The sequence below is a fragment of the Streptomyces sp. NPDC014801 genome (genome assembly GCF_043082085.1).
Classification (GTDB): Bacteria; Actinomycetota; Actinomycetes; order Streptomycetales; family Streptomycetaceae; genus Streptomyces.
Map to the genome: position 1 here is coordinate 167,145 of NZ_JBIBXG010000014.1, position 57,671 is coordinate 224,815.

At 71.5% G+C, this 57,671-nt stretch carries 44 protein-coding genes and 2 pseudogenes (1 of these 46 only partly in view); 17 read left to right on the forward strand and 29 right to left on the reverse strand.

The genetic code is table 11. The annotated features are described in order from the left end of the window. Window positions 1-396: 396 nt before the first annotated feature. Window positions 397-1,440, forward strand: coding sequence for a cytochrome c oxidase assembly protein (locus ACF1AL_RS31970; RefSeq protein ID WP_391778569.1), 1,044 nt, complete (start codon window positions 397-399; stop codon window positions 1,438-1,440). 40 nt (window positions 1,441-1,480) lie between these two features. Then, window positions 1,481-2,227: an endonuclease/exonuclease/phosphatase family protein gene (locus tag ACF1AL_RS31975; protein ID WP_391706567.1), complete on the forward strand. Its 747-nt coding sequence runs from the start codon at window positions 1,481-1,483 to the stop codon at window positions 2,225-2,227. A gap of 155 nt (window positions 2,228-2,382) precedes the next feature. Here ACF1AL_RS31975 and efeB read toward each other — a convergent pair. Together efeB and ACF1AL_RS31985 are read right to left on the reverse strand one after the other, a co-directional pair. Next, a pseudogene (efeB, locus tag ACF1AL_RS31980) lies at window positions 2,383-3,638 on the reverse strand (iron uptake transporter deferrochelatase/peroxidase subunit). Then, the gene (locus ACF1AL_RS31985) at window positions 3,635-4,879 is read right to left on the reverse strand and encodes an imelysin family protein (RefSeq protein ID WP_391778570.1); all 1,245 of its coding nucleotides are present in this window, start codon (window positions 4,877-4,879) and stop codon (window positions 3,635-3,637) included. Before ACF1AL_RS31985 ends, efeB begins: the two are co-directional and overlap by 4 nt. 196 nt (window positions 4,880-5,075) lie before the next feature. Here ACF1AL_RS31985 and ACF1AL_RS31990 point away from each other — a divergent pair, with 196 nt between their 5' ends. Beyond that, window positions 5,076-6,923, forward strand: coding sequence for a phospholipase C (locus ACF1AL_RS31990; protein ID WP_391778571.1), 1,848 nt, complete (start codon window positions 5,076-5,078; stop codon window positions 6,921-6,923). Between the two features lie 378 nt (window positions 6,924-7,301). After that, a complete protein-coding gene (locus tag ACF1AL_RS31995; protein ID WP_391778572.1) occupies window positions 7,302-8,117 on the forward strand; it encodes a hypothetical protein in 816 nt (271 codons plus the stop codon). Between the two features lie 299 nt (window positions 8,118-8,416). Here ACF1AL_RS31995 and ACF1AL_RS32000 read toward each other — a convergent pair whose 3' ends face one another. Together ACF1AL_RS32000 and ACF1AL_RS32005 are read right to left on the reverse strand one after the other, a co-directional pair. Beyond that, complete coding sequence (locus ACF1AL_RS32000) at window positions 8,417-9,127, reverse strand: response regulator (protein WP_391778573.1); 711 nt, start codon at window positions 9,125-9,127, stop codon at window positions 8,417-8,419. Continuing rightward, window positions 9,124-10,380: a sensor histidine kinase gene (locus ACF1AL_RS32005; RefSeq protein ID WP_391778574.1), complete on the reverse strand. Its 1,257-nt coding sequence runs from the start codon at window positions 10,378-10,380 to the stop codon at window positions 9,124-9,126. The genes ACF1AL_RS32000 and ACF1AL_RS32005 overlap by 4 nt, the downstream gene beginning before the upstream one ends. Before the next feature lie 257 nt (window positions 10,381-10,637). On the opposite strand from ACF1AL_RS32005, the gene ACF1AL_RS32010 reads away from it, so the two are divergent. After that, on the forward strand, window positions 10,638-12,818 hold the full coding sequence (locus ACF1AL_RS32010) for an MMPL family transporter (protein ID WP_391778575.1): 2,181 nt from the start codon (window positions 10,638-10,640) through the stop codon (window positions 12,816-12,818). A gap of 291 nt (window positions 12,819-13,109) precedes the next feature. On the opposite strand, the gene ACF1AL_RS32015 is transcribed toward ACF1AL_RS32010, so the two are convergent. Both ACF1AL_RS32015 and ACF1AL_RS32020 read right to left on the reverse strand, forming a co-directional pair. Then, the gene (locus tag ACF1AL_RS32015; RefSeq protein ID WP_391778576.1) at window positions 13,110-13,898 is read right to left on the reverse strand and encodes a hypothetical protein; all 789 of its coding nucleotides are present in this window, start codon (window positions 13,896-13,898) and stop codon (window positions 13,110-13,112) included. A gap of 233 nt (window positions 13,899-14,131) precedes the next feature. Continuing rightward, window positions 14,132-15,142, reverse strand: a complete 1,011-nt coding sequence (locus ACF1AL_RS32020; protein ID WP_391778577.1) for a hypothetical protein — start codon at window positions 15,140-15,142, stop codon at window positions 14,132-14,134. Between the two features lie 432 nt (window positions 15,143-15,574). On the opposite strand from ACF1AL_RS32020, the gene ACF1AL_RS32025 reads away from it, so the two are divergent. The 4 genes from ACF1AL_RS32025 to ACF1AL_RS32040 all read left to right on the forward strand — a co-directional run bounded on the left by ACF1AL_RS32025 (window position 15,575) and on the right by ACF1AL_RS32040 (window position 20,515). Then, complete coding sequence (locus ACF1AL_RS32025) at window positions 15,575-16,885, forward strand: hypothetical protein (protein WP_391778578.1); 1,311 nt, start codon at window positions 15,575-15,577, stop codon at window positions 16,883-16,885. 148 nt (window positions 16,886-17,033) lie between these two features. After that, window positions 17,034-18,113 (forward strand): fatty acid desaturase family protein, encoded by a 1,080-nt coding sequence (locus tag ACF1AL_RS32030; protein ID WP_391706542.1) that lies wholly within the window; start codon window positions 17,034-17,036, stop codon window positions 18,111-18,113. Between the two features lie 567 nt (window positions 18,114-18,680). Continuing rightward, window positions 18,681-20,141: a PP2C family protein-serine/threonine phosphatase gene (locus tag ACF1AL_RS32035; protein ID WP_391706538.1), complete on the forward strand. Its 1,461-nt coding sequence runs from the start codon at window positions 18,681-18,683 to the stop codon at window positions 20,139-20,141. A gap of 5 nt (window positions 20,142-20,146) precedes the next feature. Next, complete coding sequence (locus ACF1AL_RS32040; RefSeq protein WP_391778579.1) at window positions 20,147-20,515, forward strand: STAS domain-containing protein; 369 nt, start codon at window positions 20,147-20,149, stop codon at window positions 20,513-20,515. Window positions 20,516-20,964: 449 nt separating this feature from the next. On the opposite strand, the gene ACF1AL_RS32045 is transcribed toward ACF1AL_RS32040, so the two are convergent. The 10 genes from ACF1AL_RS32045 to ACF1AL_RS32090 all read right to left on the reverse strand — a co-directional run bounded on the left by ACF1AL_RS32045 (window position 20,965) and on the right by ACF1AL_RS32090 (window position 32,826). After that, on the reverse strand, window positions 20,965-22,440 hold the full coding sequence (locus ACF1AL_RS32045) for an FGGY-family carbohydrate kinase (RefSeq protein ID WP_391778580.1): 1,476 nt from the start codon (window positions 22,438-22,440) through the stop codon (window positions 20,965-20,967). Between the two features lie 6 nt (window positions 22,441-22,446). Further along, complete coding sequence (locus tag ACF1AL_RS32050) at window positions 22,447-23,160, reverse strand: GntR family transcriptional regulator (protein ID WP_391706531.1); 714 nt, start codon at window positions 23,158-23,160, stop codon at window positions 22,447-22,449. Between the two features lie 35 nt (window positions 23,161-23,195). Continuing rightward, on the reverse strand, window positions 23,196-24,245 hold the full coding sequence (locus tag ACF1AL_RS32055; protein ID WP_391778581.1) for a hypothetical protein: 1,050 nt from the start codon (window positions 24,243-24,245) through the stop codon (window positions 23,196-23,198). Next, the gene (locus ACF1AL_RS32060; RefSeq protein ID WP_391706526.1) at window positions 24,242-25,000 is read right to left on the reverse strand and encodes a cyclase family protein; all 759 of its coding nucleotides are present in this window, start codon (window positions 24,998-25,000) and stop codon (window positions 24,242-24,244) included. Before ACF1AL_RS32060 ends, ACF1AL_RS32055 begins: the two co-directional genes overlap by 4 nt. Before the next feature lie 92 nt (window positions 25,001-25,092). After that, window positions 25,093-26,106 (reverse strand): ABC transporter permease, encoded by a 1,014-nt coding sequence (locus ACF1AL_RS32065; RefSeq protein ID WP_391657485.1) that lies wholly within the window; start codon window positions 26,104-26,106, stop codon window positions 25,093-25,095. Further along, window positions 26,106-27,674, reverse strand: a complete 1,569-nt coding sequence (locus ACF1AL_RS32070; protein WP_391778582.1) for an ATP-binding cassette domain-containing protein — start codon at window positions 27,672-27,674, stop codon at window positions 26,106-26,108. Before ACF1AL_RS32070 ends, ACF1AL_RS32065 begins: the two co-directional genes overlap by 1 nt. Before the next feature lie 6 nt (window positions 27,675-27,680). Beyond that, window positions 27,681-28,877, reverse strand: a complete 1,197-nt coding sequence (locus tag ACF1AL_RS32075; protein WP_391828380.1) for a sugar ABC transporter substrate-binding protein — start codon at window positions 28,875-28,877, stop codon at window positions 27,681-27,683. A gap of 35 nt (window positions 28,878-28,912) precedes the next feature. Further along, window positions 28,913-29,899 carry a cyclase family protein gene (locus tag ACF1AL_RS32080; protein WP_391778584.1) on the reverse strand — a complete coding sequence of 329 codons (987 nt, stop codon included), beginning with the start codon at window positions 29,897-29,899 and terminating at the stop codon, window positions 28,913-28,915. Continuing rightward, the gene (locus tag ACF1AL_RS32085) at window positions 29,900-31,114 is read right to left on the reverse strand and encodes a CaiB/BaiF CoA transferase family protein (RefSeq protein WP_391778585.1); all 1,215 of its coding nucleotides are present in this window, start codon (window positions 31,112-31,114) and stop codon (window positions 29,900-29,902) included. A 2-nt stretch (window positions 31,115-31,116) separates the two neighbouring features. Further along, window positions 31,117-32,826 (reverse strand): thiamine pyrophosphate-binding protein, encoded by a 1,710-nt coding sequence (locus tag ACF1AL_RS32090; RefSeq protein WP_391778586.1) that lies wholly within the window; start codon window positions 32,824-32,826, stop codon window positions 31,117-31,119. Window positions 32,827-33,525: 699 nt separating this feature from the next. Between ACF1AL_RS32090 and ACF1AL_RS32095 the strand changes: the two genes are divergently transcribed. After that, entirely contained in the window at window positions 33,526-34,821 is a 1,296-nt protein-coding gene (locus ACF1AL_RS32095) for a hypothetical protein (protein ID WP_391778587.1), read from the forward strand. Window positions 34,822-35,077: 256 nt separating this feature from the next. On the opposite strand, the gene ACF1AL_RS32100 is transcribed toward ACF1AL_RS32095, so the two are convergent. The 3 genes from ACF1AL_RS32100 to ACF1AL_RS32110 all read right to left on the reverse strand — a co-directional run bounded on the left by ACF1AL_RS32100 (window position 35,078) and on the right by ACF1AL_RS32110 (window position 37,542). Further along, entirely contained in the window at window positions 35,078-35,422 is a 345-nt protein-coding gene (locus ACF1AL_RS32100; RefSeq protein ID WP_391657478.1) for a hypothetical protein, read from the reverse strand. Between the two features lie 270 nt (window positions 35,423-35,692). Then, on the reverse strand, window positions 35,693-36,340 hold the full coding sequence (locus ACF1AL_RS32105; protein WP_391778588.1) for a response regulator: 648 nt from the start codon (window positions 36,338-36,340) through the stop codon (window positions 35,693-35,695). Further along, on the reverse strand, window positions 36,325-37,542 hold the full coding sequence (locus tag ACF1AL_RS32110) for a sensor histidine kinase (RefSeq protein WP_391778589.1): 1,218 nt from the start codon (window positions 37,540-37,542) through the stop codon (window positions 36,325-36,327). Before ACF1AL_RS32110 ends, ACF1AL_RS32105 begins: the two co-directional genes overlap by 16 nt. 147 nt (window positions 37,543-37,689) lie before the next feature. Between ACF1AL_RS32110 and ACF1AL_RS32115 the strand changes: the two genes are divergently transcribed. The 5 genes and pseudogenes from ACF1AL_RS32115 (at window position 37,690) to ACF1AL_RS32135 (ending at window position 44,012) form a co-directional block, all read left to right on the forward strand. Next, window positions 37,690-38,460 carry an ABC transporter ATP-binding protein gene (locus tag ACF1AL_RS32115; RefSeq protein ID WP_391778590.1) on the forward strand — a complete coding sequence of 257 codons (771 nt, stop codon included), beginning with the start codon at window positions 37,690-37,692 and terminating at the stop codon, window positions 38,458-38,460. 5 nt (window positions 38,461-38,465) lie between these two features. Next, a complete protein-coding gene (locus tag ACF1AL_RS32120; RefSeq protein ID WP_391778591.1) occupies window positions 38,466-40,856 on the forward strand; it encodes an ABC transporter permease in 2,391 nt (796 codons plus the stop codon). 204 nt (window positions 40,857-41,060) lie between these two features. After that, window positions 41,061-41,129, forward strand: a complete 69-nt coding sequence (locus ACF1AL_RS32125) for a putative leader peptide (RefSeq protein ID WP_391662364.1) — start codon at window positions 41,061-41,063, stop codon at window positions 41,127-41,129. 79 nt (window positions 41,130-41,208) lie between these two features. Then, complete coding sequence (locus ACF1AL_RS32130) at window positions 41,209-42,615, forward strand: sulfatase-like hydrolase/transferase (RefSeq protein WP_391778592.1); 1,407 nt, start codon at window positions 41,209-41,211, stop codon at window positions 42,613-42,615. A gap of 264 nt (window positions 42,616-42,879) precedes the next feature. After that, window positions 42,880-44,012: pseudogene (locus tag ACF1AL_RS32135) on the forward strand (IS630 family transposase). Between the two features lie 7 nt (window positions 44,013-44,019). On the opposite strand, the gene ACF1AL_RS32140 reads toward ACF1AL_RS32135, so the two are convergent. Both ACF1AL_RS32140 and ACF1AL_RS32145 read right to left on the reverse strand, forming a co-directional pair. Further along, window positions 44,020-44,301, reverse strand: coding sequence for a DUF3027 domain-containing protein (locus ACF1AL_RS32140; protein WP_391778593.1), 282 nt, complete (start codon window positions 44,299-44,301; stop codon window positions 44,020-44,022). Between the two features lie 93 nt (window positions 44,302-44,394). Continuing rightward, a complete protein-coding gene (locus ACF1AL_RS32145) occupies window positions 44,395-46,044 on the reverse strand; it encodes an allantoin permease (protein ID WP_391778594.1) in 1,650 nt (549 codons plus the stop codon). 551 nt (window positions 46,045-46,595) lie between these two features. Here ACF1AL_RS32145 and ACF1AL_RS32150 point away from each other — a divergent pair. Next, a complete protein-coding gene (locus tag ACF1AL_RS32150) occupies window positions 46,596-47,717 on the forward strand; it encodes an FAD-dependent oxidoreductase (RefSeq protein WP_391778595.1) in 1,122 nt (373 codons plus the stop codon). Between the two features lie 284 nt (window positions 47,718-48,001). On the opposite strand, the gene ACF1AL_RS32155 is transcribed toward ACF1AL_RS32150, so the two are convergent. The 8 genes from ACF1AL_RS32155 to ACF1AL_RS32190 all read right to left on the reverse strand — a co-directional run bounded on the left by ACF1AL_RS32155 (window position 48,002) and on the right by ACF1AL_RS32190 (window position 56,258). Then, entirely contained in the window at window positions 48,002-48,760 is a 759-nt protein-coding gene (locus ACF1AL_RS32155) for a thioesterase II family protein (protein ID WP_391778596.1), read from the reverse strand. After that, window positions 48,753-49,739, reverse strand: a complete 987-nt coding sequence (locus ACF1AL_RS32160) for a DMT family transporter (RefSeq protein ID WP_391778597.1) — start codon at window positions 49,737-49,739, stop codon at window positions 48,753-48,755. Before ACF1AL_RS32160 ends, ACF1AL_RS32155 begins: the two co-directional genes overlap by 8 nt. Window positions 49,740-49,825: 86 nt before the next feature. After that, the gene (locus tag ACF1AL_RS32165) at window positions 49,826-50,830 is read right to left on the reverse strand and encodes a TauD/TfdA family dioxygenase (RefSeq protein WP_391778598.1); all 1,005 of its coding nucleotides are present in this window, start codon (window positions 50,828-50,830) and stop codon (window positions 49,826-49,828) included. Continuing rightward, complete coding sequence (locus ACF1AL_RS32170; RefSeq protein ID WP_361621997.1) at window positions 50,827-51,096, reverse strand: phosphopantetheine-binding protein; 270 nt, start codon at window positions 51,094-51,096, stop codon at window positions 50,827-50,829. Before ACF1AL_RS32170 ends, ACF1AL_RS32165 begins: the two co-directional genes overlap by 4 nt. Beyond that, the gene (locus ACF1AL_RS32175) at window positions 51,093-52,682 is read right to left on the reverse strand and encodes an AMP-binding protein (RefSeq protein ID WP_391778599.1); all 1,590 of its coding nucleotides are present in this window, start codon (window positions 52,680-52,682) and stop codon (window positions 51,093-51,095) included. The genes ACF1AL_RS32170 and ACF1AL_RS32175 overlap by 4 nt, the downstream gene beginning before the upstream one ends. Window position 52,683: 1 nt before the next feature. Further along, window positions 52,684-53,892 carry an aminotransferase class V-fold PLP-dependent enzyme gene (locus ACF1AL_RS32180; protein ID WP_391706475.1) on the reverse strand — a complete coding sequence of 403 codons (1,209 nt, stop codon included), beginning with the start codon at window positions 53,890-53,892 and terminating at the stop codon, window positions 52,684-52,686. Continuing rightward, window positions 53,889-54,995: a hypothetical protein gene (locus ACF1AL_RS32185; protein WP_391778600.1), complete on the reverse strand. Its 1,107-nt coding sequence runs from the start codon at window positions 54,993-54,995 to the stop codon at window positions 53,889-53,891. The genes ACF1AL_RS32180 and ACF1AL_RS32185 overlap by 4 nt, the downstream gene beginning before the upstream one ends. Before the next feature lie 240 nt (window positions 54,996-55,235). Then, complete coding sequence (locus ACF1AL_RS32190) at window positions 55,236-56,258, reverse strand: threonine/serine dehydratase (protein WP_391778601.1); 1,023 nt, start codon at window positions 56,256-56,258, stop codon at window positions 55,236-55,238. A gap of 813 nt (window positions 56,259-57,071) precedes the next feature. Here ACF1AL_RS32190 and ACF1AL_RS32195 point away from each other — a divergent pair. Next, a protein-coding gene (locus tag ACF1AL_RS32195; protein ID WP_391778602.1) for a hypothetical protein crosses the window boundary here: on the forward strand, window positions 57,072-57,671 show its 5' portion. Its footprint extends 333 nt past the window's final position; only the first 600 of its 933 coding nucleotides appear in the window; its start codon is at window positions 57,072-57,074; its stop codon lies off the right edge, out of view.

Here is a 57,671-nt window from a genome sequence, read left to right on the forward strand (position 1 = left end):
GGGGCCAACGCAGACGACACGGGAGTGGGCGGTACCAGTGTCACCGCGCTGGCCTCGACGGCCACCGACCGAGGGGCGTGTCAGCAAGCTGCGGCGCGTGCCCCTTGGCGAGAGCCCCGGGCGAAGAGCCGCATGGCGCGAGGACGGCGGTGTCGATGTGGCCGACGCAGATCATGCCGATGGAGAGCGCGAGGTCGACTTGCACATCTGACGCCCTCCTCCGTCACGGGCTCGACTGGACGACCGCCGGACACCGCGGGACTCATCGCCCCACCCCGGATCCCCTGGGCGTAGCTTCATACGGGGCCCGCTGCCCGGTGTCGGTCGGCGGGGGACTACCGTCCCGCAGGGAAGAGGGACGGCTGGCGTCGTCAGGCATGAAGGAGGACACACGGCATGGCCGGTAACGCGGTGATCCTGGCCCAGCTGCCGGAGCTGACCGATGGGCGGCTGCTGTCCTCCTGGCAGCTGGACGTGCCCGCGCTGCTGCTGGTGATCGTCCTGGGCGCGCTCTACGGCTGGGGCATGGCGCGGCTGCGCCGGCGCGGCGAGCCCTGGCCGCCCGGCCGCACCGCCGCCTTCGCCCTGCTCGGGCTCGGCGGCCTGGTCGTGGCCACGATGTCCGGGCTCGCCGTGTACGACCACGAGCTGTTCTGGCCCGCCGCCGTGCAGAACATCCTGCTCGACCTGGTCGCCCCGCTCGGCCTCGCCCTCGGCGATCCGCTGCGGCTGGCCGTCGAGGCGCTGCCCGAAGGGGCCACGACACGGGTACGGCGGCTCATGACGGGCCGGGTGGTGCGGACCCTGACGTTTCCCATGGTGAGCACGGCCCTGGTGCTGGCCACCGAACTGACGATCTACTTCACGCCGTACTTCGCAACCGCCCTGCGCGTGGGTTGGCTCCACGAGCTGATGTACCTGCACCTCCTGGCGGCCGGCAGCCTGGTCGTCGTACCGGTGCTGACGCACGAGGAGGCGCTGCCGGCGTGGTGCACGCATCCGGTACGGGCGGCGCTGGTCTTCCTGGACGGGATCGTCGACGCCGTTCCGGGCGTCGTCGTCATGACGCACGGCACCCTGATCGCCGGCGCCTGGTACCTGCACCACGCGCCGTCCTGGTCGCCGGACGTTCAGCACGACCAGCAGATCGGCGGCGGTGCGATGCTCAGCATCGCCGAGCTGGTCGCGCTGCCCTTCCTGCTGGCGATCCTGTACCAGTGGGCGCGCGCCGAACGCGCCCGGACCCCGGCCCTGGACCGCCGGCTGGACGCGGAACTCACCGTCGTCCCCGCCGCCCCTGCCGGCGCCCACGGCGACAGGCCCCGGGCAGACGTCTCGGCATCGACCGGGGGCCCGGCCCCTGAGCGGGTACGCCCCTGGTGGGAGACGGAGCAGAACGACGTGGCCGCGCGCATCCGCCGCCAGAGCGGGAACGGATGACGCGCCCGGGACGGAGAGACAGAGCGTGGAGAGGGGAACCGTGCAGGATCTGCCCCAGTCGGCGAAGGAGCCCGACGGCTCCGTGGTCGTGCGTGTGCTCAGTTACAACGTCCGGTCCATGCGGGACGACGTCGCGGCCCTCGCGCGGGTGATCCGCGCCTGCCGGCCCGACATCGTCTGCGTCCAGGAGGCGCCCCGGTTCTTCCGCTGGCGCAAGGCCGCCGCCCGCCTGGCGCGGACCTCCGGACTGGTCTACGTCACCGGCGGCGCGACGGCGTCCGGCCCCATGATCCTCTCCTCGCTCCGCGCCCACGTCGAGCGCACCGAGGACGTCCTGCTGCCCCGTACGCCCGGCCTGCACCAGCGCGGCTTCGCGACCGCCGTGCTGCGGTTCGGCCGAGCCAGGCTCGGGGTGCTCAGCTGTCACCTGAGCGTCCAGGATCAGGAGCGCTACGAGCAGGGCCGGTTGCTCCTCGACCAGCTGGCCGCCCTGGACGTGCCGTACGCCATCGCGGCGGGCGACTTCAACGACCGGCCCCACGGCCGCACCTTCGGCCTGCTCGCCGACGCCCTGCAGGACAGCTGGGCGGCAAAGCCGTGGGGGAGGGAGCACACCACCCGGCTGGGCGACCCGTTGCAGCGGATCGATGCGATCTTCGCGACCGAGGGTGTCGAGGTGCTGGGATGCGGGGTCCCGATGGGGCTACCGGGGGTCAGCGAACGAGACCTGAGGACAGCCACGGACCACTTGCCGGTACTGGGCGCCTACCGAGTGCCCGCGGCATAGCGAGAGGGCCGGCCTCACGCGCGATCGGCAACTGAACCGACCTGGGGGAGGGGTGGACGGTTGCGGCGGAACGTCGGAGCCAGCGGGCCGTGCGGCGCGGGCCAGGGCGCGGTGGTTGCTGATACCGCGGACCCGTCTGAAGACGCCGGCCGGCGTCACGCGCTGCGGAGCAGCCCGCTGCCCAGCCAGTCGGCGCGGCCCGCACGCCGGGTGGCAGGAAGAAGTAGCCGCCGCCGAAGGGTGAGATGTAGTCCGTCAGCGGTTCGCCCGCCAGCCGTCGCTGCACTGCCTGGAACTGGCGGTCCAGGTCCTGCTGGAAGGCACAGAAGACCAGGCCCATGTCGAGGTTGCCGTTGGCGGAGGTGCCCAGGTCGTAGTTGTAGCCGCGGCGCAGCGGCCGGGTGTCCTCGCTGCCCGGGGTGCGGGGGTTGGCGCGGCGGATGTGGCTGTCGAGCGGGATCACATCGCCCGAGGGATCCTTGGCGTAACGCGGGACGTCGTGCTCGTCCTGTCCGTCGAGGGGCGCGCCGGTGTCCTTGCGCCGGCCGAACATGCGCTCCTGTTCGTTGACCGACACGCGGTCCCAGAACTCCACCAGCATGCGGATCAGCCGGATCGCGAGATAGCTGCCGCCGGTCGTCCAGGGCGGCTCGCCGCTCCCGGGGCCGACCCACACCAGCCGGTTCATCGCGCGCGGGTCGGTGACGTCGGGATTGGCGGTGCCGTCCTTGAAGCCGAGCAGGTTGCGGGAGGTGCCCGAGGGGCGGGGTGGGCTGTCGAAGCCCTGGATGCGCCAGCGCACCTGCATCCCGCCGCGGGTGTGCCGGGCGACGTCACGCAGCGCGTGCAGCACGGTGTCCGGGTGGTCGGCGCCCAGTTGCAGCAGCAGGTCGCCGTGGCACCAGGCGGGGTCCAGGGCGTCGTCGGGGAAGGTCTCCATCGGGGTCAGGCGGCGTGGCCGGTGCGAGGCCAGGCCGTACCGGTCGTCGAAGAGGGAGGCGCCGAAGCCGACGGTCGCCGTGAGACCATCGGCGGGCACGTCGGGTCCGAGCACGCCCGAGTCGGGCGGCGGCGCGGAGATGCCGACCGGGTCGGGTGCTCCGCCCCCGGTCAGCGACCGTAGACGTGCGGTCAGGGTACGCAGCAGCTCGGCCAGTTCGGCGCGGTTTGCGGCGGTGACGTCGAAGGAGACGAAGGCGGCGTGCGGCTGCTTGGGGGTCAGTACGCCGGCCTGGTGGGGCCCGTGGAAGGCCGGCGTGGTCGCGGCCGCCCGTCGCGCCGCGGGGGCGTGGTCCGGGGCGCAGGACGCGGTGGCCGTGGCGCCGAGGACGCCCGCGGCGGCGCCGCGCAGGACGGTGCGCCGGGCCGGCGGCCTGTCGCCGTCGTGTTCGTCCCGGTCCGTGGGGTTCACGCGGTCCTCCTCGGCTCGCAGACCACCGCGACGGGGGCCAGTTCCTCCACCAGGTCGCCGAAGGCGGCGTCGATCCGTTCGCGGTCCGTCCGGCCGAGCCTGCGCAGCGGCGTCCAGGTGCCGTCGTGCCGCTGGGCGTCGAGCCGTCGCCGTGCCGTGTCGAGGGCGCGGTCGATCCGCTCCGGGTGCGGCAGTCGGGAGGTGAGCAACGGGCGCAGCAGGCCGAGCACTTCGGCGGTGCCGTCCAGGTCGGCCCGGGCGGTGGCCAGGGTGGTGCCGCTGCCGTAGTCGGTGCGCCCGGACAGCTGGAGCTCGATCGTGTCCTCCACGATCTCGTGGGCGCGCAGGCCGATGTCCGCCGGGTCGACCTCGGTGCGGGCCCACTGGGCGCGCAGGCGTGCCAAGGTGCTGGTGAGGCGGTCCGCCTCGGTGCGCAGCCGGGTGAGGGACTCGCCGTGCCACAGGCCGTACTCGATGCGGTGGAAACCCGTGAAGTCCCGGTCGGCGGTCCCGTGCGGAAGCCCGTCGGCCGTGCCGTCGAGGGCGTCGTTCAGCTCCCCGAACGCGCCGTAGGCGGCGCCGAGCCGCTCGTAGGACAGGTGGGCGGTCTGCCACGCGCGGCGGGCGGCGCCCCGCTCGCCGCGGGAGAGGGCGTCGCGGAGCGCGTCGGCGTCCGCCTGCAAGGGCGTGAGCCGACCGGTGACCCACCGCTGGTAGGCGAGCGCCACCGGGATCAGGTCGTGCTCGGTGACCGGCCGGACGGCGGGGCCCCGCTCGCCCGGCCCGGACACGGGCACCGCAGGGCCGCTCATGGCGTCCCCGCCGGAGGGCAGGCACAGCAGGCGGTACGTCCCCGGGCCCAGCCGCACCGGCATCGGACGGCTGGTGCCAGGCGCGAGTTCTTCCACTTCGGCGAGGACGGCACCGGACGCGGCGTCCTGCAGCCGTACCTCGACGGGCAGGTTCCCGCCGTTGCGTACGGTGAGCCGCTGCGGCCCCGGGTGCGGGTGGGCCCAGCCCGCGCCACAGCGGCCGGGCGCGGCCTCCACCGGGCTTCCGGTGCCGGCGCGGGGGTGAGCGTCCCCGCTCGCCGACACCCCCTGGGCGGCGAGCGCTCCCGCCGTGACCAGGGCGCCGACGGCGAGGAGCGCGCCGTACCGCCGCCTTCCGCGCACGGCACGCGGCAGACGCCGACGCCCTGCTCCGCCGCTGCGCGCGGGTCCGGAGTCGGTGCTGCGCATGGGCCCGGGCCCCCTTCGGCGTGGCGCCGACGAGCGCGGCGCCGCGGCGGTCGATGCTAGGGCGGCTGCGGCGCGAGGTCCATAGCTACGAGCCATTCTGACGTTATGTCTTGACAACAGGTCGTCAGGAGAAAACCATCCGTTGGTCGAGCCGGGTCCCCGCCAGGACCCGTGCACCGGATGAAGGGCATTCGCGATGAGGAACCGTCAGAGCACCACCGGGAGCAGTCGCCGCAGGCCCGGCAGATGGGCGGCGGTGACGGCGGCCATCGCCCTCGCGTGCGCGACCGCAACCGCCCCGCTGGCCCAGGCCGCCGCCGACGGCCCGGCCGCCCGACGGCACATCAGTACCAGCACGCCCGTCCAGCACCTGGTCGTGATCTTCGACGAGAACATCTCCTTCGACCACTACTTCGGCACCTACCCCTACGCGGCGAACACCGACGGCACCCGCTTCACGCCGGACCGCCGCACCCCCAAGGACATCGACAACCTGCGCACCGCCCATCTGCTGGAGCACAACCCCAATCTCTACCCGCCCCGCCGGCTCAGCCAGGCCGAGGCGGTGACCTGCGACCAGAACCACAACTACAGCCCCGAGCAACGCGCCCTGAACGGCGGCGCGGCGGACCGGTTCGTGCAGAACACCGAGCGGGACAGGTGCTCGGGCGGGCTGTACGGCGAACCGGGTCTGGTCATGGACTACTACGACGGCAACACCGTCACCGCGCTGTGGAACTACGCCCAGCACTACACCCTCGGCGACCGTTCCTTCAGCGACGTCTACGGCCCCTCCACCCCGGGCGCCATCAGCCTGATCTCCGGGCAGACCCATGGCGTGGTGTCGATGGACCCCGACTCGGGCACCGAGAACCCCCGGCGGACGACGACGCCCGACCCGTCGGCGGTGAAGTCACCGGACGCGAACGGCGTCGGCACCATGATCACCGACCCGGAGCCGGCCTACGACGACTGCGCCGACGACAACCACACCACCCACGGGGTGACCGCCGCGATGACCGGCCGCAACGTCGGCGACCTGCTGAACGCCCGACGGGTGACCTGGGGCTGGTTCCAGGGCGGCTTCCGCCCCAGCACGCCCTGGCCCGGCGAGCAGGGCACCTACGCCGCCTGCGACAGCGCCCACGCCAACATCAACGGCACTCGGTTCCCGGACTACGACCCGCACCACAACCCGTTCGCCTACTACCGCTCGACGGCCAACCCCCACCACCTGTCGCCGAGCAGCGTGGCCGCCATCGGCAGCACCGACCGGGCCAACCACAACTACGACCTCAGCGACTTCGACGCCGCCCTCAAGGCGGGCAACCTGCCTGCGGTCAGCTTCCTGAAGGCGGGCAAGTACCAGGACGGCCACGCCGGGAAGTCCGACCCCCTGGACGAACAACACTTCCTGGTCCGGGAGATCAACGCCCTGCAGAACTCGCCCGAGTGGTCCTCCACGGCCGTGGTCGTCGCCTACGACGACTCCGACGGCTGGTACGACCACGTCTACCACCGCCCGGTCAACGGCTCGACCGACACCTCACCCGACTCGACGGGCGCGCCGACGGACGCTCCCGCCTGCCAGTCTGGTCCCGCCCCGGCCCACGGCTACCAGGACCGCTGCGGCCCCGGCGCCCGCCAGCCGCTGCTCGTGGTCTCCCCGTACAGCCGCGTCAACCACATCGATCACACCTACACCACGCAGTCCTCGATCCTGCGGTTCATCGAGGACAACTGGCGCACCGGCCGCATCGGTGACGCCTCCTTCGACGCCGGAGCCGTCACCCTGCTGCACGCCTTCGACTTCCGCCGTCCGCAGGCCCCGCGGCTGTTGCTGCGCGAGGACGGCTCCGTCGCCTCCGTCAGCCATGTCGCCCCGGCTCCCCCCGGAAGCGCCACACTGCAGCAGCTGACCCCCGTCGCCGACGCCCGACCGGCCTCCTCCCCGAACCTGCTCGTGCCGGCCGGCCTGGCCGCCGCGGCGACCGCCGTGTGCTTCGCCGCGTTGCGCCGGGTGAGCCGCCGGCGCCGGTCCTGACCCGCACCACCGCCCGTCCGGCCGGCTGAGGCCGACACCTGGCGTGCGCCGCCGCGGCCCCACCCGGCGGCGCATGCCCCCGCTCGTCTGCATTACCGCACCGGCACGCAGCGAGTCTCGGCCCTGGTGGTCAGGGCCGAGACTCGGCGGGTGCGGTCCGCCAGTCACGCTGGTGCAACAGCTCTCCCACTTCGGTCTCCGTAGCCACGGCGGAGGATTTCACCCGGAAGCCGTCCGGGCGCTCGAGATACGTCCCGCCGGTGCCTGCGCCTCTCAGAGCACACCCCTGGTGCATCACGGGATCGCGGGCTGCGAAGATCGGTCCGCACATGTGCACGCCCTGGCAGAAAGGGGCGGCAACGGCTGCGGGAGCCCCGGGTGACGACGATTGATGAGTACCAGCGGCGCTGCGAGCAGCTGTTCGTGGCCGGAGGAAACGCGGCCGTCAGGCGCGCCGCCCAAGCGGGTCTGAACGAGCACGGCCCCCACCCCGACCTGTATTGCTGGTTGGCCCTCGGACACTGCGCCGAGGACGACGACGACCACGACGACGCCGCGGAGGAGGCCTTCCGGGCAGGACTCGCTCTCGACAGCGAGCACTTGGGGCTGCTGGCCGGTTACGCCGAACTGTGCCTGCGCGCCGACGCCTTCGAGTACCCGGGCCGGGCCGGGCGGGCCGTCGCTTTGTCCGAGCGCCTCAAGCAGCTCGCACCGCGGTCCGACGAAGCCGACCGGCTGGCCGCAGCAGAACGATGGGCCCGGCGCGGCTACTGGGACGACATGCGGATGCAAGCGGCGGCCGCCGTGGTCGCGGGCCGTGACACCGAAGCACAGGCACGTGCCCTCGCCGTGGATCTGCGGCAGGGCGACGAAGTGGCGACCAGGGACGTGAACACCGAGGACCGCGACGCCATCGTCCGCGCCGTGACCCTCGAGGCGCTGTCCGGGCCGTGGAACGCCCCCGTGCGCTTCCTGGGCCGCCATCGCACGACTGTCTGGGCCCTCAGCGGCATCCTGTGTTTCCTGACCAACACGGTGCTGCGTCAGACCGGAGTCGTCGCATCCTTCAGCGCGTGGGGCTTTCTCTGGGCCCTTCCCGTACTCGTTGTGGACCGCCGTTTCGCCGCCATCCGAAGGGAAGCCGAAGCACGGTACATCGCCACCCTGGAAACGACGCTCGCCGAAAGCAGCTGAAGGAACGGGTGCCGTCGCCGTCAGCGGCAAGGCGCGATCCGAGGAAGAGCGTCCCGACCACCGGGAGCTCTCCGGTCTTCCCCTCCGCATCGTCGAAGCCGTACGGAACGCAACGCCCGGACAGGCGGTCGGCCGCCCGTTGCCGCGTCCACGAAGTGATGAGTCCGGTGAACCTGTTGCGGAGAGCCACAGGGCTGCCCGCACACCGAGGCGCTGTTCGACGAAGTGCTCTGTGGCAGGTGGAACCGGCCTGGCGCAGGGCGAGTCCTGACCCGTGCGCCGCGTTGCCCTGAGCCTTCTCAGCCATCCCCTCCGCCGTGCCCGGCGCTGCCCTGCGAGCGGGCGGTGACCAGGCCGGACTCGTACGCCGCGATGACCGCTTGGGCGCGGTCGCGCACGTCGAGCTTGCCGAAGAGGCTGGTGATGTGGTTCTTCACCGTGGAGTGGCTGATGTCCATGGTCCGGGCGATCGCGGCATTGTCCAGGCCGGTGGCCATCAGCCGCCACACCTCCGCCTCTCGGGGGGTGAGTTGCCCTGTTACGACGGCGGGCGGTGGCGGGGCGCCGAGGGGCCTTCGGACGTAGGTGGAGATCAGCCGGGTCAGCAGGCGCGGGGCGACCACCGCCTCCCCGGTGTGGACGGTGCGGATCGCCGCGGCGAGGTCTTCCGGAGAGACGTCCTTGGGCAGGAACCCGTACGCGCCGGCGCGCAGCGCGGCCACCACGTATTCGTCCATGTCGAAGGTGCTCAGTGCCAGAACCCGGCATCCGGGCAGGACGCGGGCCAGCTCCTCGGTCGCGCCGACCCCGTCCAGGGTGGGCATCCGGATGTCCATCACGACGACGTCGGGGCGCAGCCGCTGGGCGAGCGCGACAGCCTGCGCGCCGTCCTCCGCCTCACCCACCACCTCGAAGGCGGGGTCCGGCGAGAGAATCAGCGACAGGCCGCGGCGGACCAGCGGCTGGTCATCCGCGATGAGGACCCGGATCGCGGATGTCACGGCAGTCACCGGCACACCGCCTCCCCGAGCAGGCCGCCACCGGCGCTGGGCTCCCCGCTCTGGACGGCCGCCTCGGCCGCCTCGTCCGCCGCCAGCGGCAGCTCCGCCACCACGGCGAAGCCGCCCTCCGGCCGTGGCCCCGCCTCCAGGACCCCGCCGTGCAGGGCGACCCGCTCGCGCATGCCGATCAGGCCGTACCCGCTCCGCACCGGTTCGTGCCTGGCGTCCTGGGACGGCGCGCCCCGGCCGTCGTCGCGGACCTCGACGGTGATTCCGTCCGGGCGGTAGGTCAGCACGACGGACGCGCTGGCCGGCCCGGCGTACTTGCGTGCGTTGGTCAGGCCCTCCTGGACGATCCGGAACACCGTCAGGCCGACGGTCGGCGGAAGCGGCCGACGCGGCCCGCACACGGTGAACGCGGTCGGCAGCCCTGCCCGGCGGGACTCCTCCACCAACCGGCCGAGGTCGTCGGCTCCGGGCTGGGGCGAGGCCGGGGCGGTGTCCGGTTCGTCACCGGCCCGCAGGACGTCCAGCAGTTGGCGCATTTCGCGCAGGGCCAGCCGCCCGGAGGACTCCAGAGTGACCAGGGCCTCCCGCACCACCTCCGGGTCGGCGAGGTTGGCGCGGGCACCCCCGGCCATCAGCTGCATGGTGGTGATGTGGTGGGCCACGATGTCGTGCAACTCCCGGGCGATGCGGCGGCGCTCCTCGGCCACCGCCCGGTCGGCCAGCAGCCGGCGGTTGGCGTCCACCTCGCGCTGCCAGCGGGCGACGGTGAGGCCGCTGGCGGCCACGAGTGTGGTGGAGGCGACGGCCGCGATGCCCGCTTCCACGGAGGGCACCGGGAAGTCGCTCTGGCTCACCATCGTCACCAGCGCCGTGACCGCTGCCGCGCCTGCGGTGACCGGCCATGCGCGGTTCCGGGCGACCGAGTACACCGCCACCATCAGGACGGCGCCGAAGTGGGGGCCCATCGGGGTCGACAGGTCGATCGCGGACTGGAGCACGAGAACGGCGGCGAGCGCCTGCACCGGGTGGCGGCGCCGGGCGAGCAGCGGCACGCCCGACAGCACGAGCAGGACGAAGCCCGGCACGCCGACGCCCCGGGTGTTCGCCGCCTCGCCGACGAGCAGGTGGGCGAGCAGGTCCAGCGAGCCGGTTCCCACGGCCGTCAGCGCGTCCGCCCGCGTCCACGGCAAGCCGCCCGGGCGGCTCTGCGGCACCCCGCCCCCGGCCGCACCGGGTTGTTGACGCCCGTCCATCCTCGTCCTCCCGGTCGGCCGCGTTGATTGCCTCATTCTGGCATCGGCCCACCCGGCCCCGAATGGTCCCTCCGGCCGAGGACGCGCGGGCGGACCAGGAGCACGGTCCTGGTTCCGGCCCGCAGGGGGACCGGGGGCCCCGTCCCGCATCGTCCGCTGTCCGGACGCCCGGCACACCCTTCGCCTGATGGTCTGGAAACCTGCCGGGAACCCCCGGCGAACAAGCCGACGTTCGCGTCCATCAGCCGGAGGGCACCGTGATCCGCGCACTGACCGGATTCTCCACCAGACACGCCTGGAAGGTCCTCGCCCTCTGGGCGGTGCTGGGCCTTGCACTGGGCGCGCTGAGCCCCATGCTGCTCGGCCGGGTCACCCAGTCCCAGACCGGTGACTTCCTGCCGAAGAGCTACGACTCGGCCGCCGCCCTGCGCATCGCCGAGGAGGAGTTCGGGGTGAAGCCCGACGCCACCACGCTCACCGTGCTGGTCGCCCGGAACGACGGCAAGGCGCTCACCGACGGCGATCAGCGGCGGATCGAGGCAGAGGCGGCGGAGCTCGGCAAGCGCCGGGTCACCATGCCGAGGGAGGAGGGCGAGCCGGCGTTCCTCAAGCCCGACCGCTCGCAGACCCCACGGGTCGCCCCGGCGATGACGGCTCCCGACCGGAGCTTCGAGCTGCTCTCCGTCGAACTGACCGGCAGCGCCGTGGACGAGGGCGTCCAGGACATCTACCGGACCTTCCGCGACTCCGCCCGCGCGAAGTTCGCCGCCGTCGGGATGCGCACCGGGTTCACCGGCCCACTGGCCGAGGCCGCCGACAGCGCGGACGACAACCGGGTCGCCGCGCTGATCGGCAGCAGCCTGGTCACTGTGCTGATCGTCCTGCTCAACGTGCTGGTGTTCCGCAGCGTGCTCGCGGCCGTGCTGCCGCTGCTCGCCGTCACCGTGATCGGCGGAGTGGCCGCCGGAGCCGTGGCAGGCGCCGCGACCCTCACCGGGCTGCGGCTGGACGCCTCGACCCCGGGCCTGATCTCCGTGGTGCTGCTCGGCATCGGCGTCGACTACCTGCTGTTCCTGCTCTTCCGGTTCCGCGAGCACCTGCGCGCCCGGCCCGACCAGCCCGCCCGTGAGGCGGCCGCCGAGGTGTCCGGCCGGGTCGGCACCGCGATCACCTCGGCCGCGCTGACCATCGTCGCCGCCTTCGCCACCCTCGGCGTGGCGAGCTTCGGGCAGTTCCGCTCGCTCGGCCCGGCGATCGCCGTCGCCGTCCTGATCATGCTGCTGGGCAGTCTCACCCTGATGCCGGCCCTGCTCGCCGCCTGCGGCCGCAAGATGTTCTGGCCCTCCCGCAGCCTGCACCGGGAGCCGCAGGCGGGCGCGGCCGCCCGCTACGGCGCCTTCGTCGCCCGTCGTCCGATGGTCCTGCTGCTCGGCTCCCTCGCACTGCTCGGCGCCCTCGCCGCCGGGACGGCCGGGATCCGGATGGACTACGGCCAGGGCGGCGAATCCCGGACGGCGGCCGCGGCCACTGCCAAGGAGATCGCACGCGCCCTGCCGGCCGGCGTGTCCGACCCGACGACCGTCTACGTCATCGCCACGGACGGCGGCACCCTCGAACCCGCCCGGCTCGACGGCCTTGCCCGCGCCCTCGCCAAGACCGAGGGCGTCGGCCAGGTCAGCGGCACCGTCATGAACAAGAACCACCGCGCAGCCCGGATCGACCTCTTCCTCACCGCCGACCCGCAGAGCGCGCGGGCCCGCGACCTGGCCTCCGGCCCGGTCCGTGCAACCGTCGCCGCCCACACGCCCGCCGGGACGAGCGCCCACGTCGGCGGCACGGCGGCGATCTTCGCGGACATCTCCGTAGCCGTCGACCACGACCTGACGATCGTCTTCCCGGTCGCCGCGGCCCTGATCGCCCTGATCCTGCTGCTGCTCCTGCGCAGCCTGCTCGCCCCGTTGGTCCTGATGCTCTCCGTCGGCCTCGGCTTCGCCGCCACCCTCGGCGCCGCCACCCTGCTGTTCCAGCACGTGCTGGACGAGCGCGGCGTCAGCTTCACCCTGCCGCTGGTGCTGTTCCTGTTCGTGGTCGCGCTGGGAACCGACTACAACATCCTCATCACCGACCGGATCCGCGAGGAGATGCACCACCCCGGCCCGTCACGCGCCGCCGTGGCCCGCGCCGTCCGCCACACCACGCCCGCCGTCGGCACCGCCGGCCTGGTCTTGGCCGGCTCCTTCGCCACCCTCGCCACGACCCCCGGCAGCGCACAGATCGCCTTCGCGCTGACGCTCGGCATCCTCCTCTCCGCCGTCGTCCTCTCACTCGCCCTGGTCCCGGCCCTCGCAACCCTCCTGGGCCGCGCCCTGTGGTGGCCCCTGCGCCCCACGCGCCGCCGGGCCCCCACTCCGCCGCCGACTCGCGTCCTCGTCCCCTGACCGCCTCACCTCTTGACCGGCCGTCCGCCTGCCCTCCCCGGACACCGGGCGGGTCCCGGTGGCTTCGCCCCGTCGCCGTGCGGCGGGGCGAGGTGCTGCCATGGGGCTCGTGCGGGCTCGGTCACGGTCTGCCAGAGCTTCCTTGTCCGCCCATGAACTGGACGCTCTGCCCCTCAAGACCGTGGCCGACGCGGCGACCGGCAAGCGTGACGACGAACCGCTCGCCGGACTCCGCGTACCAGGTCGCAGTGCAGGGCACCGTCGACCTGGACGATGACTTCTGAGCCGCGGCTACTTCAACGTCACGGTGTCGCCGGCCGACACGGCGAGCATGGTCGTCGAGGTGCCGGGGTAGTACCAACGCCAGTCACCTGCCGCCGTAGCGGTGACGGTGGTGCTGAGCCGGCCGGTGCTGCTCGTCTTCACGGTTCCGACCGTGGTGTAGCGGGTGGTGCCGGCCTTGCGGAACTGGAGCTGGACCGGCTGGCCGGCGTAGCCCTGGTATTTCAGGGTTTCCCAGTTCGCCCGGCTGAGCGTTCCGGTGACGGTGAGTTTCCCGCCCCTGCGCACGGGTTCGGGCGCAGCGTCCGCGGTCAGCGTCGTGGCGCGCTTGACCGAGTATCGGGCGATGTTGTCGGAGATCCAGTAGTCGCGGTCGTTCGCGTTGACGGTGGCGTTGACCTGCCAGAGCCCGGCCACGCGGTTGGTGTCGATGTCGTCGCTCGCCGGCATCCATGCGGGGGTGGCCTTCAGGGTGGCCGTGCACACCGAGGTGGTCGCCGACTTCTTCGCGCAGGACGTGCCGGTCCACTCGATGAAGCCGTAGGCGTTCGAGACGTTGAGGGTGCTGACCCGGCTGACGCCCTTCACCCCGGAGTTGTCCCGGACGGTGAGGACGACCGGGAACGAGATCTCCTTCGCGGTCCCGATGCCCACCGGATGACCGCCGTTGACGACGGCCCCCACCACACGGATGTCTCCCCGGCCCTCCGCGTGGGCGCCGGTCGCGGTGAGGAGGACGAGGGCCGCGGCGCCGCCCGCCGTGGCCCAGGCCGCTCTTCGTCGGGTTTCTCTGCTCATGCTTCCCTTCCCCCTTGGTCGATCACCGTGATCGACCGCGTCAGCGGGAGGCTACACGCGAGGTCCGACCGTGCGGTGGGCGCGGATGCCCGGCGCCGGCCGGGAGGTTCGCAGGCGCGGTGCGGGGTGGCCTCCCTGATCTGCCGGCCCCTCCGCCTTTGCACCACGGTGCCGGGGGCGGACGGGAGGCGGCGCCGCGTACCCGCACTCACTCGGGTGCTCCCAGGACCCGACTACTCGGGCCGTTGCGTTGCCGTGGCGCCGGCACAGACGGGACGGGTGCGGGCGGCGTAGGAGCGAGCGGCCACGATGAGGCCGATGCCCAGACCGGCGAACGCCAGGCCGCCGAACGCGACCATCCAGGTGATCCCCGAGCTGGTGGTGAACGGCGGGGACGGCTTGATCTCGGGCAGCACGCCGACGGCGATGAGCGGGGACATGATGATGAGGACGGCCCCGTACATCGCCAGAGGGATACCGGTCAGCCATGCCGGAATCAATGGCAGCAGGCGTGGGACCCTTCGTCCGGACAGGAACAGAGTCCACCGGGGGAACACCTGCCCCCACACGTACAGCAACCCCAGCAGCAGGAAGATCCCGACCATCGCGGCCAGCACGGTCACGTCGATCCCCACCGAAGCGGCCGCCTTCGACGGCCCCGACGCGCTGGCGCTCGTCGTCCTCTGCCAGTCATCGCCCGCGACGCCGAGCGCGTTGCCGCCCAGTGTCCAGATGCACTTGGCTGCTGCCCACGGCAGGAGTCCGCACATGAGCAGGTACACGGAGATGCGGGTCCGTCTCGGGGCTCGGGAGGGGGCTGGGTGGGCGAGCGGGCCGTCGCTGGCGCCGGCGTGCGGCCGCCCACATCGCGGGCAGTCGCCGCGCAGCCGTCGGCGGTACGACAAGCCGACGAGGAGCAGAAGGGCGGCGCCGGCCGTGTTCAACAGCACCTGGGCCAGCCCGGTGGCGCTCTCGATCCCCGAGAGCGTCACCAGTGTCACGAAGTAGATCGGCAGTCCGTTCGTCCCTACGACGAACACCAGGAGAGCCGTGATCAGGGCCGTCGCCACCACAACCCGGCCGGGCTTGGCGAGAGTTCGGGTGCCGGCCAGGCAGGCGCCGCCGGCCAGGAGCGAAAGTGCCGCCAGGAGAACCTGGACCGCCGGCGCGTACGAGGCGTGCTCCTTCCACGGTACGGTGACGCCCGCCGCCGCCCAAGTGACCTCGACACCGGCGTACAACACGCCCCACACAGCAGCGGCAGTCGGTACCCACCTGGGCCACCGCCGCCACCACAACGTCCGCCCCGGGCTTGTGGTCGGCGGCCCAGGAACGCCGCGCACCTCCGAGTTCGCAGGAACAGCCACGGTGACCCCCGTACATCCGAATTGCCGAGGCTCCAAGACTTCCCGTCACCCGCGCTGGTCACATCCACCCCAGGGATCATCCGGCCTCCCCCTCCCGGGGGAAGGCAGCAACGGCCGCCGGTGCGACCGTAGTTGTGCGTGGTCTCATGGTGGTGGCTCCCGCCGGGTGGACGGCCTCACAGTTGTGGCGGGCCCCGTATGTGAAAAATGGGATCATCATTCGCTTTACCTGGACTATAAGATCGACGGGTTCCAGGCTGCCGAAGCGCGTCACTCGATGCATGCTGCCCTGGTCGTGAAAGGACCTCAGTGAAGTTCTGCCGTACCCTCGCCGTGGCCGCCACCGTGACGGTGGCCGCGCCCGTCGCGCTGCTCACCGCCGTTCCGGCGTTCGCCTCCGGGACGTCGGCGGCGCCGACGCAGAACCAGCCGACGTACGCGGAGCTGGTGAAGGCCGCCGCTGATGCGCAGACGGCCTACGACCAGGCCGTCACCGCCGCGGCGGAAGGGCGCAAGGAGGTCGAGGCGACCCTGAAGACCCTCGACTCGGACACGCACCCGCTCAAGGCGGCCTCGATCGCCGCGGACAAGGCCGCCAAGGAGGCTGCCGCGGTGAAGGACGCGGCCGACAAGGCCGTCGCGGACGCCAAGGCCAAGCTGGAGGCGGCCCAGAGCGACTCCGACAAGGCCGAGGCGCAGCGCGGGCTCGACGCCGCGGAAGCCGAACTGGCGAAGGCCGTCACGGCCCAGCAGGAGGCCGACGCCGCGGCGGAGAAGGCCGACACAGCGCTGGACGACGCCCGCGTGGCAGCCGCCCGCAAGTACAGCCTCCTTCAGCAGGCCCTCGACAAGGCCCGGGCGGCCAAGCAGGCCGCGGACAAGGCGCTCGCCACGGCCAAGGAGTGCGTCCGGGAGAACGGGCTGACCTCGCTGGCGGTGGGGCTGCCCGCCAAGGTCACCGCCGGGAGCACCGTCGACTTCACCCTGCGCGTGGCCAATGGCACCCGGCGCACGCTGGCCGTGGATCCCCTCGTGTTCTTCCACGTCGCCGCGGAGAGCCGCGGTGCGCAGAGCCTCCTGGAAGTCCAGTGGTCCAACGGCTCCACCTGGCAGGCACTGAACGGTGAGGACCCCCAGCACATCGCGCACGTCGACGTCATGAAGCCGGGCGAGCACAGCGACGTGAAGCTGCGCATGAAGGTCGGCTCGGCCGCCAAGGACGCCGACGCGTTCGCCCTCCTCGCCGCCGACGCCTCCGACGCGTACAACCCGTGCGTTCTGGGCCCGATGAAGCGCTACGACTTCACGGTGCTGCCCGCCGGCAGCAAGACTCCTCCGGCCGGCGACGCCAAGCCCGGCCAGCCCGGCCAGGACGACGACCAGCGGCCCGGTGCGGCCAAGCCCGGCAGCGGTTCCGGTTCCGCTCCCTCGGCGCAGGGCGGCACGTCCCAGCAGGTGACCGGGACGACGACCACGGCGGCCGGCGCCGGGGGCGACCTCGCCGCGACGGGTTCGTCCTCGGCGATGGCGCCGATCGCCCTGACCGGCGCGGCCGCCGTCGTCGCCGGTGCCGGCGCGGTCGTCGCCGCACGCCGTCGCAGGACCGCGCGCGAGGCCTGAGCGCCGGTCGCGGGTCGCCGGGCCCTGGATCGCCTCAGGGCCCGGTGCGCCTGGTGGCAGCACCCTCGCCACGGTGGGGGAAACCCCCCGCCGGAGACGGTGACTGGCAGGCTGTTTCTGCTGGTCGCACGCGTCGAGACTCGGTGGCATGACGATGACCCCGCAGGCCGCGGTCGCGGCCCCCGTGCCCGCCGCCCGGCCCCGCCCCTCCGACGCCGGAGCCGGCAGTGACTTCGCCCGGCTGTCCCGCCGTATCACCGAGGCGGGACTGATGAGACGCCGTCCCGGCTACTACGCGGCGCGGCTCGGTCTGGTGATCGCGCTGACGGCGGGCGGCTGGGGAGCCTTCGCCGCACTCGGGGACACCTGGTGGCAGATGGCGACGGCCGCCTTCCTTGCGCTGATGTTCGGTCAGATTGCCCTCGTCGCCCATGATCTGGCCCATCGTCAGGTGTTCCGGCGGCGCCGGGCGAGCGAGACAGGGGGCCGGCTCTTCGGCAATCTCGGGATCGGCATGAGCTACGGCTGGTGGATGAACAAGCACACCCGTCACCACGCCAACCCCAACCATGAGGAACTCGACCCGGACGTCGCCCCGGACATTCTGGTGTGGTCCACGGAGCAGGCCCGCGTGAGCCGGGGGCCGGCCCGCCTCATCGGTGGTCATCAGGCAGTGCTGTTCTTTCCGCTGCTGACCCTGGAGGGCTTCAATTTGCATGTGGCGAGCCTGCGGGCGCTGCGCTCGCCGGGCATGAAGCACCGGACGCTGGAGGCGGCGCTGCTCCTGCTCCACCTCGCGGCCTATCTGTCCGCCCTGTTCCTGGTGCTCTCGCCGGGGAAGGCGGTGGCGTTCCTCCTGGTGCACCAGTGCCTCTTCGGCGTGTACCTCGGCTGCACCTTCGCCCCGAACCACAAGGGGATGCCCACGTTCCGCGGTGACGAGCGGCCCGACTTCCTGCGTCGCCAGGTGCTCACCTCACGCAACGTGCGCGGCGGTCGGCTGACCGACGTCCTGCTCGGCGGGCTGAACTACCAGATCGAGCACCATCTGTTCCCGAGCATGCCCACGGCTCATCTGCGGCGAGCGCAGACCGTCGTCCGCGCCTACTGCGCGGAGATCGGCGTTCCCTACCACGAGACCGGCCTGATCCAGTCGTACCGCGAGGCCCTCACTCATCTGCACCGGGTGGGTGAGCCCATCCGGCAGCAGCGCCGCAGGGCCGCCTGACCGCGCTGCCCGCGCCGGAAGGGGGGCGGCCCGCCGAAACCGGGGACAGGTCGGCATGGCCGCCCTCACCGGCTGCGCCGGCGGAATGCTCGGCGAGGGCCTGGCGGCCTTGGTCAAGGGCCGGACCGCCGCCCGTGCGGCCGGCTGCTCAGCACTTCTGCCGTGGTCCGTGACTACCCCTCATCCTTCGCGTGTTCGGTGATGGCGGCCTGGACGTCGCGGGCGAGGCCGTGCCAGGCACGCGCAGGCGGTCTCGGGGGGTTTCGGACAGCTGCTCGCTCAACGCAGCGAGGTCACGGGGACGTGCCCGCCATGGCTGGCGCTGAGAGTGATCGGTCGTCCGAGGCGCTACGCCTCTGTCGTCCGCAGAGGGACGCGGAGGAAGCGGGCCTGGCCTGGTGGGACTGCCGGACAGGGACCCAACGGGAGGGCGGCACCGCCCGTCGACGTCGGTGGTGATCCTTTGAGGGCACCACCCGATGACCCTCGAAAACTCGTTCGGCGTAGGCTTGCCGCTGGCCCGCGTCGCGTCCGGTGACTGCGGGAGGTCGAGGAGGTGCAACGCCGATGCCCGAGCAGGCAGCGGCATCCGAGGACGGCGCAGCCGACAAGCGCCTGCATCTGGTGCCCGACGAGGTCGTCGAGGTCGGCCGGATGGAGGCGGTGCGCCGCTACGACATCCTCGACACCCCGCCCGACGGGGCATTCGACCGGGTGGCTGCGCTGGCAGCCCGGCTGTTCGACGTCCCCGTGGCGACGGTGACGATCGTGGACGAGGACCGGATCTGGTTCAAGGCCGCGCACGGGCTGGACGGGGTCAGCGAGATCGGCCGGGACCCGGGCCTGTGCGGCTCCGCGGTGCTGCGCGACGATGCGCTGGTGATCCCCGACACTCTGCTCGACGACGTCGCCTGCGGCAACCCGCTGGTCACCGGTCCGCTGGGGGTTCGGTTCTACGCCGCCGCGCCGATCACCACCGCGGACGGGCACAAGCTGGGCACAGTCAACGTGCTGGACACCAAGCCCCGCTCCATCACTGCCGAACAGACTGCCACCCTGACCGACCTGGCGGCGATCGTCCTGGACGAGATGGAGCTGCGCCTGTCCGCACTGCGCACCGTACGCCAGGAGCAGCGGGTCGCCGAGGCCGAGCGGGCGGCCCGGGAACAGGCGGAGAGGGACAAGGCGGCGATCGCCTCCTTCGCTTCCACCTTGCAGCGCACCCTGTTGCCGCCGGCGCTGCCGACGGTCCCCGGCCTGGAGCTGGCCTGTCACTACCACACCGCGTCCGCGCACCAGGTAGGCGGCGACTTCTACGACGTCTTCCCCCTGTCGGCAGGGAAGTGGGGGCTGTTCCTGGGGGACGTGTGCGGCAAGGGCGCCGAGGCGGCGACCATCACCTCTCTGGCCCGCTACACCCTGCGGGCCTCCGCCCAGCACACGGACGATCCCGTTGCGGTACTTGAGGCCCTGAACAGCGCCCTGCTGGCCGATGTGCTGGCGGGCAGCCGGTTCTGCACAGCTTTCTTCGCCACCCTCACCCCTGACGCGGCCGGGGGCTTCGTCGTGGAGCTGGCCACCGGTGGGCACCCCCCGGCCTACCACCTCAGCCCTGCCCCGCCCGAAGCCGGGTCTGCCACGCACACGCGGGTGGAAGCGGTCCATCCCAAGGGCGGCATGCTCATCGGGGCCTTCCCCGGCGCCCGCTTCGCCTCCACCACCCTCCACCTCGCCCCGGGCCAGGCCCTGCTTCTCTACACCGACGGCCTGACCGAGGCACACACCGGCAATGGCACCATGCTCGGTGACGAGGGCCTGACGGCCTTCCTCACCGCTCGTCCCGCCTCGTGCGGGGCGGCGCAGTTGATCCAGGACACCGTCGCTCTGCTGGAGGCCCTGCCCGAGGGTGCGAGTGACGACGTCGCCCTGCTGGCTCTGTCTGTTCCCACTCCCGACCAGGCCGCCGCCGCGACGGGGGCCGCATCCACCGCATACACCGCCGCCGCGCCCGCTGGGGAGGAGCACTGACCACCATGACCGACGACATCGAGCTGACCCTGACTGCCACCCCGGGTCCCGCAGCGGTCGCCCACGTCACCGGCGAGATCGACCTGCATACCGCACCCGGCTTGCGTACCCGCGCGCTGGAGCTGATCGACCAGGGCCACCACCGATTGATCCTGGACCTGTCCGGCGTGGGCTATTGCGACTCCGCCGGCCTCAGCGCACTGATCGGCATCTGGCACGGCGCCCAGGCCGTCGGCGGCTCCCTGACCCTGGCGGCCGTCCCCGACCGGCTGATGCGCATGCTCACCCTCACCGGAGTGGACAGCCTCCTGCCCCACTACCCGAGCACGTCCGACGCGCTCAACGCCCACCAGGGCGCTCCCAACGCCGTCTGAACCGCTTTCGGGCCAGCCTCGCCGGTGCGGGTGGTGGCGAGATCCATCGCCAGGTGATCGACGACATCCCGCACCGGATCGAAACTTCCCCGGGGAGGCCTCTCTCGCGCCCGGACGGTCCAGCCGGCTTCGAAGCGGTCATCGACGAGACTGGTGTCACGCAGCCCGGACGTGGAGGACCCCGCGTCCGCCCGGAGCGGGTGGTGACCGACAAGGGCTGCCCGGTCCGCACCTTCCCCGCCCTACCTGCGCAGACGCGGCACCAAGGCGATCATCCCCGACCGCGTGGACCAGCTCGCGGGTCGATGACGTCGCCGTGAACGGCGGCCCGTGGCTTTGGCGGGGCCGTCTACCGGCGCCGCAACGTCGTCGAGCGCCGCTTCCACCGCCACAAGCAGTGGCGGGGGCATCGCCACCCGCTCCGACCAGACGACAAGCAGCCCGGCCCCCTAGGCAGAAGATCCGAAGGAAACGGTCCAGCAGTCCTTGGCCGCCAGCCACTGCCGGTAGAGCTCCTCATAGCGTGCCGCGATCTCGGCCCGTGGGGTGAACCGGCGCAGGTCGGGTTCCGTGTGTGCCTGCGCCGCTTCCAGGCTGGGCTCCAGCCCTGCGGCGACCAGCGCCAGGAGGGCGGCACCGCGCAGGCTTGCGTCGGGCTCGGAGCCGGCGTGCACCGGCCGGCCGAGGACATCCGCCCGCAGCTGTGCCAGTTCGGGTGAGCGTGACGGTCCGCCGGCCAGTACGACCGGCGTGTCGGGGGCGTCGCCGCTCAGGAGGGTGTCCACGGCCTGACGTACGACGTACGCGGCGGCTTCCTGCGCGGCGTGCAGGACGTGGGCGGTCCCGTGGTGCTCGCCGAAGCCCCACAGGCCGCCCCGCTCCGTCTGGTTCCAGCCGGGGAAACGGCTGCCGGTGAGCAGCGGTGACATGGACAGTCCGTCGCTGCCCGCGGGGATGGCGCCGAGCGCGGGTGCCAGCCGCTTCAGAGCGGTGGCCGGGTCGCCGAGCCCCAGCAGGCGGGCCCAGTAGGCCAGCGCTCCGCCGGTCATGCCGGTCGCCCCGCCGCAGGTCCACAGCCCGGGCGTGAGATAGGGGTTGAGTACGGCAGCCGAGGGGCGGTCGTGCGGGGATGCGATGACCCGGGTCAGTACGTCGGTCGTACCGGCCACGTCCACGACGGCGTGGGGGACCGAGCCTGCGACGGCTGCGGCGCCGACCGTGCCGTCGGGGCCTCCGGCGGCCACGGGCAGGCCCTCGGGCAGGCCCGTCGTGCGGGCGCTGCTCGCGGTGACGGCGCCGACGACGTCCGTCGCGGCGTGCTGCTCGGGGAAGTGTTCCGGCCCCTTCCCCGCGGCGGCGAGCAGGCCGGGGTCCCAGGCCCGGCGGGTGACATCGCTGCCGAGCGTGTACGCCGCGCTGGTCATGTCGGTGGCGGCCTCGCCGGTCAGACGCAGCACCAGGAAGTCCTTGGGTGCGAGCGCCCATCGGACGCGCTGGTGCAGCGACGGGTCGGCGTCTTTGAGCCAGTGCAGGAGGGGGACGGCCCCGCCCGTCACCGCGGGACGGCCGGTCAGGCGGAGGAGGGCCGGGTCGCTCCACGCGGCGGTGACCTCCCGCACGCCGCGGGAGTCGGCCCACCCTCCGGCCCGGCCCAGCGGACAGCCCTCGTCGTCGACCAAAACCTGGCCGACGTGCCCCGCGATGGCGAGACACCGCAGTCGCGGACGTGCCGCGTGATCCGTGACGTGACGCAGGACGCCGCACAAGTCGTCCCACAGCCGCTCTGCGTCGAAGGTCTCGGTGCCCTCGTCGGCGCCTCGCCTGCAGCTCGCCTGGAGCAGCCGCCGCCCGTCGGGCGCCACCAGGGCGGCCCGAACCGCCGATGTGCCCACGTCCACGGCACACACGACGTCGTCGCTCGCCATGGTGCCTCACCTTTCCAGCCTGATGAGCAGCGGGAATTCGGGGCGGCTCCAGCTGCGCGCGAACTCCACCGGCCCGTTCTCGTCGCCGTGGGTGAGCCGGGTGATGGCGATGAGCGGGGTGCCCGGTGGCACCTGGAGCAGTGCCGCCTGCTCGGCGTTGGCCGCGGCCGCCGACACCTCCTGCTCGGCCCAGGTGAGCCTTATGCCGAAGCGGTCGACCAGGGTCCGGTAGAGGGAGCCGTCGAGCAGTTCGTCGTCGGCGAGCGAGGGCGCCAGTCCATAAGGGATCCAGGAGTCCTGAATGGCCGCCGGTTGTCCGTCGACGACGCGCAGCCGCAGCAGCCGGGTGACCTTCTGCCGGGGTTTGAGGCCGAGTCTGTCACTGACGTCCTCGGGCGCGTCGGCGACCTCGCGGAGGTGGACCACGGTGTCGATGACGGCGTCGCCCCGGCCGATGTCCTCGCTGTACGGGCCGAGGCTGTGCACCTTGCGGAAGGTGGCCTGATGGTCGGCCACGAACGTGCCCGCGCCACGGCGGCGGACCAGCCGGCGTTCGTCGGTGAGGCGGCCCACGGCCTGCCGCACCGTCATTCTGCTGACGCCGTAGTGCTCCGCCATCTCCCCCTCGGACGGCAGCCGGTCACCGGGCCTGAGGGTGCCGCTGGACAGCTGCCTGTCGAGGTCCTGGTAGATCACCTCGTACATGGGCAGTCGTGCCACGCGGTGCCTCCTTCGGGTCGTGTTGCGGGCTTTGGTTACATGATGCCCGCGAACGGCAGAATTGCGTGCGTCGGCCGGCGGGTCGGGACCTCCCCGCGTGCCCAGCCGACCGCGGCCAGGGTTCCGTCGCCGCGACGGACCCATACGTCCAGTCCGATCCGCGTCCGTGAACCGTCCCGCTCCACTTGGCGCACCGCCCCCGCGGCCTCGATGCGGTCGAAGGCGCTGACGGGCCGCAGAAACTTCACATGCAGCCAGCCGGTCCGGAACCACTCGGCACCGAAGGCGCGGGTGAGCAACTCGGACACATAGCAGACGAGTTGCTGCCCCTGGACGATCGGGAGCGGGAGGCCGCCGGCCCGTGCGGTGGCCAGGTTGTCGTGGATGTTGGTGACGAACTCGCCGATCCGGGAGAAGACGGCCATCTGCTCGAACGTGATCTCCTTGCGCAGCGGCTCCAGCCCCATGCCGGGCAGCGCATTGCCACCGAGACGCTCCGCGAGGGGCAGGGAGGTGTCGAAGTCGTCGCCGGCCCGGCGACCGGTGGCGGGGCCCGCCGAGCCGCGGCCGGCCACCTCGCCCGGCGTGGTGCGCATGATCTCGACACCGCGGTGGCGGACCAGCGTGCGGCCCTCCTCGTCGCGGGCGTCGGCCTCCATGACGACGTAGCCCTGCCCCCGTCGCTCGTACGTGTCCACGTAGCGTCCGGTGAGCCGGACGCGCTGCCCGACCAGGACGGGCCGGTCGAACCAGAGTTCCTCCTCGGTGTGCAGGCCCACGACCTGGCTGGCCGCGTACTTCAGGGTGAACAGCTGCAGCAAGTCGTTGGCGAGCAGTGCGGCGTGGCCTATGCGCGGGCCGTCGGGGCCGGCGCGCAGGTACCAGTCGCCGTGGTCGTCCTGCGAGAAGGCGAATCGCTTGACCTTGAGGTCGTCCACCAGCAGATCGACGGGGCCGAACTCCTCGGGAATGACGATCTGGTCGAACACCGGGGGCTTCAGGCCCGCTTCGAGGTCTTTCTCGTGTGCGGCGCGGGACGGGTCGGTGAGGTTGCGGCCGAGGACGGCCGTGTGATGGGCGGTCACTGCTCTGCTCCGTCCACGACGGCCACCGCGCGCACCGGGGAGCCGGTGCCGTGCACGATGCGCAGCGGGAACGCCAGGAAGAAGCTGAGCGCCGGCAGCCGGTGGAGGTTGGCCAGGTTCTCGATGATCAGCACACCGGCGGACAGCAGGACGTAGTGCGCCGGCAGTGCGCCGCGTCCGCCGTCGCCGCTGTCGAGGCTGACACAGTCGGTTCCCACCGCCCGCACGGAGCGCTCGCGCAGCAGCTCGGCCGTCTCGCGTGCGATGCCCGGCCAGTTCCGCAGGTGGGCGAAGCCCGCCTCGTGCAGGTCCCAGCGGGTGCGAGCCCACTGGAAGTCCAGCAGCACGATGTCCCCGGCCTCGAACGGGCCGTTGCTCTCCTCCCAGTCCAGCAGGGGCTGGGGGCCGACCATCTCGTCGGGGCCGGGCGGCGGATCCAGGGTGACGGTCGCACAGCGTCCGGTGAGCGCGGTGAGCGGGAGCTCGTCGACGCTGACGCGGGCGTGCGGGCCCTCGATCGGGAAGTGGCAGGGGCTGTCGACGTGGGTGCCGGTATGCTCGCCGAGCACGAGCTGATTCATGCGGGCGACGTCGCCCATCGACAGCCATCGGTTCTGGAAGTACTTGGCGTGGGTGGGATAGGTGGGCATGCCCTCTTCGAGGGGCCGGCTGAGGTCGACCAGCCGGGCTCCGGCGAGTGTCTCGCCCAGTGCCCGGGCGGTGGTCGGGCCGTGCCCCGCCGTCGGTGTCCGCATCCCGTCCTCCTTGGCGAACTGCGCAGGGGCGTCGAGTGGTTCGGTGCCCGGGCACCGGGGGAGGTCCGGTGGCCCGGGCTGTCGGGCCTGTGTCATCCGGTCCGCACCTGGCGGGTCTCCTGCCGGGCGACGAGGACGGCGATGATCAGGACGCTTCCGTTGAAGATGGGCTGCACCCAGAACGGCACTCCCAGCAGACTCAGTCCGTTGAAGCCGATGGCCAGCAGGATGATCGCGACCAGTGCCCCCAGGACGTTGTAGTAGCCGGGCCGGTAGGTGGCCACCCCGAGGAACGCGGCGGCGTAGGCGGGCAGCAGCAGGTCGGGCCCGTAACCGGGGTTGGCCGATCCGGCCTGGGCGAGAGCGAAGTTGGCCGCGATGCCCACGATCAGCCCCGCGGCGGCGAAGGACGTCATCCGCATCCGGTTGGTCCGCACCCCGGCCAGGTAGGCCACGCGCTCGGAGCCACCGATGGCGTACCAGTAACGGCCGTAGGGGGTGTGTTCCAGGACGTAGAAGAGGATCAGCGCGAGCAGCAGGGTCAGCCACACCGCCAGCGACAGGCCCAGGAAGTCGTCGGATGCCAGGGACGTCAGGGCGGAGGGGATGTTCTCGAAGATGACCTTGCCGTTGCTGATGCCCTGGGCCCCGCCGCTGAGCAGGATGCCGACGCCCAGGGTGGCGATGAAGGAACTGATCTTGAAATAGACCGTCAGCACGCCGTTGACCAGGCCGACGAGCAGCCCGACGACCGGGCCCGCGCCCATGACGAGCACCGGATTGCTGGTGTGCTGGGCCACGACGGCTTCCAGCATCGCGAGGAAGCCGATGAGGTACCCGACGGACAGGTCGAACTCACCGATGATCAACGGCATCAGGACGGCGAGGGTCATGGTCGCCGTGACGGCCTGCACGAGGGCCACGTTCTGGAGGTTGCTCGCGGTCATGAACCGGTCGGAGGCAAAGGTGAAGACCACGACGAGCAGGACGAGGAGCACCACTGTCTCGTAGCCGCTCACCCAGGACAACAGCCGGGCGGGGGCGAGACGTTCGCGCCTGGGGTGGGCGGACGCGGCATCGATGGGCCGGATTGTCTTGTCGGTCATCACAGGGCCTTCGTCATGAGGTTCTCGGCGGTCATGGCGGGTCCGGCGATCTCCTCGGCGAGCCGCCCTTGGTGCAGCACCAGGACCCGATCGCACAGGCCCGCCATCTGCTCGGGTTCGGTAGAGGTCATCAGGACGGCGATACCGCTCGCCCCGGCGTCGCGGATGGCGTCGAACATCACCTCGCGAGCGGCGGGGTCGACGCCGTAGGTCGGGTCGGCGAGGACCAGGACGCGCGGCCGCATGCGCAGCAGCCGGCCCAGGATGACCTTCTGCTGGTTGCCACCGGACAGCCGGCCGAAGACGGTCGACGGGTCGGTGGGTCGCACGTCGAGGTAGGAGACGACCTGCCGGACCGCCGCGCGCAGGGCGGCCCGCCGGTGCCAGAAGGTGCGTGCTTGGGGGAGTATCACGTTCTCGCTGACGGGGAGGGTGTGGATGCCGCCTTCATGGAGCCGGTCGGCGGGCAGGTACACCAGGCCCCGGTGGATCGCCACCCTCGGCGGCAGTGTGCCGGGCAGCCGGTGTCCGGCGACCTCGATGGTGCCCGCGCGACGCTGTTCGGCACCGGTGAGCAGCCGGGGCAGTTCCTCCAGGCCGCTGCCGCGCACTCCGATGACACCGACGATCTCGCCCGGCATGAGGGTGAGGTCGATTCCGTCGACATCGTGTCCGCGCAGGTCCCGCACCTGCAGTACAGGACTGGTCTTCGGCTGTGGCAGGAGGGCGCCGCCGCGGCTGCCGGCCGTCTGGCCCCACAGGGCGGCGATGCCCGTCGCGCCCCCGGCGGCGCCGGTCGGCGATCCGGCGTGCGCCTCGTCCGCGGGGCGGGACGCCTGGGCGGTACCGCGCATCATCCGTACGATCTCGGAGCGCTCCACCTTGGCGGCGGGCCCCTCCAGCACCAGTCGGCCGGCGTCGAGCACGCTGACGCGGTCCGCGTACGCGAGCTCGGCAAGCCGGTGGGTGACGGCGAGGACCGGCAGGCCGCGGTCGGCGATACTCCGCACGTGCCGCAGGAACGGCTCGGCCTCGGCCTCCGGCAGAGCCGCCGTGGCCTCGTCGAGCACCAGCAGCCGCAGGTCCTCGCCGGCGGTGCGCACGGCCAGCTCGACGCTGAGCATGGCCCGTTCGGCACCGGTGAGGCGCCCGGCCAGTTCCCGGCTGCGCCGCTCGATCGACAGGTCGTCGAGCAGCCGCTGGGTGTCGGCGCGAAGCCTGCGCCAGGCGATCCGGCCCGGCACCGCGCGCGGGAAGCCGGCGAACAGGGCCACGTTCTCGGCGATCGACAGCTGGTCCACCAGCGGCGCCTCCTGGTGGACGACGCGCACCCCGGCCGCCGCGGCGGCGGCCGGGCTCCATCCGCCGGTGACGTCCCGGCCGTCGACGAGAATCCGCCCGCCGTCGGGTACGTACACTCCCGTGATCGTGCGGACCAAGGTCGGCTTGCCGCTGCCGTTGGCGCCGAGCAGAGCGTGGATCTCGCCGTCCTCAACGGTCAGGGACACCTCGCTCAGAGCCGCGAAGGACCCGAACCGCTTGGTGACGCCCTGCAGAGCGGCAGTCATCGGGCATCACTTCCACAGTCCGTCGTACGTCGCGGAGTAGTCGAAGGAGGCGTGCCAGTCGGAGCCGGACTTGGGTGCGTTGCCCTTGTCCAGCACGACGTAGGGCAGGTTCTCGCCGTGCGGCTCGGCCAGCGGCTTCTTGGTGAGCAGCCGGGACGTCTGGTCGAGCATCGCGTAGCCCATGTACAGGTTGTCGTACGCGGCGTCGGCGACCTGGACGTGCGAGTTGCGCACGAAGTTCAGGTTCTCCTGGCTGCCGAGCACGCTGATCAGGCGGACCTTGTCGCCGAGGCCGGCCTGGGCGATCGCCGGCACGACGGCTGCCGCCGCCGGGTCGTAGGGGATGAACACGTAGTCGACGTCAGGGTTCGAACGCAGGTAGCTGACGACCGACTGCGGCAGCACCTGCGCCACCTGGTTCCCCGTGAAGTAGCGCAGCGGCTGCACGGTGCAGTCCTTGCACTTCTTCAGTTCGTCCAGCAGCCCCTTCTGCAGGGCCAGCACGGACGGGAACTCCTTGTCGGAGTAGACGACGATGTTGGCCTTGCCCTTGGAGTCGGCCTGCACCCACTGCGCGGCCTTCGTCCCGAGAGCGGCGTAGTCGGGCCCGACGTCGAAGGCGTAACCGAGGTTGCTGCCGGTCGGCTTGATGGGCGGGTTGGGGGAGTCCAGACCGTTGGATCCCGCGCCCACCGGAACGCCGGCATGCTTCGCCGCCCTCAGGCCGTCCTGCACCGCGTTCGGGTCGATGGCGATGTTGAGGATGATGTCGGCGCCCCAGGACAGGGCGTTGAGCATCTGGGCGTTCTGCTTGTCCGGTGTACCGCCGCCGTCCAGGACCCTGACCTGCCAGCCGAGCTTCTTCGCCGCCTGTTCGGCGCCCGTGGCGGGCGACACGCAGCCGCTGAGGATGCTCAGGCAGGTGATGACGGCGACCTTGAGGTGCTGGGGAGCCGTGACCGGCGCGGTCGGGCCCTGGTATTTCGAGGGTGATTCGGTGGTCGCCGCCTTGTGCAGGTCGCTCCACTGGTCGGCGGGCAGACCGCCGCCCGGGGCCGCGGCGTTGTGATCGCCGTGGCCATCGCCGGAGGCGGCCTGGGCGTGGGAAGCGGCACCGGCCCAGGCGGTGCCCGTGGCGAGGACGGCCGCCACCGGCAGGGCGAGGACGGTCTGGCGTATGCGTCGTCCGCGGGTGTTCTTCATGATGGTGCGTCTCCTGTGACGGACGGATGAGTGGATCAGGCGATCGCGACGGGCCGCACGGGCGAGCCGGTTGCGCCGGTGATGGGGAGAGGGAGGCAGAGCAGCAGGAACTCGTGGACCCTCGCCGCGGCGAGTTCCTCGAGGTAGACCCATTCCATGAGGGGGACACCGAGGTCCCGGATCAGGAGCCGGTGCACGGGCTGGGGTTCGCCCTGGACACCGGAGGGGGAGACCTCGACGGCTGCCGTGTCACTGCCGACGGCGGCCGGCCGGTGGCGGGCGAGCATGCGCGCACCCTCCAGGTCGAGCCCGGCTCCCTGGACGGCGGCCATCGCCCCGGTGTCCGGCCAGTGCTTCATGGTGCCGGTGCGCAGCAGCACCACGTCGCCCTCCTCGATCCGCACCTGCTGCCGTTTCAGTGCCAGCTCGATCAGGTCCGGGTCGATGGGCTGGTGGGGCCGCAGCGTTTCACGGCCCAGCGCGCCCGGCGCGTCCACGAGGACCGCCCGGCACAGCAGGGGTGGCAACGTCGACGCGTCGTGGGTGAGGGGGCCGTAGTCGCCGAGGTACTCGTGCGCCGAGTAGCCGCCGTACCACTCGTCGTTGTCCCCCGAGGTGATGTGCGCCAGGGCGTCGATATGGGTGCCTGAGTGGGCGCAGAACGACAGGATCTCGGAGATGAAGCCGAACCGGGAGGCGTTGTCCCGCATCCACTCCAGTTCGCCGCGGGCGCCTTGGGCGCGCTCACCGGCCGGTGTCCGGAAGGTGAGGACCTGGAACGGCGGGTGACCGGGTGCGAGCGGCATTCCGGGCCACCACCCGGAGGACAGGTCGTACACCCGGCCCCGACCGGCCAGCGCCAGGGCGGAGGGATCCACGTGCAGATCGGTGGGGCGGTGCGCGGAGGTGTTCTCGTGCGGATCGGTGGGGCGGTGCGGGGAGGCGTTCTCGTGCGGATCGGTGGGTCGGTGCGGGGAGGTGTTCTCGTGCGGATCGGTGGGGCGGTGCGGGGAGGCGTTCACTCAGATCACCCCCAGGGACTTCAGCCGGGCGATCTCCTCCGCGGACCGTCCCAGCAGTTCCCCGTAGACGTGGTCGTTGTCCTCGCCCACCAGCGGCGGCGCCTTGCGCACCGACCCGGGGGAGCCGTTCATCTTGATCGGGATGCCCGGCAGGCGCAGGGTGCCCAGGACGGGGTGCTCGACGTCGAGCATCATCTCCCGGGCCCTGATCTGTTCGGAGTCGACGACTTCCGGGATGTCACTGACCTTCCCGAACGGGATGCCGGCCTCCTGCAGGACATGCGCGATCTCGTCGCAGGGGCGGCTCTTGGTCCAGGCGGCGACGGCTTCCTCGAGCTCCTCGATGTGCGCCATACGGCCCGGGACCGAGGCGAACCTTTCGTCCTCCAGCAGGTCCTTCCGGCCGATCGCCCGGCACAGCCGGGGAAAGAGGGGGTCGGTCCCGGCGTGGATGTAGACGTACCCGTCGGCGGTGGGAAAGACGTTCGCCGGTCCGGTGAGCAGGTCGCGCGAACCGTTGCGCCGCGGATGCTCGCCCAGCATGGCGTAGGCACTGGGCCGGGTGCCCAGGGAGGCGAACAGCGCGTCCAGGGACGCCACGTCGACGTGCTGACCCTCCCCGGTGCGGTCCCGGTGCAGCAGGGCGAGCATCGCCCCCATCGCCCCGTGGAACCCGGCGATGTAGTCGGCGATGTACGTGCCCGTCAGGGTGGGCTCGCCGTCCGGCGGACCGGTGAGGCTCATCAGCCCGGACGTGGCCTGCGCGACGGCGTCGAAGAGGGCCCGCCGGGCGAGCGGCCCGGTCTGCCCGAAGCCGGAGATGGACACCAGGATGATGCCGGGACGCAGCTCCTGCAGCCGCTGGTAGGGCAGGCCCATCGCCTCCATGGTCCCGGGCCGGTAGTTCTCCACCACGATGTCGCTGCGCCGGACCAGGTCCTCCAGGAGCGCCCGTGCCTCGGGGCGCCGGGTGTCGAGCGTGGCCCCGTACTTGTTGCGGTTGTAGATCATCGTGTAGACGCTGTGCTGCCGGTGGAACGGCGCGTGCTTGCGGGCGTCCTCGCCGCTGGGCCGCTCGATCTTGACGACCTCGGCGCCCATGTCTCCGAGCAGCTGGCAGCACAGCGGTCCGGCGATGAACCGGGACAGGTCCAGCACCCTGATCCCGTGCAGTGCGCCGGGAACGACGGTGTCGCCGGCCGTGGCGTCCGTCATGATCAACCCTCCTCCGGCTCGTAGGGACGGAAGGCGGGGTAGGTCCAGGCGTTGACGCTCCGGTCGATGGGGACGTCGAAGAGAGCGGGCGTGCGGCCCTCCAGGGTTTCCGCGACATGCTTGACGAGGTCTTCCAGACGCGTGGTCCGCTCCGCCGGCAGGCCGAGACCCCGGGCGACCCGGGCGTAGTCCGACGGCCCGAAGTCCACGCCGATGGTCCGGTTGTCGTAGTGGACGATCTGTTCCTGGCGGATGTTGCCGTACCCGGCGTCGTTGAGTACGACGACCGCGACGCGGCCGCCCACCCGCACCAGCGTCTCCAGCTCCGCCAGACTCATGCCGAGCGAACCGTCCCCGACCAGGGCCAGGACGGGGCGTTCGGGGGCGGCCACGGCGGCCGCGACGGCGGCGGGGACGGCGAAGCCCATGTTCCCGAAGCCCACCGGCTTGATGTAGCTGCCCGGCTGCCGGATCTGCCACAGGTACGACCACACGCCCGGATTCCCCGCGTCCGGGATGAGCAGGGTGTCGTCGGGTGCGGCCGAGCGCAGCCGTCGTACCACCTCCGCGGGGGACAGGCCGTCCGTGGGCGCCGGCTCCACCACGGCGGCCGGCTCCTGCCACCACCGCTTTTCGGCCTCTTTGAGCTCGGCTATCCAGGCAGATCGGCGGGTGGAGAACTCGTCGGCGCGGCCGGCCAGCGCAGTGTGGAGTTCCTCCAGCGTGGTCCTGGCGTCCGCCACGACCCCGATGGTCCGGCGACCGTAGTAGCGGCCCAGCATGGCGGGGTCCACGTCGATCTGGATCACCTGCGGCAGGTCCATCCGCCACCGGCCCGTCGAGACGGCGTTGAGGCTGTTGCCCACCGCGAGGACCAGATCGGCGTCGGCCATGACACGGCTGGACAGCCGGGTGCCCATGCGGCTCAGGGCCCCGAAGACCAGGGGATGGGTGGTCGGCACGGAACCGATGCCGTTGAACGTCGTGATCACCGGTATCCGCAGAGCCTCGGCCAGCGCGAGGGCGGCCTCACCCGCGCCGGAGCGGTTGCAGCCGTTGCCCAGCCACAGCACCGGGCGCTCGGCCCGCGAGAGGCGCTCGGCGACGTCGGCCAGCGCGCGGACATCGGCGCGGGGACGCTGCACCACCCACCGGCGCATCGGATGCTCGCCCTCGGGCACCGCCGCGTCCTCATCGGCCACCGGACCCTCGATGGTGTCCCGGGCGAAGTCCAGATGAGCCGGTCCTGGATTGCCGGACATCGCGTTGAGATAGGCCTCTTCCACCGCCTGGCGCAGCGCGCCCGGGTGGGCCACCAGGCGGCTGAACTTGGTCAGGGGCCGGAACAGCTCCACGTGATCGGCGTTCTGGGCGTCGTCCCGGTGGATGTTCTCGCCGGCGTTGTTGCAGGTCAGCACCAGCATCGGGCTGGAATCCCGGACCGCGCCGCCCACTCCGGTGAGCAGGTTCGTAGCCCCGGGACCCGTCGTCGCCAGGCAGACACCCGGCGTGCCCGTCAGCCGGCCGTAGGCGTCCGCCATGACGGCCGCCGCGTTCTCATGCCGGGCGGTGACGAACTCGATCACCGGCGAGGCCAGGATCGCGTCCGTGATGGAGAGCGTCTGGCCACCGGGCACCCCGAAGACCGTCCGGACGCCCAACGACTCCAGCATTCTCACGACCAGCTCTCCACCGGTGACCGACCCAGACATGACCCCTGCCTTTGCTCCGCCGCTCCAAGTCCAAAATCTATCTAGTTGTCTAGATATGTCCATTGAGAGCACAGGTGAGGCATATGTCAAGTGTGGATTTGCGGGATGCTCCGCCGCCGTACATCGCCGCCGTACAGGGAAAGATCGCGGCCATTCCCGGCGGCGCGGGCCGCCTCCCTGCGGCTGGGGTGCTGCCGCGCAGCTGACCGTCCTTCGGTCAGCCGATCGGAGAGAGCGGCCGATGTGTCGATGAGGGAGTTGGCCTGGGCCGGCCTCCCGGGTACGGGTCTGTTCCACGAAACGGCCCGGCTCCGCGCGGACGGTGGCCGAGTCGACGCGCTTGAACACGGGCAATGCGGGTTCGGCCGTCTGCCAGGCGTCGTCGAGGCGGCCGGCACCCGCCAGGGGTGTCGCCTGCCGAACCGCGAAGCGGGCCCGGGAGTTGCTGTCCGCCGGGACGACCGGCCGGCGCCGGCCCTCGGGCACCGAGAAACTCATCGGTCCGACCGCACCGGGAGGCTCTGATCGTCGCCCGGCAGTTGCGGGACAACCGTGAGGCGGACGCGCGGCCGGCCTGACGAATGAGTCACGCCTCGGTCGCGACCCGGACCGTGGGTACCGAACGGGCCGGACCGCCCAGGCGCCCGGGTGGCTGCCGGTGCACCAGGCCGGGTCGAGGGTCGTCTACGATCCCTGGCCATGGCGCATACGTTACGTACACATCTCGCGGTTCTCGGGTCCGCGCTCCTCGCTCTGGCCTCGTGCCTCGTGGCCGCGGGCCCCGCTCAGGCCGCCACTCCCTTCGCGGAGGTCGATCCGGCGGTCGTCGCGAGCTTCCAGCTCCGGCCCGGCAACTCCTTCGCCGAGAACGACAAAGCCATCAAGGCCGTCGAGGCTCAGGGAGCTGTCACCGTCCGCAACGCCACCCAGGTGCTCACCTCGGGCGGGCGTACCGGCCGGAACGGGCTCTGCCACGCCACCGGCCTCTCGGCCTCCCTCAACCCCGACGGCTTCTGCTGGGACAAGGCCGACGACACCTCCAACTCGTACACGGACGACGGCGGCTGGACACCGCAGGGGCTGACCGGTTCCTACGATGCCCAGCCCGACGGGCTGTGGGAGGGGCGCCCCGCCTTCCTCGCCTCCTGGCACTTCAGCCGGGGCATGCAGACCGGCGGCGCCCACGTCGCCAACGAGTTCAGCCGGGTCAGCCTCGTCAACGCCGAAGGCGGCCAGATCCGTTACAACCATCTGCTGCTCGTCCGGCCCATCGTCGGCGCGGACGGCAAGGGAAGCTTCACCGGCGTCTCCAGCCATGCCGACGGCGTTGTCTGGTACGGCAACAAGGTGTTCGTCGCCAACGGCCGCTACCTCCAGGTCTACGACCTGCGGCACATCTGGCAGGTCAACTCCAGCACCAAGGACGTCGGCATCACCGGCTCGACCTCCTCGGCCCGATGGAGCGCCTACGCCCTGCCCATGATCGGCGAGTACGTCACCACCTCCGACGGCGGCGCCTGCTCGGTCCCCGCCGATGCCGACGACCCGAAGGATCGTCCCTGCCTCAACTCCCTGAGCCTGGACCGCACGGGCCAGGACGGCCTGGTTTCCGCCGAGTACAAGCCGGGCGCAGCCGGCGGCCGCGTCATCCGCTGGGCCCTCGACGCCGACACCGCGCTGCCGTACGGGCACGCCACCGTCGCGTACTCCTCCCCGATCTGGGCCATGCAGGGCGCCGCCACCGACGGCACCGACTGGTACCTCGCGGGTGACTGCCCCACCGGGGTGGGCGGCGGCTCCGGTGACCCGTCGGGTGCCCCGTACTCCTGCATCCACAAGACCCAGGCGGACGCGGCCCCCCATGTGCTGACCACCGCGCCGGTCTACACCCAGAACCTCGGGTACGCGCCGTCGACGGGGCGGATCTGGGGCCTCAACGAGCGGATCAACTCGACGGACGGGGTGCGGGTGGTGTTCTCCATCGACCGGGCGTAGGCAGCGTCTTGTTCATCAGCCGTCGAGCCAGATGAGTGTGCCGGCCAGGGTGATGGCGGCGAGGTGGCGGTCGGGCTGTTCCTCGTAGCGGGTGGCGATGCCGCGCCACTGCTTGAGGCGGTGGAAGCAGGGTCCGACGACGTTGCGGCGCCGGTGGACGGCTCCGTCGCAGCCGCAGGGCCGTCCGCGGCGTCGGCGTCGGCCCGCGAGCTGGTCGACGCGTTCGGGGATGGTCGCCTATGCCGAACGGGTTTCGTCAGCGGGCTTCCAGCTCTTCGGCTCTCCTCGTGAGCTCCGCCGCGATGTCGTCCCAGTCCGGACCGTGCAGCCACAGGTTGTGCGCGGCTTCGCGCAGGAGAGCCGGCTCGTCGGGCCGCTGCAGCAGTACGAGCCGGTACGCGAGGTTGCGGATCCACACGGGAAGACAGCCGTCGACCACGTTGGGGCAGAGCTCCCGCAGCATCGACAGGATCGTGTCCGCGTCAGCGAACGTCAGCTCTTCCACGAAGTAGTGTTCGCGATGCTCCTCGCCGCACGCCGGAGTCTGACGGAACTCGTCTCCGTAAAGGCACCGGGCGTGCTCGGTCAGCGTGCTGTGCATGCGCTGCAGCTTACGACGACATGATGCGCCGGACGGATCCTCATGGTGTGGTCCCAGGGTCCCGTCGGCACGCCCCGGTCATGGGCGGCCGGAACTGTGCCGACGGCCGCACCTCCTGACGGGCCACGGCCGCCGCCGCTTCGAGGGCACGCGCCGCACCCTGGTGGTCATGTGCGGCTGAGCATTCCAACGCGCGACCCCGCCCACCCCTCACCGGGGGAGGGCGGGGTTCGCCGCTTCACGGGCCGGGGCCCCGCCTGCCGCGGGCCCTCACGCCCGCAGATACGCCAGCACCGCGAGCACCCGGCGATGCCCTTCCGTGTCCACCGGGAGGTCCAGCTTGTTGAAGATGTTGCCGATGTGCTTGTTCACCGCCGCCTCGCTGATGAACAGGTGCTTGGCCAGGCTCGCGTTGGTGCGGCCCTCCGCGACCAGGGCGAGCACCTCGCGCTCACGGGGACTGAGCCGCTCCAGCGGGTCCTGGCGCAGCCGGACCAGCTGCTGGATGACCTCGGGATCCACCACCGTCTCGCCGGCGGCGACCCGTTCGATCGCGGAGGTGAAGTCCGCGACCTTGCTCACCCGCTCCTTGAGCAGGTAGCCCACCCCGGCGCCGCCGCCGGAGTCCAGCAGGCGCAGCGCGTAGGACCGCTCCACGTACTGGCTGAGCACCAGCACGGGCAGCCCGGGGAACTCCGTGCGCAACTCGACCGACACGCGCAGCCCGTCGTCGCCGAGCGAGGGCGGCATCCTGACATCCGTGACGATCAGGTCGGGCCGGTCCGCGCGGACCGCCTCCACCAGAGCGTCGGCGTCGCCGACGGCCGCCACCACCTCATGGCCGACCCGTTCCAGCAGTCCGACCAGGCCTTCGCGCAGCAGCACGGCGTCCTCGGCCACGATCAGGCGAAGCGACACGGGACCTCCACGTGCACCAGGGTGGGACCACCGACCGGACTCGACACCCGCATCCGGCCGTCGAGCGCGGCGATACGGTCCGCGAGACCGGTCACGCCGCTGCCCGCGGGGTCGAGCCCGCCCCGGCCGTCGTCCTTGATGTCGAGGATGAACAGGTCGGAATGGTACCGGCCGTGGACGTGTGCGGTCGTGGCGCCGCTGTGCTTGGCGATGTTCGTCATGGCCTCGTTGATCAAGTAGTACATCGTCGTCTCGAGCTTTCTGGGCAGCCGCTGGGGCAGCTTCAGGTCCACGGTCACCGGGATCGGGAAACGGCCCGCGTAGTCCTCGACGGCCGCGACGAGTCCGTGGTCGGCGAGGACCGGCGGGTTGAGGCCCCGGATCAGGGCACGCAACTCCTGGTGTGCGGTCGACAGCTGGTTCTCGGCCTGGGTGAGCAACTCGTCCTGCGCGGAGCCCTCCTCGACGTCCAGGCGCATCAGGGCCAGGGTCATGCCCAGTGACACGAGATGCTGCTGGGCCCCGTCGTGCAGATCCCGCTCGATCCGCACCCGCTCGGCGTCGAAGGAGTCCAGCAGACGCGACTGCGAGGCGCGCACCTCGCGCAGCTCCTCACCCAGCTCCCTGTCCCGCGGGGCGAGGAACGTACGGGCCATGACGGCGCGGGCGCCGGCCCACGAGGTCACCGTGTAGGGCGAGGCGAGCAGCACGATCACGGCGAACACCGTCCACGGCCAGGTCTCCTTGGACGTCGCGGCGATCAGCGTGGCCGGCACCCCGAAGGAGAAGCCGAGCACGAGAAGGTCGAGCCACCACAGGGCCGCCGCCGACAGCAGCGTGAACACCAGCTCCCGCCAAGTGGCCTGCTCTTTCAGCCGGGTGGCCACCCAGCCGCGCAGGCCCGGGGCGTCCGGGCTGCGGTGCGGGTCGGTCAGCCGGTCGAGGTCCACCAGGGACAGCCGCCGGCGCTCCACCGTGGCCACCACGGTGGAGGCGAGGACCAGTCCGACCAGCGGGGCCACGCCGATCAGTACGACGAGCAGGGCCAGGCCCGCGGCCAGGCCGACCGCGAAGACGAGGACCGCCACGGCACCGACCAGGACGCCGCCGCTCAGATACGCGAGCGACCGCCAGGGCCAGCTGGAGGTCAGAAAGCTCAGGGGACGCTGAGCCATGGCCTGCCAGGCCGTTGTGGGTTGCATGCGCCCAACGTACCCAGCAGACCTCAACGGGGAGCCCCGCAGCCGCGGCAGGGCCCCGTTCCGGGGCGCGGAAGTAGAGCTGGCTCTACCTCAGGAGTAGAGAGCAGCCCAGTGCCCGGGCCACCCCCCGCACGGTGGAATCGACGCATGACGACGACGAGCCACATCACCCCCGCACGGAACGCGGTCGAACTCCACGGCCTCCGCAAGGTGCACGGCACCGGCGGACGCCAGGTGACCGCTCTGGACGGCGTCTCCCTCAGCTTCCCCCGCGGCACCTTCACCGCGATCATGGGCCCCTCCGGTTCCGGCAAGTCGACCCTGCTGCAGTGCGCGGCCGGCCTGGAGCAGCCCTCCGACGGCAAGATCATCCTCGCGGGCACGGACATCGGCCGGCAGAACGAGAAGGAGCGCACCGAACTGCGCCGCGAGCACGTCGGGTTCGTGTTCCAGGCCTTCAACCTGGTCGAGTCCCTGACGGCCGCGCAGAACGTGGAGCTGCCGTCCCGTTTCGCCGGCCGCAAGGTCGGCCGCGGGCAGGTCGAGCAGGCGCTCGCCTCCGTCGGACTCGCCGAGCGCGCCGGACACCGTCCCAGTGAGCTCTCCGGCGGCCAGCAGCAGCGCGTCGCCCTCGCCCGCGCCCTCGTCACCCGCCCCGACGTCCTCTTCGCGGACGAGCCGACCGGCGCCCTGGACACCGTCACCTCGCGCGAGGTGCTGCGGATGATGCGGATGCTGGTCGACCAGGAGGGCCAGACCACCCTGGTGGTCACCCACGACCCGGTGGCCGCGGCCCACGCCGACGTCGTCGTCTTCCTCAAGGACGGCCGTATCGCCGACCGTGTCTCGCTCGACCGCCGGGCCGGTGTCGACAACGCCGCGGCGATCGCCACCCACATGGCCCGGCTGGAGGCCTGACCGACATGCTGATCCTCGCGAACGTCCGTGAACGCTGGTCCGGTTTTCTCGGCGCCTTCGTCGCCGTCCTGGTCGGCGTGGCCCTGATCACCACCACCCTGGTCATCTACGACTCCGCCAAGGCCAAGGTCCAGCCCCGCTACCAGGGCACCGCGGCCCTCGCCCTGCCGCCGCCGGCCGTCGACGCCGGCGGCAGCCCCGAGGACCGGATGCCCTGGAGCGAGACCGAGGCGAAGCCGCTTGTCTCCGGTCTGGAGAAGGTCCCCGGCGTCGCCGACGCGGTGGTGGACCGCTCCTTCTACGCGCAGGCGATCAAGGACGGCAAGCCCGTCACCGACGAGGGCGCCCTGGAGTCCGGGCACGGCTTCTCCAGCGCCCGGACGGCACCGTACAAGCTGGTCTCCGGCCGGGCCCCCACCGCCGCGGACGAGGTCGTGGTCGACCGCGCCCTCGGCGCGGCCGTCGGCAGCGAACTGACCGTCAACATCACCCAGGGACGCGAGCAATTCAAGGTCGTCGGCACCCTGGACGGCCCCGGCTACTACTTCAGCGAGCAGTTCGCCGCCCACCAGCAGCCCGGCGTCTCCACCATCGCCCTGATCCCCGACAAGGGCGCCGACACCGGTGCGATCGTCAGCGCGGCGAAGAAGGTCGTCGGCGAGCACGGCAGCGTCGTCTCCGGTGACGGACGGGCCGAGCTGCAGCCCGAGTACATCGAGCACAAGCGCTTCCTCGGCGTCCAGCTGATCGGCGCCATGGCCATCCTGGGCCTGTTCACCACGGTGTTCGTGGTGGCCTCGATGCTGGTCCTGTCGACCGGGATGCGCCGCCGCGAGATCGGCCTCCTGCGCACCATCGGCGCCTCGCCCCAGCAGGTCCGCCGCATGATCCTCGGTGAGGCAGCCGTGGTCGGCCTCGCCGGCTCGATCGTGGGCTGCGTGGCCGGTGTGGCCGCGTCGCCGATGCTGCTCTCGATCCTCAAGGGTCTGGACGTCACCCCGCCCGGCATGCGGATCGACGTCGCCGCCTGGCCGCTGCTGGTGGCCGCCGTGATCGGTATCGGCGTCAGCGTGATCGGCGCCTGGGCCGCGGGCCGCAAGGCCGCCAAGGTCGCCCCGATCGAGGCGCTGCACGACAGCCGCTCCGCCAACCAGGGCATGGGGCGCGGCCGCTGGATCGCGGGGCTGTCCGTCCTCGGTCTCGGCGTCGTGCTCGCCGTCGGCACCGCCACCAGCACCGCCGACAACCGCATCAACAGGGCGATCTTCGCCACCATGACGCTGATCGTTGCCGCGGCCCTGCTGGCCCCCGCCTTCGTCGGACCCGTCGGACGGATCCTGACCGCCCCCTTCCAGCGCGGCGGCAAGGCCGCTGCGGTCCTGGTCCGGGCCGAACTGGTCGCCAACCCGCGCCGCGCAGCCTCCCTGGTGGCCCCGGTGATCGCCGCCGTCGGCTTCGCGGTGCTGCTCAGCGGCATGGTCGAGACGATGCGGATCGCCTACCCGGCCGGTGAGGCACTGAAGGTCGCGGGCCAGACGATCGTCACGCCGGACGGCACCCCCGGCAACACGGACGAGGTCGTCGCCGCCAACCCGGTCGGCAAGGCCGCACTGCCGACCCGCGCGTTCGTCGAGCCGAAGAAGGGGAGCGGCGGTACGGCCATGGTCCTGGACGTCCTGGGCAGCCGGGACCCGAAGTGGAACAAGCAGGGACAGGCCGTCCTCGGCAAGAAGGCCGCCGACGAGCTGGGCCTGAAGCAGGGCCAGGACGTCCCGGTCCGGTTCGTGGACGGCGCGACCGTCACGCTCATCGTGGCCGAGGTACTGCCCGACGACCCGGCCCGCGGTGACTTCGTGGTCGCCCGCGACCTGGTCCGCGCCCACGACCCGGCCGCGCTCACCGACGACATCTTCGTCCCCGCCGGCGTCAAGGCCTCGGCCGCGGTACCCGGAGTGGCCCTGCACGACGCCGCCGAGTTCGCCCTGGCCGACTACAACACCGACGCCAAGCTCACCGACTCCCTCGCCCTGATGCTGATCGTCATCGCCGTCGGCTACAGCGTGATCGCCGTCGCCAACAGCATGGCCATGTCCGCCCACGGCCGGCGCCGCGACTTCGGGGTGATGAAGTCGGCCGGCGGCACCGTCCGCCAGCTGCTGTTCACCTCGGTCGGCGAGACCACCCTGGTCGTCGCCATCGGCGCCGCCCTCGGTGTGCTGGTCACGCTGCCCCCGCTGGCCGGCATGGCGGCGGGCCTGTCCGAGGCCACCTCCTCGGACGTGAGCCTGCGCCTGAACTCCGGCACCATCGTCACCGCCGTCCTCGGCACGCTGGCGGCGGCGGTCCTCGCGGGGATCGCGGTCACGGCGAAGACACTCAAGCGGCAGACGACGTAAGCCGCAGGGAGCGATTGGCGAGAGGCCGGAAGGAGGACGTCCACGCAGGCGGCGGCACTTGCCACGGCAGGCCCGGCGCATGAGGGCGACGCCCCGTGTGAACGGCGCATGAAACCCTTCCCCCGCGCCCGTGCTCTGTATTGACGCCCACCGCCCGCCCTGGCGCCGTCCCTGATCATGAGGCTCTCCGCTGTCCGCACAGGGATGTGCGTCGCGCTCGTGGCGCGACGCCATGTCGACCTGTGCCGTCAGGCCAGCGCGATCTGTAGCTGAAGCCCAGCCTCTTCCTTCTCCTCTTCTTCCCTCCCTCGCCGTGCCCGTCCTGGGGCACGGCCGCCCCCGAGGACCCCCTATGCTTGGAATATCCCGTCGTGCCTTCACCGGCCTGATCGGCGGCGGCGCCGCGACGGCCGTCGCGGGCACGGCCGCGACCGCCGAAGCAGCCGCCCCCGCCGAGCGCCCCTTCCGCGCCCGAGCACACACCGGCCGGGGCCGGCGGCCGAACATCCTCTTCGTCTTCGCCGACGACCTCGGCTGGGCCGACCTGTCCGTCTACGGCGCCCCGCACATCAAAACCCCGAACCTGGACCGGCTCGCCGCACAGGGCGTGCGGTTCACCGACGCCTACTCCGGCTCGGCGACCTGCTCCCCGACCCGCTTCAGCCTGTACACCGGCCGCTTCCCGGGCCGCACCAAGGGCGGACTCGCCGAGCCCATCGCCAACCGCAGCCAGGGACTGGACCCCAGCCATCCGACCCTCGCCTCGCTGCTGAAGAAGGCGGGGTACTCCACCGCGCTGATCGGCAAGTGGCACTGCGGCTGGCTGCCCGACTACAGCCCGACCAAGTCCGGCTGGGACGAGTTCTTCGGCAACTTCGGCGGAGCCCTCGAGTACTTCTCCAAGCTGGGCCAGCTCGGCGACTACGACCTGTACGAGGGCGACGCCGAGTACAAGGACCTGCGCTACTACACCACCGTACTGACCGAACGGGCCGTGGAGTACGTCGGCCGGCGGCACGAACAGCCGTGGCTGCTGAACCTCAACTTCACCACCCCGCACTGGCCGTGGCTCACCGAGGACGACGAGGAGACCGGCGCGGAGATCGCCGCGAAGGTCCGCGACGGCAACGTGCTCGGCGCGCTGCTGCACAACGACGGCGGGTCGGTGACGAAGTACACGGAGATGGTGGAGAGCCTGGACCGGGCAGTCGGCCAGGTGCTGGCCGCGCTGCGCCGCTCCGGCCAGGAGGAGAACACGATCGTGGTGTTCTCCTCCGACAACGGCGGTGAGCGCTTCTCCTACCAGTGGCCGCTCAGCGGTGAGAAGGCCTCACTGCTGGAGGGCGGCATCCGGGTGCCGACGATCCTGCGCTGGCCGGACCGGGTCGACGGCCGGCAGGTGAGCCATGTCCCGGTGTACACGCCGGACTGGACCGCGACCCTGCTGGAGGTGGCCGGCGCCCGCCCCGACCCGGCGTACCCGCTGGACGGCCACAGCCTGGCCGGCTATCTGCTGCGCGGCGAACAGGTGCCGGAACGCGACCTGTTCTGGCGGGTGCGCGGCAACCGGGCACTCAGACGGGGCGACCTGAAGTACTACCGGGACGCCGACGGCAGGGACCACCTCTTCGACCTCGCGGCCGACGCCCGCGAGCAGGCCGATCTGGCCCCGGACCGCCCGCAGCTGCTCGCCGAGCTGAAGGCGGCCTGGGAGTCGGTGAACGCAACCCTGCTGCCGTATCCCGACCAGCCGATGTGAGGTGATCTGCCGGGTGCTGGACTGCGACGCGGCCGCGCCTGCTCGTCCTGGACACGCTGCTGGCGCGACCGCTGCGCCCGCACCCCAAGCCCCTGGCCCCTGGCGCCCGCCGATTGACGCTGTCTCCCTCGTGCCGCGCCACATCCGCGTTGCGAGATTCGGCTGCCCGCATACGCAGCTAGTGCCGCATCAGGCAAGGTTCGCCCTGTCGTGACGATTGCTCGATTACTGCACCGGGCGGAACCGGACAGCCAGAATGATCACGTGGCTGAACGTGTGCAGGTCCGGGAGATCGATGATGACGAGGGCAGGCGGTTGCTGCGGATCATCCGCAGAGGCACCGGCTCAGTGGTGACCTGGCGGCGGGCCCAGATGGTGCTGTTATCCGCGCAAGGCATGCCCGTGGCGAAGATCGCCGAAGTGACGTTCACCAGCGCGGACCGGGTCCGGGATGTGATCCACAACTTCAACGCCGATGGCTTCGAAGCGCTCTACCCGAAGTACAAGGGCGGCCGGCCGAGAACCTTCACCCTCCCGGAACGCCGGGAAATCAAGAAGATCGCCAAGTCGAAGCCAGCCGAGCACGGCCTGCCGTTCTCGACCGGGAGCCTGGCCAAGCTGGGCGACTTCCTGGTCGCCGAGGGGGTGGTCGACGACATCAGCCACGAGGGCCTTCGGTCCTGCTCCGCGAGGAGGGCGTCTCGTTTCAACGGATGAAGACCTGGAAGACCTCACGCGACCCGGACTACGCCGCCAAGAAGGCCCGCGTCGAACACCTCTACTCGATCGCCGACGGCGAGGTCATACCCGAGGAAGGCGAGCCCGAAGTCGTCTTCTGCATGGATGAGTTCGGGCCGCTCAACCTCCAGCCGCACCCCGGTCGGCAGTGGGCTGAACGAGGCGGCCGGCACAAGGACCCCGACCGCGAGCCGCGGCCCCGACGCCGGGCCACCTACACCCGCCCACACGGGGTCCGCCATCTGTTTGCCGCCTACGACCTCGCCAACGACCAGCTCTACGGGCACATCAAGAAGACCAAGAACAGGTCGAAGTTCCTGGAGTTCTGCCGCTACCTACGCTCGCTGCATCCGATGCACATGCGCATCGCGATCGTTTGTGACAACTACTCCCCGCACCTGACCACGAGGCGATGTCAGCGGGTCGCGACATGGGCGACGGCGAACAACGTGGAGATCGCCTACACCCCGACCAACAGCTCCTGGCTCAACCGGATCGAGGCCCAGTTCACCGCCCTGCGCTACTTCGCGCTCGACGGTACCGACCACGCCAGCCACAAGGAGCAGGGAAGCACGATCCGCCGCTACATCATCTGGCGGAACAAGCATGCCGCCGACGAACACCTCCGCGAGGTCGTCGCCCGGGCCAACGTCGCCTGACCAGCGTCTATCCGAACGAGCCCTCGCGGCCCGTGAAGCGCTGGCAGCCGTCGTGCTCGAACCGCACCCGTCCGTCGAATGGCGAGGTGGGGTTGGTGCAGGCACCGTAGTCCTGGCCGAGCTGCCCGGCCACCGCGATCCAGAAGTGGCACCCTCCGCACTGAGCGTCGTACCACTCGTCCGGGTAGTCGGGCTGAGCGGTCGAACGATTCAGCGACGCACGCCAGCGGGCATGGCACTCATCGTTGTGTTCTCGATCATCACCCGTCCAAGGCTCGCCGGTCGCCACACTCGGCCCCTCCCGCCCACCCGAGACCTCCGCCCACGTGATTGCCGAGCAATCCTCTCATCAAGAACAGGGCGAACGTTGCCTGATGCGGCACTAGGCAGTGGCAGGCAGCACGTGGTCGCCGATTTTGTCAGTGCTCAGGCACAGGGAGCAGACGAGCGCGTCGTGTGTGGCGCAGGCGGTCAGGTCCGGGCGCTCGTACGGCTGGTGGCACACGTGGCAGTCCAGGGTGAGAGCGCTCGGGTTGCCGTCCGCGTCCAGCAGGGGCTCGTCTATGCCGTCGTCGGTGCGGCGCAAGTAGTACTTGCCCTTGGTGACGATCGCCATCAGCGGGGTCAGGGCGAAGGCGATGACGGCAGCGGCGACGGGGGAGTACGGCTGGAGGGTGTCGCCCAGCAGGTGAAAGTACATGGCGATCGACAGGCCGGAGGCGGCGACGAAGGCCACGACGCCGACCGGGTTGACGGCGTGGAGCATGCCCCGGCGGAACTCCGGCTGGAGCGGGGAGAGCTTCAGCAGGTACTTGTTGACGCCGATGTCGGTGGCGACGGTGACCACCCAGGCGATCGCGCAGTTCGAGTAGAAGCCCAGGATGCTGTTGAGGAAGCTGAACATGTCGGCTTCCATCAAGGCGAGCGCAAAGCCCAGGTTGATCAGAACGAAGACCATGCGGCCGGGGTAGTGCCTGGTGACTCGGGTGAAGGAGTTCGTCCAGGCGAGAGAACCGGAGTAGGCGTTCGTGACATTGATCTTGATCTGGCTGATGACCACCAGGACCACGGCGAGCGGGACGACCATCCAGGAGGGCATCATCGCGTCGAAGGCACCGCGGAACTGCTGGATGGGCTCGGTCGCGGCAGCCGGGCCGACCTCGGCGAGAATGTACACGGCGAGGAAGACGCCGATGGCCTGCTTCAGCGCGCCGAGTACCACCCAGCCGGGGCCCGCCATGACCACGGCCGTCCACCAGGTGCGCTTGTTGGTCTCGGTCTTGGGGGGCATGAACCGCAGGTAGTCGATCTGCTCGCCTATCTGGGCGATGAGCGAGAGGCAGACGCCGGCGCCGAGCAGGACCGAGGCCGTGTCGACGCCGCCGTCGCCGTCCGTGCCGGTGTAGGCGAGGAAGCGGTCGACGGTGCCGGGATCGGTGGCGATCAGGTAGACCAGCGGGCCGACCATCAGCAGCAGCCAGATCGGGGTGGTCCACACCTGGAGCTTGCTGAGCGCCTTCATGCCGTAGATCACCAGGGGGATGACCATGAGCGTGGAGATCAGGTAGCCCAGCCACAGGGGCAGCCCCAGACCGAGTTTGAGGCCCTGGGCCATGATCGAGCCTTCGAGGGCGAAGAAGATGAAGGTGAAGCTGGCGAAGATGACGCTGGTGAGGACCGAGCCGTAGTAACCGAAGCCTGAGCCGCGGGTGATGAGGTCGAGGTCGATGTTGTAGCGGGCGCCGTAGTAGGCGAGGGGGAAGCCGGTGATGAAGATGACCACGGCGGCCACCGCGATGGCAACCAGGGCGTTGCCGGTGCCGTGCGCCAGGCCGATGCCGGCACCGATGGAGAAGTCGGCCATGTAGGCGATGCCGCCGAGCGCGGTGGTCGCCACGACCATGGGGGTCCAGCGGCGGTAGCTGCGGGGAGCGAAGCGGAGGGTGTAGTCCTCCAGCGTCTCCCTGACCGCCTGGTCGGCGGCGGCCTTCGGCGCGCCTGCCGTGGGCGTTCGTGACTCGGTGGTGCTCATGCCGTGCCTCCGGATGATGCTGGTGCGGGTGCCTCTGTGGGAGGGAAAGCCCCGCTTGGCGTCATCGGCAGGACGGGGGAGCCGTGAGCCGTCGGACCGTGGTGTGTTCCGTTCGGCCGTGTACACGACACTGATCCCACGGCCGGTCACGCTAGAAAGCGGCTGTTACCGTCGGTGCCGGCCGTCGTGAACGCGAAGTTTCAGAGAACTCACCTGTTACCGTCCGGTGTTGGTTCAGCCCCGGTGGCCGACGCCGCCCGGTAGAGGCGGGACTGGACGTCGCTTGCGATGGTGGCGGCTTTGCCCATGCGGACCCGTGCCTCGGGGTTGGTGAGCATGGCGCGGTAGTGGTCCTCGCTCTGGCACTGGGCGTAGTTGATGACGCGTTCAATCAGGGGAATGTGGCCACCTGACAGTCAGCTGATCTGCGGTCTCGGTGGTATGTCGGAGCCCTGTCGGTCGGATGTCGGCGGCTCGTCGGTGGGGGCTGACACCTTTCCGGAGGTGGCCGACCGGAGCTCACCGGGCGGCCCGATCCCGAAGGAGCCACCATGAACACCCCAGTCACAATCGTCGGTGCCGGACTCGGCGGACTCGTCCTGGCCCGCGTCCTGCACGTCCACGGAATCCCGGTCACGGTCTACGAGGCGGAGTCTTCCCCCTCGGCGCGCCCGCAGGGCGGATTGCTCGACATCCACGACTACAACGGGCAACTGGCGCTCAAGGCGGCCGGGTTGATGGAGGAGTTCCACGCCATCGTGTTGGAGGGACGCCAGGCGCTTCGGGTCGTCGATCCGGACGGGACCGTCTTGCTCGACCAACACGACGACGGCACGGGCGGGCGCCCCGAGGTGCAGCGCGGCGACCTGCGACAGGTCCTGCTCGACTCGCTCCCGGCAGGCACCGTGCGGTGGGGGCACAAGGTCAGCCGCACCCGTGCCCTTGACGAGGGGCGTCACGAGGTGACGTTCGCCGGCGGCGGCACCGTCGTCACCAGCCTGCTGGTCGGCGCGGACGGTGCGTGGTCACGGGTCCGGCCGCTGCTGTCCAGCGCCGCACCCGCGTACATCGGCAAATCGGTCGTCGAGACCTACCTGTTCCATGCCGGCACACGGCACCCGGCCGCCGCGAAAGCGGTCGGCGGCGGGATGCTGATCGCTCCCTCGCCGGGCAGGGAGATCTTCGCTCACCGGGAAAAGGACGACACTCTGCACGCCTACGTGGGGCTGTCCGAGCCGCAGGACTGGTTCGCCGCCATCGATTTCGCCGATGCCGGCACGGCCACCGCGCGGATCGCGCAGGAATTCGAGGGCTGGGCGCCAGAGCTCACCGCACTGATCACCGACAGCGACGTCGCACCGGTTTGGCGTCCCCTCTACGCTCTGCCGACCGGGCACCGGTGGGACCGGGTACCCGGGGTGACTCTGCTCGGCGACGCTGCCCACCTCGCGGCTCCCAACGGCGAGGGCGCCAACCTGGCCATGCTCGACGGCGCCGAACTCGGTGAAGCCCTCGCCGCGCACCCCGACGACGTCGAAACGGCGCTCACCGAGTACGAGCAGACCCTGTTCCGCCGCAGCGCCGAGACCTCTACCGACGAGATGCCCGGGATCGACTCCGCCGACAACACGGCTCAGGGCCTGATCAAGATATTCACCGAGAAGGGCCAATGACCCACTCAAGCCCCAATTGATGCTCTCCTCGGCGACATCAGCCGCGGCCCATGGTGAGGAATGAAGAGCAGCATGACAGCCTCGGGCCCGCCCAGGATGTTCCCCGTTCCGGCATCGCGCCGTCCCACCTGCAGTGGATGGGCCGCCGCCACCCTCCGGGTCCTCACCCAAGCTGAGGTCTCCGATCAACCGTCCGATGCTGCTCAGCGTGCCAAAAGAGGCGTGGAGCCCCGGGGGCGAACCCCCCGGGGCTCCGCCCGCCGCACCCCGTGGTCGCGGCGGGCTCACCCGTGCTGGTGCGGCTCCCCGGCCGTGGGGTTCGCCTGCGTGCGGGTGTGCAGTTCCGCCGTCAGCCGGTCCGCGACCGCGGGCGCGTGGTCCCACAGGAACCAGTGGCCGCCCGGGTAGATCCACAGGCCGCCCGGATCGGTGCTGTGCCGCAGCCAGCCCGCCGTCTCCCGCGGTGTGGTGAGGGGGTCGTCGCGGCCTCCGAGGGCGACGAGGGGCAGCGGCAGCGGCGGCCGGTCCGGGTGGTGGTGCTCCCCGCCGAGCAGGACGTCGTCCCGCAGCCGTTCCCGTACCAGGTCGACGAACTCGGGGTCCTCGGCGGCCGCCGCCAGGTCACCGCCGCACGAGCGCAGGTACGCCGCCGTGCTCTGCGGTACGTCCGGGTCGACGGCGGGGCGGAAGCCGTACTGGGGGGCCACCCGGCCCGAGACGACGAGGACCGCGGGCGGCGGGCAGTCCAGGGCCAGCAGCGCGGCGGCGGTCTCGTAGGCGACGAGCGCGCCCATGCTGTGCCCGAACAGGCCGTAACCGGCGGCCGGGCGGCGGTCCTCGTCCTCGGCCACCCGCCGCGCCAGGTCGGCGGCCAGCCGGCGGATGCCGCCCGTGCCGAGGTACTCGGCCGGCCGCCAGCTCAGCGGAACGGCCTCGACGGTGTCCGGCCACCGCTCCGTCAGCCGCCGGTAGGCGCCGGCGCCGCCGCCCGCGTAGGGCAGCAGGTAGTAGCGCCGGGCGACGCCCGGCCGGCCGTCAGCCACGGCCGGGCCCGCTCTCGGGTACGGCGGCCTGCTCACCCGCCGGCGCCGCGGCGCCGTTCGCGCCCGCGTCGGCGCCGGCCGGGCGGAGGCGGCCGAGGGCGGCCTTGAGGTGCGGGCCGCCCAGGATGACCGCGTTGGCCGACAGGACCACCAGGACGCCCAGTACGGCGAGCAGGCTCCAGTGGTAGTCCTCGAAGACCGTCGACAGCGACAGGGACACCAGCGGGAAGACGACGGTCGCGAAGGCCGCCCGGTCGGGACCGATCCGGGCCAGCAGCGTGAGATAGGTGACGAAGGCGATGGCCGAGCCGAACACCGACAGGTACACCAGACCGGCCACGTACTTGAACGAGGGCTCGACGGTGAAGGAGTTGCCCGCCAGCAGGCAGCCCAGGCTGGTGAACAGGCCGCCGTACAGCATGCTCCAGGCGGTGGACTGCACGACCGGCAGCCCGGCGCGGGCCTGGTTCCAGGAGGAGGCGATGTTGCCGAAGGAGAACAGCAGTGTCGCGCCGAGCCCGAGCAGCAGCCCGGTCACCAGCCCCGAGCCTGCCTTGGTGCCGGCGATGTCGTCCGCGAAGACCATGGCGAGACCGCACAGCCCGGCGAGCGCGCCGAGGACGACCGTGCGGGAGATGGGCCGCTTGAGGAAGATGCGCCCGTTGATGATGTTGAAGCCCACCGACAGGCAGAAGATGATCGACACCAGCCCGGACACGAGGTGCTGCGAGCAGTAGTAGAAGAGCACGTAGTTGGTCGAGTACATCAGCAGGCCGACGAGGGCGAAGCGCAGATGGCTGCGGGCCGTGAACCGCATCGGCAGCCGGCGGACCGTGGTCCACACGAACATGCACAGGGCCGCCAGCAGGAACCGGTAGGCGACCGACACTGCCGGATCCACGCTGCCGAGCTGCAGTTTGATGCCGATCCACGTCGTGCCCCAGAACAGCACGATCACGGCGTACAGCACGATGTTCACGAAAGCTCTTCCCTTGTCGTCGTACTCGTCTGCGGGTGCGGTCGCCCGGCGCGGGCCGGTGTGCTCCGCGCCGGGCGGCCGTCCGGCTACCAGCCGGGGGTGGCCACCACGGCAGGTGGCGCGAAGGCCGTGCCGTCGGTGGGGTCGGTCATCGTGACCAGGATGCGCCGCTGCCCTCGGTAGGGCCTGCGCCCGTGGGCCACGGCGATGTTGTCGACGACCATGACGTCACCGGCCTGGTAGGGCTCGGCGACGGTCGCGGCGTCGTAGGCGGCGCGTATCTCCTCGATGACCTCGCGGGGTATCGGGGAGCCGTCGCCGTACAGGGTGTTGTACGGCAGCGTGTCCTCGCCCAGTTCCTCGGCGAACTCCTGCAGTTCGGGTTCGAGGTTCCAGCGGTTGAAGAACACGCCGTGGTTGAACCAGCTGTCCTCGCCGGTCTGCGGATGCCGGATCGCCGCCCAGCGCCGGTAGCGCACCCGCACGGTGTCGCCGTCGCGGCGCACCGCCATGTGGTGGTCGGCGCAGTACTTCTCCAGCTCCTCGAAGGTGTCGACGCCGTACACGGACTGCCAGCTGAAGCCGATGCCGGTGCCGAAGGTGCGCTGGTAGATCCACCCCTCGGAGGTGAACCGCTCGCGCAGCGCCGGGTCGAGCGCGCGGTGGACGCGGCGTGTGTCGCACACCGGTGTCTCGCCGCCCTCCTGTGCGGGCGTGCCGCACCAGAAGTACAGGTGGCGGGGCCAGCGCAGGACGTGGGAGCTCTCGTTGTGCACGAAGATCGAGCGGTCGGGCGGGTACTCGGTGGAGGTGAACACCTTGCCCGCCACATGGGAGCGGGGGGTGGCGCGCTCGGTGTACTCGGCCCAGGAACCGCCGCTCAGAGCGCGGACGACGTCCTCGAAGGCGCGCTCGTCCGGCACGGGGAAGCCGCGCAGGACCACCGCGCCGTAGTGGTGCAGCGCGGTCCGTAACGGCTCGGCGTGGGCGGCGGCCCAACCGGTGGCGTCCCGGACGCCGTCCGCGGTCACGATCAGTGGGAACGTGCCGTGCGTGGTGCAGTCGTCGAGGGTGATCGAGCCGTCGGTCATGCGGGCTGCTCCTCCTCGGCGGTGGCGTCCAGTTGTGCGGTGTACTCGGCGAACCGCGGGGCGGTGAACAGCAGTTTGAGCGGCACGTGCCGGTCCAGGGCCGTGCGCAGCCGCACGGTTGCCTGGTAGGCGAGCAGCGAGTTGCCGCCCAGGTCGTCGAAGAAGTGCTGGTCCGCGCCGGGCGGAGGACAGCCCAGGACGTCCGTCCAGACCTGTGCCACCTGGGCCGCGGTATCCGTGGCGCGGGTGTCGTTCGCTGAAGTCAACGCATCTCCTCTTGGACGTGTGCGCGGGAAGCGTGGGCGGTTGCGGCCGGCGCGGAAGGGCTCGGCGCGGGGGTGTCCCGTACGGCGGCCTCCTGTGCGGGTTCGCCGGGCGCCGGCGGCGTGCCGGCCGGGCGGGGTGCGGGCGCCAGCCGTGCCCGGTCGACCTTGCCGCCCGCGGTGCGGGGCAGGGCCGTGACGACGCGCAGCCGGCGCGGCGTGACCGGACCCATGAGTCGTTCGGTGAGCGTGCCGCGCAGCGCTCGTACGTCGAGATCGGCGCGGGGGCTCTCCACCACCAGGTCGAGCGAGGTGCCGTCCGGGCCGGGCACGGCCAGGGCGACGGCGGCGGTCACGCCGGGGAACGAGGCGGCGATCGTCTCGATCTCCCCGAGCTCGACCCGGACACCGCCGACCTTCACCTGGTCGTCGGCCCGCCCGAGGAACAGCAGGTCGCCGTCCGGCAGCCGGTGCACCAGGTCGCCGGTGCGGAAGGTGCGGCCGTGCCGGTCGTGGCCGAAGCGGTCGCCGGCCGGGTCGGCCGGGTCCAGGTAGCCGAAGCCGACTCCCGGGCCGCCGATGAGCAGTTCCCCGGCGTCCGGGCCGAGGCCGGGCACCGGCAGCAGGGTGAGCCGGGTGCCGTCGATGGCCCGGCCGATGGGCACGGGGCCGTCCGGAAGGGGCGGGGTGCAGGGGTGGTGCGTGGAGTCGACGCAGGTCTCCGCGGGTCCGTACTGGTTGACCAGCTGGGTGTGCGGGGCCTGGCGCAGCACGCGCTGGGCGAGGGTGCCGCGCAGTTGTTCGCCGCCCGAGTAGAGCAGGCGCAGCGAGGTCCACCCGGCGAGCAGTCCGGACATCTCGACCAGGGAGAGGACCGAGGGGACGAAATGGGCCACGGTGGCCCGGTGCCGTACGGCCGACTCCACGGCCTCCTCGGGGTCGGTGTACGGGCCGTCCTCGGTGAGCAGCAGGGCGGCTCCGTGCAGCAGGGCGGCCGCTGCCTCCCAGATCGCGAAGTCGAAGGAGACCGCGGTGTGCTGCAGCAGCACGTCGTCGGTGGTGAGCGGGTAGCACCGCTGGCTCCAGTCGAGCCGGGCGGTGAAGCCCTCGGCGGTGAGCACGGTCCCCTTGGGTGTGCCGGTGCTGCCGGAGGTGAAGACGACGTAGGCCGCCTGGCCGCTGGGCCAGCGCAGCGGCTCGGGCAGTTCGCCGTGCCGACGCCGGTCGACCCGGCCGATGCGGGCGGCGGCGGCGTCGCCGGAGACGAGCAGGGCCCGGCCGGCGAGTTGCCGCAGGACGTGCTCGCTCCGGGCGGGTGACTCGTGGGCGCGCAGCGGTACGTAGGCCAGGCCCAGCCGCCAGGCCGCGAGCATGGCGGCAAGGTGACGCGGGGAGCGTTCGGCCTCCACGACCACACAGTCCTCGGCGCGCAGCCGGGCGGCGAGGGAGCGGGTGGCCGCCTCGGTCAGCGCGGCCAGTTCCGCGTAGGTGGTGCGCCGGCCGTCCGGTCCGATCACGGCCGTGCGATCGGGCGCGGCGGTCGCGACCGCACGGAAGCGTTCGTGGAAGCTCTCGGTGTGCTCGGTCATGTCACACGCTCCGCGCCAGCAGCCGGTGGACCTCGTCCAGGGCGGTGAAGGCGTACTCGATGTCCTCGCGCGTGTTGTACAGGTACGGCGCGATCCGCAGCCCGGCCGTGTGGTCGTGGGCCGTGAAGTACGGCTGGGCGCAGAAGTGGCCCGACCGGCACATCACACCGTAGGAGTCGCTGAGCGCGCGGGCGATCGCCGACGGGTCGGGTACGCCGCGCAGGGTGACGGTGAGCACGGGGATGCGTCCCCGGTCGCCGAGCCCGCCGAGCGCCGTGAGGTACGGCCGGTCGCGCACCTGTTCCAGCAGTGCGGTGAGCAGCTCGGCGTCCCGTGCGGCGACGGTGTCCGCGCCGGTCCGGTCGAGGTACTCCAGGGCGGCGCCGAAGCCGTAGACACCGCTGATGTTCGGGGTGCCCGCCTCGAAACGGTACGGGGCGCGGCGCAGCCGGTAGCCGGCTTGGTCGACCCAGTCGACGGTGCCGCCGCCGAGCCGGTCGGGGGTGATGGCCTCGATCAGCCGGTCGCTGAGGCAGAGCACGCCGATGCCGGTGGGGCCGAGCATCTTGTGCGCGGAGAAGGCGAGCGCGTCGATGCCCGCGGTGACGCGCGGCAGCCGGTGCGGGACGAGCTGCGCGGCGTCCACGACGGTCCAGGCGCCCGCCTCGTGGGCGAGGGCGGCGAGCCGGTCCACGTCGGCCGTGTGGCCGGTGACGTTGGAGGCGGCGGTGAGGACCACGACACGGGGCCGGCTCTCCAGGACGGCCTGGAAGGACTCCTCGTGGACGGTGGTGTCCTCTCCCGCGGCCAGCCAGGTGGTGCGGCACCGCCCGCGCCAGGGCAGTTGCGCCGAGTGGTGGGCGTCGACGGGCAGGGCGACCAGGTCGGTCTCCTTCAACGGCAGGCCGGCGGCGACGAGGTTGATGCCTTCGGTGGTGCCGGCCGTGAACACCACGTTGCGCGGGGGCACGCCCAGCCGTTCCGCGATCCGGGCCCTGACCTGCTCGTACCGCTCGGACGCCTCCTCGGACAGGATGTGCTTGCCGCGGTGGATGTTCGCGCCGACGGTGCCGTAGTAGTCGGCGATCGCGTCGATGACGGAGCGCGGCTTGAGCGTCGTGGCAGCGTTGTCAAGGTAGACCAGGCGTCCGGCGTCCACGGTGCGCTGCAGCAGAGGGAAGTCGGCACGCGGGTCGGCGAGGGCGGTCACAGCAGCGCTCCTTCGCGGACTCGGCCCGGTCCCGAGCAGGTGGCGAACTTGCCCGACCGCTCGGCCTCGATGTGGGCGACGGTGCTCACCTCGACGCGTTCGACGTGCGGCAACAGCGCGCGCAGCCGATCCCGTACGGCGCCGCTCTCCTCGGCGGGGTCGGTGCCCAGGGAGGTGATGATCCGGCAGCGGACCGTGCCGGGTTCGCTCTGGTCGACGCGGTAGTGGCGTACGCCGGTCACGTCGGCGAGGGTGTCGTCCACCTGACGGGGTGTCACGGCACGTCCGCCGGGGCCGTCGAGCAGGCGGGAGGAGGCGCGGCCGTGGTGGATCACGGTGCGGCCCGGGGCTCCGCAGGCACAGGCGCCGCCGGGCTCCAGGAGGTCGCCGGTACGGTAGCGCACGTGTGGTGAGAGCCGGTCGCCGATGCTGGTGACGACGAGTTCGCCGAGCTCGCCCGGCCCGGCCTCGGTGCCGTCCTCGCGCAGGATCTCGTGGTGGAAGTTCTCCTCGTTCAGGTGCCGCGCGCCGAGGGCGCACTCGATCCCGAACCAGCCGAACTCCGACATGGAGAGTACCTCCGCCACCACGGCGTCCTCGGGCAGCGCCTCGGTGACCGCGCGGCGGGCGGCGTGGGTGAGCAGCGAGTAGGTCAGGACGACGGCCCGGACCGGCAGGCGGGTCACGCCGCGTGCGCGGGCCCGGTGGCAGAGGAAGGCCAGATGCGTGGGGTCGGCGTAGAGCCAGGCGGGCGCGTGGTCGGTGATCTCCTCCAGCATCCGGTCGACCATCGCGTCCGGTGTGGCGAGCACGTCGTGGGAGACGGACAGGACGAGGGTTCCGTCGGGCAGGGTGCGGTCGGCGCGGGTGGACAGCGGCGTGGCGCACTCCACGTCGGAGCAGTTGGGCGCGGCGAGCCGGGCCACTCGGCGGTTCTCCGCGCCCAGGAGCCGCTCGGCGAGCGCCGGGTGGGCGGCGGCGGTGACCGCCATGCGCTCGGCCAGGAGCGGCCGATGGACCACGGTGACCAGACGGTCCCCGGTGGTGCCGGAACTGCTGCTGGTGTAGGTCAGTTCGGGCAGGGATTCCGCTGGGTTGATCACCTTGGCCGGAAATCCGCGACGGAAATCCGGCTTTCCGGTGAAGGGCAGGGCGCGGAATTCCTTCTCCGACGCCAGGCGAAGTCGTCCGTTTTCTGCGAGACCGTGGCGATCGATCAACTCCCGGTAGAACGATAAGGACTGGTAGGCGAATTCCGCTTCCGTGCATGCCGCCGGCAGCGAGGTCCGAGCGTGCGGTGACAAAACTCCCCCATGATGTGGATCGATTTCAGGACAGTGCGGTCACATGGTCTGGATCGATGTTCGGGACGGTGCGGTCAGCAGGGAGGCGACCAGGGCGGGGTCGGCGTTCCCTCCGGAGATGACCGCCACGACCGGGCCCGCCGTGGCGGGCGGCACATGGCGGCCGCACAGAAGTGCCGCCGGGGCCACTGCTCCCGACGGCTCGACGAGCTGCTTTCCCTGGCGGGCCAGACAACACAGGGCCTCGGTTATGTCGTCCTCCGAGACGGTGACGATGTCGTCCACGAGCCGCCGTATGTGCGCCCAGGGCAGTGTTCCGAGCGTGGTCGCGCGCAGCCCGTCGGCGCAGGTGCGGTAGGCGTCCGCCGTGGTCCACACGGCGCGCTCGCCGCGGCGCAGGCTCTCGGCGGCGTCGCCGGCGAGTTCCGGCTCGACGCCGATGACCGCGACCTGCGGGCGCAGCGCCTTGACGGCGGCGGCGACGCCGCTGAGCAGTCCGCCGCCGCTGACCGGCACGAGGACGGCCGAGACGTCGGGGACCTGTTCCAGCAGTTCCAGCGCGAGCGTGCCGTGTCCGGCGATCGCGGCGCGCGAGTCGAAGGGATGGACGAGGTGCGCCCCGGTGCGTTCGGCGAGTTCGTACGGGTACACGTCGCGCCGGTCGGGCGTCACCAGTTCGACGCTGGCGCCGAGCGCGCGCACCCCGTCGACCTTCACGGCGGGGGCGGTGTGCGGCATGACGACGGTGGCCTTGATGCCGTACAGGCCGGCCGCGTAGGCCACGGCCTTGCCGTGGTTGCCGCTGGAGAAGGCGACCACTCCCCGGGCGCGGACGTCCTCGGGGAGGGTGGCGACGGCGTTCAGCGCGCCGCGGATCTTGAAGGAGCCGAGCAGTTGCAGATGCTCCGCCTTGAGCAGCAGTTCGCTTCCCTCGAGAGGGAGCACGGGGGTGCGGCGGATGCGTCCCGCCAGCAGGCGGGCGGCTGCGGAGATCTCGTCGTGGTGGACGAGGGACTCGGCTAAATCGGAGAGGGACAGGGGCGAGCCGGATGGGTGGGGCATCCTCGCTCCAAGGTCGGCCGTTCCGGATCGCGGAGGCGGCGTCGTCGGCGGGTGAATGAACCAAGCCAGGAACCTAGGTGATGAATTGCAAGCGCTTCAAGGCCGCCCCTGCGAATTTTGCCACCCTTTACCTTGACGATGTTTCCTACCGAATCGGTAGGATTCATCTTCGCGGTCTCTCCGAATTGGCGCGACAATGGCGCGAATTCGACGCCGGAGCGGTCGGGCGGCACCGGCGGCCGCTCAGCCCGGCGACGCGAACCCCCCACCGGTGCACCGCCCGGTTGACCAAACCGCCGTCGGGAGATCATGGTGGCGAACCAATCGGGGAAGGAACAGGGGTGGGGGAATCATGGTGGCGTTCCACGCATCCGCGCTGGACGGACTCGCCCGCAATCCGGCGCTGCCGACACCGCTGCTACTGCGCCTGCTTGGGTTCGAGGGGGACGGCGACTGCCGCCCCGCGACGCCCTCCAGCGGGCCGGACTCCCTGAGTCGGCCGTCGGAGTCATCCTGACCCACCCGAACGCGGGCGCCCGCATCGACTTCGCCATGAGCGCCAGGGCGGAGCCTGCACAGCGGGCCCGGCTCGCGGACGATCCTTCTCCCAAGGTGCGGGCAGCTCTTGCGTACGGACCCGAGGTGCATGCCCCGCGGACAAAGGTCGCACCGCTCCCGGAGGCCATATGCGTCCGCCTGCTCGACGATCCCGACCCTTCTGTCCGGAGCGCCCTGCTGAACTCGCCCCATCTGGCGCCGTCGTTCGTGGCCTCCATGGCTACTCATCACAGTTCGGCAGCGCGCCGGAAAGCGGTGCGCGCATGGGAGGTCCTGCCGCCGGGCGATCGGTCGGCGCTGCTGGCAGACCCTGATCCCGAGGTGCGGCGGGCCGCCGCGCTGCGGGAGTGCCGACGCGACGCACAGGTCACCGCCGAACTTCTCCGCGATCCGAAGGCGGCCGCCAAGGCGCTTCGCCGAGGGCTCCTCGTCCGCGCCGACGCCGAGCGGTGCGTTGCCGAGCGGACGCACCTGCCGGCCCTCGCCGAGAACCCCTCGCTGCCTGCCGACCTCGTGGAACGACTCTCGGTCGACCCCGACGAGTCCGTACGGCTGGCCGTCTCTCTCAGATCCGAGCTGGACGAGACACGGCGCATGGCGATCGACTTCACGGTCGGGGACTTCGACAAGGGCGACGGTGTGCAGTGGGTACGGGACGGGCTCGCCGACCCCGAGGTACTGCGTCGGGCCGCGACCTCTGCCCACCCACTGCTCCGGCGCGCCGCCGCCCGAAGCCCCCACCTTCCGCCCGACCTCCTGCGCCTACTCGCACGCGTCGAGGACCCGGTGGTGGAGAACCTCCTGAGTACTCACCACCCCGACACCCCGGAGGAGGTCCTCATGCGTGTGTTCGCG

Coding starts and splice junctions, on each gene's coding strand:
- ACF1AL_RS32045 (WP_391778580.1), bottom strand. CDS start 22,440: ATGGCGAGCGACGACGTCGTGTGTGCCGTGGACGTGGGCACATCGGCG.
- ACF1AL_RS32190 (WP_391778601.1), bottom strand. CDS start 56,258: ATGCCCCACCCATCCGGCTCGCCCCTGTCCCTCTCCGATTTAGCCGAG.
- ACF1AL_RS32115 (WP_391778590.1), top strand. CDS start 37,690: ATGACGACGACGAGCCACATCACCCCCGCACGGAACGCGGTCGAACTC.
- ACF1AL_RS32060 (WP_391706526.1), bottom strand. CDS start 25,000: ATGCGGACACCGACGGCGGGGCACGGCCCGACCACCGCCCGGGCACTG.
- ACF1AL_RS32090 (WP_391778586.1), bottom strand. CDS start 32,826: ATGTCTGGGTCGGTCACCGGTGGAGAGCTGGTCGTGAGAATGCTGGAG.
- ACF1AL_RS32035 (WP_391706538.1), top strand. CDS start 18,681: ATGCCCGAGCAGGCAGCGGCATCCGAGGACGGCGCAGCCGACAAGCGC.
- ACF1AL_RS32030 (WP_391706542.1), top strand. CDS start 17,034: ATGACGATGACCCCGCAGGCCGCGGTCGCGGCCCCCGTGCCCGCCGCC.
- ACF1AL_RS31970 (WP_391778569.1), top strand. CDS start 397: ATGGCCGGTAACGCGGTGATCCTGGCCCAGCTGCCGGAGCTGACCGAT.
- ACF1AL_RS32165 (WP_391778598.1), bottom strand. CDS start 50,830: ATGACCGACGGCTCGATCACCCTCGACGACTGCACCACGCACGGCACG.
- ACF1AL_RS32150 (WP_391778595.1), top strand. CDS start 46,596: ATGAACACCCCAGTCACAATCGTCGGTGCCGGACTCGGCGGACTCGTC.
- ACF1AL_RS32005 (WP_391778574.1), bottom strand. CDS start 10,380: ATGGACGGGCGTCAACAACCCGGTGCGGCCGGGGGCGGGGTGCCGCAG.
- ACF1AL_RS32130 (WP_391778592.1), top strand. CDS start 41,209: ATGCTTGGAATATCCCGTCGTGCCTTCACCGGCCTGATCGGCGGCGGC.
- ACF1AL_RS32120 (WP_391778591.1), top strand. CDS start 38,466: ATGCTGATCCTCGCGAACGTCCGTGAACGCTGGTCCGGTTTTCTCGGC.
- ACF1AL_RS32070 (WP_391778582.1), bottom strand. CDS start 27,674: ATGACTGCCGCTCTGCAGGGCGTCACCAAGCGGTTCGGGTCCTTCGCG.
- ACF1AL_RS32095 (WP_391778587.1), top strand. CDS start 33,526: ATGGCGCATACGTTACGTACACATCTCGCGGTTCTCGGGTCCGCGCTC.
- ACF1AL_RS32065 (WP_391657485.1), bottom strand. CDS start 26,106: ATGACCGACAAGACAATCCGGCCCATCGATGCCGCGTCCGCCCACCCC.
- ACF1AL_RS32075 (WP_391828380.1), bottom strand. CDS start 28,877: ATGAAGAACACCCGCGGACGACGCATACGCCAGACCGTCCTCGCCCTG.
- ACF1AL_RS32015 (WP_391778576.1), bottom strand. CDS start 13,898: ATGAGCAGAGAAACCCGACGAAGAGCGGCCTGGGCCACGGCGGGCGGC.
- ACF1AL_RS32040 (WP_391778579.1), top strand. CDS start 20,147: ATGACCGACGACATCGAGCTGACCCTGACTGCCACCCCGGGTCCCGCA.
- ACF1AL_RS32110 (WP_391778589.1), bottom strand. CDS start 37,542: ATGCAACCCACAACGGCCTGGCAGGCCATGGCTCAGCGTCCCCTGAGC.
- ACF1AL_RS32085 (WP_391778585.1), bottom strand. CDS start 31,114: ATGACGGACGCCACGGCCGGCGACACCGTCGTTCCCGGCGCACTGCAC.
- ACF1AL_RS32175 (WP_391778599.1), bottom strand. CDS start 52,682: ATGACCGAGCACACCGAGAGCTTCCACGAACGCTTCCGTGCGGTCGCG.
- ACF1AL_RS32100 (WP_391657478.1), bottom strand. CDS start 35,422: ATGCACAGCACGCTGACCGAGCACGCCCGGTGCCTTTACGGAGACGAG.
- ACF1AL_RS31985 (WP_391778570.1), bottom strand. CDS start 4,879: ATGCGCAGCACCGACTCCGGACCCGCGCGCAGCGGCGGAGCAGGGCGT.
- ACF1AL_RS31990 (WP_391778571.1), top strand. CDS start 5,076: ATGAGGAACCGTCAGAGCACCACCGGGAGCAGTCGCCGCAGGCCCGGC.
- ACF1AL_RS32145 (WP_391778594.1), bottom strand. CDS start 46,044: ATGAGCACCACCGAGTCACGAACGCCCACGGCAGGCGCGCCGAAGGCC.